The sequence below is a fragment of the Bacillus sp. MMSF_3353 genome (assembly GCF_030733445.1).
Taxonomy (GTDB): Bacteria; Bacillota; Bacilli; order Bacillales; family Bacillaceae_G; genus Bacillus_A; species Bacillus_A wiedmannii.
The window spans coordinates 1-46,984 of record NZ_JASHJA010000028.1; the positions used below are offsets into that span (position 1 = coordinate 1).

Below are 46,984 nucleotides of genomic sequence, written 5' to 3' on the forward strand. Positions count from 1 at the left end.
TTCCGCAGTAGCTCAGTGGTAGAGCTATCGGCTGTTAACCGATCGGTCGTAGGTTCGAGTCCTACCTGCGGAGCCATGGCCCGTTGGTCAAGTGGTTAAGACACCGCCCTTTCACGGCGGTAACACGGGTTCGAATCCCGTACGGGTCATAAAAAAAAGAGTCAGCATATTGCTGACTCTTTTTTTATTTTGTGGAATCCTCCTTTATCAACTGATTTTCCTGAAATAAATAAAGGGATTTAGGAAAAGCTATGGTATGTATAAAAAGGAGGAGACAAAAATGACACGAGTGAGAGACTTTATGAGTACTGATGTTGTACATTGTACACCGCTAGACAATGTATATGAGGCTGCTGTAAAGATGAAAGAAGAATCGATTGGATTGATTCCGGTTGTTGAAAATGAGCAAGTTGTTGGTCTTGTTACGGATCGAGATTTAGTTGTTCGAGGGATTGCTGAGAAACATCCTGGATCTAATAAAATTACAAATGTAATGACAACAAACATTGTTTCAGTTTCTCCAGATGAACCTATTGAAAAGGCTACAGAGTTAATGGCACAGTATCAAATTAGACGATTGCCAGTAGTTGAGAGTGGTCAACTCGTTGGGATGTTAGCACTAGGAGATTTAGCTATAAAAGAATCGGCAGATGATCAAGCGGGATTTGCTTTAAGTGAAATATCAGAGCATACGGAATGAAGTGAGACTTTAATTAGTGGAATAAGTTACGTATAAAAATCAGATACATTATTCTAGTATATATGGTTAAGCTAATATGTTAGCATGATGTATCTGAGCCATTATATAATAAGTATACAGTTAGTAATTTCAACAGTTTATTTAAATTTGTCATTCCTAATTTTAAATAAGAGAAAAAATGATATACTGATAGATATAAGTATTATGATAGATTTCGAATATAACAATATTTATTGTTAATGATGTAATAATGGATTAATATTTCCTATGTAGACAAAAGGGAAGGGGAATTATATGAGGGCTATACAGCGCGATCCAAATTGGAATTTGGTTACAGATACATATATAGAACCAAATAATTTCGCTGAATTATTTTCTTTACTTGTACCTTGTCATCCGAAAGGTGAAGGGAAAGAAAGAACTATATTAGTGTGGAAAGAAAAAGAATTTTATAAAGAAGAAAATTTAGCGGCATTTATCGTATATGGAATGGATAAAGCAAAAAATTTACCACAGTTTCATAAAGATGAAATTCCAACTTTATTACGTATTCTTCGTTTATGCCAAGAGATTGGCTGGTATGAAGAAGCAAATACTTTTATGGTAACTCAAGGCCTAGCTGAGTTTGTTCACACTTCATTGGAATATGAAACGTGGGATCTTTTGACACAAGCGGTTGCTTTAAACTATTTAATTATTAAATATCGTATTGGTGAATTAACTGATGAGGATGTAGCAATTTGGGATAGAGTTAAATTTAATGAGAAATGTATAACGGACTGTAAACATTTATTATCCCATAAAGAAGTATTAGAATTTACATTCTTTTATATGTGTAAGAGAGCTAAATCTCTATCAAAAGAGCAATTAAATAGTGATATGATGAGTCTAGCAATGTATTGTAATACTTTTGTATATGACTTATATACACATGACTTATTACGAAAATATCGTAAGTGTACAGACTTCCTATCATACTATGGACCTAGTCAAGCGGTGTTAGCTTGTCAAAGAGCTGTACTTTCTCAAATTTCAGATCGATTAGACCCACTCAAGACTACTCATGTAGATGATTATTTATATGTAATGAAAGATATGATGGAGCACATGACGATAGGAATAATGGATCGATATGATCATTTCATCGGAAAACTATTATCATATGTGCCATTTTTCGAAATGATTCAAGTTCCACAACATGCGTATTATTGTGAAGAATTATTGTATATTTGTAAGGGCATTGAATATAAAGAAGAAATATTACGCAATTATATATTTATACAATTACATGATTGTTTACCATCATTCTTTAAACTATTTCTTAAAAATAAGCGTTATGCAACAATTCATGATATTCTGTTCTATTGGTGTGATGATGAACAAAGAATGAGCTTAGAGAAAAAATATAATCTTAGCTTTATTTATGAAAAATATGCTTGCGGATAAAGAGCATTTTCTATATAAATTAAAAAGGATCTCAAGTTTATGTGAGATCCTTTTTTTATTAGTAAAGCAAGGAGAACGCAATTAAGACGAGAAATAACATTCCATAAAGGAGAAATTGTGCCGTATTACTTCCTTGTATACCAAAAAAAGTATTTATTTTTGTGTATAAATTCAATATATATTTTATCGGATTATCTTTGAAAGATCGGTACACAGTGTCTCCTCTTTCTAAGCTTCTTGTTCGTGTTTTTTGGTATTAGGGACATGAATGTATCTAGCTATGAATAATAAAACAGCCATAAAGAATACAGGAAATACGGTAGATAAATAAAAACCATTACTAATAATATTTGTTATTAGGGCACTTAATAGAAAGAGGGCATTATATATATGAGCAATTTTTTGTTTTAGTTGTACTTGAAAGGATTCCATCATAATTTCTAAAGTAACAAAAGCAATGATAATAGATAAAAATACAGTGTTTGTATTGTAAATGATTAAACAACAGATTAAACCTAAAAAGGCGAAGTATTCAATTAAGAGAGGTATATTGATATTGCGTTGCATACAATTTACCTAACTAAATATGGCAGTGGGTTTACTGCATTTGTTTTTTCAAAATTCCATTCTCCATTGTGTAATTCAAAATGAAGATGTTGCCCGTATGAATGACCTGTGTTTCCCATATGACCTACTAATTGTCCAGCTTGTACTTGATCACCAGCTTGTACAGTGCGATCTTTCATGTGTGCATAGACTGTTGTATATAATTTCCCGTTTATTTGATGGGCGATGAACACAACATTGCCATAGCTAGCTGAATAATATGATTTCACAACTTTACCTGCAGCTGCCGCCTGGATTGAGACATTACCTTGAGCCGCAATATCTATACCATAATGCATTTGTTCCCAACGTATATCAAAGGTTGAGCTAATTCTTCCTTGAGTAGGGAATTTGAAAACTGCTGGAATGGAAGTAGGTTGAGCCGTTTGAGCTTGTGATTGCATTTGATTTTGCACCACATAATGTTTTGCCACGTATCCGTATCCTGTGCCAAAACGAATTTTATACCAAGTTCCTACAGTTTCCACTACTTGTATATGTGTACCATTTTGTAATGAACCAAGTAGTGCACCACTTGTACTAGCGTTGCCACGTACATTAAGTTTAGGTGTTGCAACTGTGTATTTCGTATTAGTTTGAACTGTGATGCCTTTTACTAAAGGCTGTGAACCATTAGATACGAATGCTTTTTGTACGTAACCTGTTTTGCCATTATGTAAAATTTTATACCACTCGCCTTGTTCTTCTTGAATGGTAACGAATTTCCCATTTGGTAATACATCTAAAATTGAAGATTCTAAATTAGGTTCAGAACGAACGTTTAATGCATTGGCATTAACGATGTATTGATTATTAGATTGAAGTTTGTTTTTTAGTAGAATAGCATCTTTTTGTACGTAACCTACTTTATTATTAACAGATACTTTATACCAGCCATTAGTTGTTTCAAGTATGTTTACCTTCGTATTAAAGCGAATTGTATCAATTGATGAGCTATTTGCGTTATCTTTTGTATGTAAGGCTACTTGATCGACTTTGACATATCCAGTTTTCACATTAGATAATTGTTCAGCGTTGGCTGTTTGTACATTTGTTTCTCCCATAGAAGGAAGTAAAGAGGCAATTGCGACAGTAGTTGCTGTTAAAGCAGTAGCTTTCATATTCATATAATAGAGACCTCCTCTAGTTGTATAGTTGTAATTTTATTATAGTATAAAGATATAATATAGTGGGTGTATTCACATAAATGTAATATGAAATCAATATAAAAATAAATTTTTTGAGGATAATGATTCCTTTTTATCCAATTAATTAGGATAATAATTTCTAAGATAGAATATAAGTATTATATAGTTTTGTTATTTTGTTGACAATTGGGAAAATTAAAACAGTTGATGATGTCTTATTACGATGTTATACTGACAGTGTTAATTTCATAGTTTGCTAGGAGAGCTGGTGTTGCCAGCTGAGAGTAGGCCGTAAGCCTTTGATCCTTTTCATTACCTGATCTAGATTATGCTAGCGTAGGGAAGCAATTCGGACACTAATAATGAGTCCCCGTTTCTTTGCGTATAGAAACGGGGCTTTTTTGTTTGAAAATTTCATATTGAAACCACTAGGGGTGCTTGTTGTGCTGAGAGAGGAATAATCCTTAACCCTTACAGACCTGATCTAGGTAATACTAGCGAAGGGAAGTGGAACAACGAATAAATTATAATTTTATTTGCTGTAACCACTTCTTATTTAGAAGTGGTTTTTTATTTAGATATATAAATTGAAAGGGGATAGAGAAATGAAATTTTGCGATAGATTATTAGAAACTGTACAACCAGTTTGGGAGATGAGTCATAATCACCCGTTTGTAGTAGGTATGGGAGATGGCACGTTAGAAAAAGATAAGTTTCAGTATTATATTATTCAAGATTATTTATATTTGTTAGATTATGCAAAGCTATATGCGATTGGTGTTGTAAAAGCAACGAATCCACAAGTAATGGGGAAATTTGCTGAACAAATTGATGGCATATTAAATGGAGAAATGACGATCCATAAACAATATGCAAAAAGACTTGGTATTTCTATAGAGGAGATAGAATCTGCAAAACCATCTGCTAAAAATTTAGCCTATACAAATTACATGATGTCTGTATCTCAAAATGGCACACTTGCGGAATTAATAGCAGCACTTCTTCCATGTATGTGGAGTTACTGGGAAATTGGAAAGCGTTTAAACGATATTCCTGGAGCAAGAGATCATGAGTTCTTTGGTGAGTGGATTCAAGGATATAGTTCAGAAGAATACGGTAGCCTTTGTATTTGGTTAATAGATTTATTAAATGAAATGGCAGTTGGAAAGTCTGACAAAGAGTTAGATCGATTAGAGGAGATATTTCTATATTCCAGTCGATTTGAATATTTATTCTGGGATATGTCCTATCGTAAGGAGATGTGGGGATTTGAGGAGCAAGAACATACTACAGTTTCATAATGTTTCTTTTCATTATGATGAGAAAACAATCATCAATGAATTAAATGCTTCTATACAAGATAAAGAGTTTGTAAGTATTATCGGACCGAGTGGATGCGGGAAAAGTACTTTATTTCGCCTTATTACAGGTTTAGAAGAGGTGAGTACTGGACAGATAGAGCTGACAGAAACAAAGAGCCATCCTGTAGGCTATATGCCCCAAAAAGATATGCTCCTGCCATGGAGAACGATTATTGAGAATGCTGCCCTGCCGCTAGAGTGCCAAGGTGTACAGAAGAAAGAAGCGCAAATAAAGGCAAAGGAACTGTTACATAAATTTGGTTTACAAGGGTATGAGACAAAATATCCGAAAGATTTATCTGGTGGTATGAGGCAACGCGTATCTTTCATTCGAACTTTATTAACAGGCGGGGAGATATTGTTGTTAGATGAACCGTTTAGCGCGTTGGACGCTTTAACGAAGGCATCTTTGCAAGAATGGCTGTTTGAACAATGGAAAGAGTGGGAAAAAACAATTTTATTTATCACTCATGATGTGGAAGAAGCGTTGTTTCTTTCTAATCGAATTTTAGTAGTAGAACAGCAACCGATAACTACTTTAACCGAGAGGGTTGTACCACTTGATTGTAATCGAACAAGAAAAGATTTATATAAGCCTGAAGTGTTAGCGCTTAAAGATGAGCTTCTTAGTATGTTACAAAGGCAGGTACTCGTATGATGAACCGGTTGAAGGAGCTATTACCTGCCCTTACACTTACTAGTATTTTACTTGCCTTTTGGGAAGTAGGCGCAAGAATCGTAGACGAAATGTACATTTTACCGTCACCGTCTGCAATTGTGATGAAGATATGGAAACTAAAAGATATATTATTTACGGTTCATTTGCCGGCAACCTTATCCGTCGTTTTAATAGGGGTGGCTATTTCTATCGTACTTGGGGTAGGGCTAGCGATGTTAATGAATGCGAGTAATTGGATGGAGAGAGCATTTTATCCACTATTAGTTGCCTCACAAACGATTCCGATTACAGCGCTTGCTCCGCTCTTCGTTTTATGGTTTGGATATACGATTTGGAGTAAGGTTGTTGTTACTGTTTTAATTACGTTTTTCCCAATTGCGGTCAATACGTATGATGGACTACGCAGTACGAAAAAAGAATGGGAGGAGCTATTAGTTACGTATGGGGCAACGAAAAAAGATGTTTTTCTTAAATTAAAATTGCCGTCTGCTCTTCCTTATTTTTTCTCAGCTTTAAAAATTGCAGTTCCGCTTAGTGTAATTGGGGCAGCAATTGGTGAATGGCTCGGTGCACAAGCTGGGCTAGGGTATTTCAGTAAAAGAATGATGACGCAGTTAGACGGCGCAGGTGTATTTGCACCCATTGTATTGTTATCATTATTAGCTATTTTCTTCGTCATACTTATTTCGATTTTAGAAAAGAAATTTATTAGTTGGAGGAAGCATGCATGAAATTTTTAAAACGCATCTTTGTGTTGACATTATTAGTTGCAATGATTACTGGATGTTCTAGTAATTCAGCGTCAGATAAGGGGAAAAAGGAAAAAGAAATAACGGTCATGCTTGATTGGTACCCAAATGCGGTACATAGCTTTATTTATGCAGCAATTGAAAAAGGCTATTTTAAAGAAGAAGGAGTAAAGGTGAATATAAAATTCCCTTCTAATCCGACTGATCCATTAACTTTAGCAGCTGCAGGAAAAGTAACGGTTGGCTTATATTATCAGCCAGATGTTGTCATGGCAAAAGCAAATGAACAAATTCCAGTGAAATCAATTGGAGCTGTCGTACGTTCACCATTAAATCATGTTGTATCGCTGAAATCAGCAGGCATTCAATCGCCAAAAGATTTAGAGGGGAAAACAGTTGGCTATTCTGGAACACCTTTAAGTGAGATGTATTTAAAAACGATGGTAAAAGAAGCTGGTGGTAATCCAGATACAGTGAAAGTAGTCGATGTTGGCTTTGATTTAGTACCGGCATTAATTACGAAAAAAGTGGATGCGGTAACAGGGGCATACATTAACCATGAAGTACCTGTTATGCGTCATGAAGGTCATGAACCAGCGTACTTTAACCCAGCAGATTACGGTGTACCGAATTACCATGAGCTTGTATTTGTAACAGGTGATAAAACGTTGAAAAAAGATAAAGAAGCGTTACAAGCCTTCTTACGTGGTACGAAAAAAGGCTATGATTTCATGAAGAAAAATCCAGATGAAGCATTAAATATTTTATTAAACCATCAAGAAAAAGAAAACTTCCCGCTTGTACCAGAAGTTGAAAAAGAGAGCATGAAAATTTTATTAGAGAAGATGGAAACGAAAGATGAGCCATTCTTATCGGATTCAAAAGAGTCATGGGAGAAACAAAATAAATGGCTGAAAGATAAAGGAATGACGAAAAAAATCGTTCCGGCCGATGAGTTATTCGAAAATATTTTAAAGTAGGCGAATGAATATGAAAAATGAGCTTCATGTAATCTCAAATGGTCACATGTCATTCGAAGAGTTAGTGAATGTAGCGATGCAAATTGAAAGTGAGGTTGACTATTTGCATATTCGTGAGCGTGAGAAAAGTACGAAGGATTTGTATGAAGGTGTGGAAAGTCTTTTGAAGAAAGGCTTTCCGGCATCAAAAATAGTGATAAATGATCGAATTGATATCGCTATTTTATTAAACATTCCACGCGTGCAGCTCGGATATCGAAGCGCAAATGTAAGGTCAGTGAAAGAAAAGTTTTCTTATTTGCATGTCGGCTATTCTGTACATTCTTTAGAAGAGGCGATCGATGCATTTAAGAATGGAGCGGATTCACTCGTCTATGGTCATGTATTTCCGACAGATTGTAAAAAAGGTGTACCAGCGAGAGGGCTTGAAGAGCTTTCAGACATTGCAAAGTGTTTATCCATACCGATTACAGCAATTGGAGGAATCACCACGGAAAACACTAGGGATGTTCTTGCTAACGGTGTCAGTGGTATTGCTGTTATGTCTGGGATTATAAGTAGTAGTAACCCGTATAGCAAAGCGAAATCTTATAAGGAATCAATAAGAAAGTGGGCGGAAAAACATGTGTAAGAAGTATGATGTAGCAATAATTGGCGGTGGTGTAATTGGTAGTTCAGTTGCACACTTTCTAGCAGAAAGAGGGCATAAAGTAGCGATTATAGAGAAGCAAAGAATCGCATCTGAAGCTTCGAAAGCAGCTGCTGGTTTACTCGGGGTTCAGGCAGAATGGGATGCATATGACCCGTTATTTGAACTTGCTAGAGAAAGCCGTGCTATATTTCCACAACTTGCAGCAGTTTTACGTGAAAAAACAGGCATCGATATTGGGTATGAAGAGAAAGGCATTTATCGCATTGCCCAAAATGAAGATGAGAAGGTAAGAATTCTTCACATTATGGATTGGCAGCAGAAAACAGGTGAAGATTCTTATTTTCTAACGGGAGACCTTTTACGAGAGAAAGAGCCGTTTCTATCGGAGTCAATTATAGGTGCTGTATATTATCCAAAAGACGGTCATGTTATTGCACCGGAGCTTACGAAAGCATTCGCACATTCCGCATCATTCTCGGGTGCTGATATATATGAACAGACAGAAGTGTTCGATATTCGTATTGAAAATAATAAAGTGACTGGGATTGTTACAAGCGAAGGTATTATCGCGTGCGAGAAGGTTGTGATTGCGGGTGGTTCATGGAGCACGAAGTTACTAGGTTATTTTCACCGCGAATGGGGTACATATCCAGTTAAAGGAGAAGTAGTAGCGGTAAGAAGTAGAAAACCACTTTTAAAGGCGCCTATTTTCCAAGAAAGATTTTACATTGCCCCAAAGCGTGGTGGACGTTACGTAATTGGAGCAACGATGAAGCCTCATACGTTTAATAAAACAGTGCAACCAGAAAGTATTACTTCTATATTAGAGCGTGCTTATACAATATTGCCAGCTTTAAAAGAAGCAGAGTGGGAAAGCACATGGGCAGGATTAAGGCCACAATCAAATCACGAAGCTCCTTATATGGGAGAGCATGAAGAAATAAAAGGTTTATATGCTTGTACTGGACATTATCGAAATGGCATTTTATTAAGCCCGGTTTCTGGTCAGTATATAGCTGATTTAATAGAAGGAAAGCAGGAGAATCATTTGCTAGATTCATTGCTTTCTAAACCGGTTTAGAAAGGGGATGGAAGTTTGAATTTAAAAATTAATGGTAATCAAATGAAAGTGCCAGAGAGTGTAAAAACAGTAGCTGAGCTACTTACACATTTAGAATTAGATAACAGAATTGTAGTAGTAGAGCGTAATAAAGATATTTTACAAAAAGATGATCATGCAGATACATCTGTTTTTGATGGAGACCAAATTGAGATTGTAACTTTCGTAGGAGGCGGTTGATTATGTTAAACATTGGACCATTTTCATTTCATTCTAGACTTTTATTAGGAACAGGAAAATTCCCTGATTTTGATGTACAGCAAAAGGCAATCGATGTATCTGAGGCTGAGGTTTTAACGTTCGCAGTACGTCGTATGGATATATTTGATGCAAAGCAGCCTAATTTATTAGAGAAACTTGATGTGAAAAAATATAAGTTATTACCGAATACAGCTGGAGCAAAAAATGCTGAAGAAGCTGTTCGTATTGCAAAACTAGCAAAAGCTTCGGGGCTTTGCGATATGATTAAAGTGGAAGTTATTGGTGATGATAGAACGTTATTACCTGATCCAGTAGAAACGTTAAAGGCATCTGAAATGTTACTAGAAGAAGGATTTATCGTTCTTCCGTATACATCTGATGATGTTGTATTAGCACGTAAATTACAAGAACTAGGTGTGCATGCAATTATGCCAGGAGCATCACCAATCGGTTCAGGACTTGGTATTGTAAATCCGTTAAATTTAAGCTTCATTATTGAACAAGCGACAGTACCAGTTATCGTTGACGCTGGTATTGGTAGCCCAGCCGATGCGGCATTTGCGATGGAATTAGGAGCGGATGGTGTGTTATTAAATACTGCTGTATCGGGAGCAAAAGATCCAATAAAAATGGCACAAGCAATGAAGTTAAGTATTGAAGCAGGACGATTAGGATTTGAAGCAGGTCGTATTGCACGTAAACGTTGTGCAACAGCAAGTAGTCCTTTAGAAGGAATGAGCGTAGTTGAATAATCGATATTCTCGCCAAGAATTATTTTCTCCAATTGGAGAAGAGGGGCAACGAAAGATAAGAGAAAAGCATGTACTCATTATCGGTGCAGGTGCATTAGGTAGTGCAAATGCAGAGATGTTTGTAAGAGCAGGTGTTGGCACAGTAACGATTGTTGACCGAGATTATGTCGATTGGAGTAATTTACAAAGGCAACAATTGTACGCAGAGAGTGATGTAGAAAATAATCTTCCGAAGGCTGTAGCGGCAAAAAAACGTCTAGCAGAGATCAATCGTGAAGTAAGAGTAGAGGCTCTCGTTCAAGATGTAACAGCTGAGGAATTAGAAGAGCTTGTTACAAACGTAGATGTAATGATTGATGCAACTGATAATTTCGAAACACGTTTTATTGTGAATGATATAGCGCAAAAACATTCTATTCCATGGATTTACGGAGCATGTGTAGGGAGTTACGGCCTTTCTTACACAATTCTTCCTAGTAAAACGCCATGTTTATCTTGTTTATTACAATCGATTCCGCTTGGCGGGGCGACATGTGATACAGCGGGCATTATATCACCTGCTGTATCTCTCGTCGTTTCTCATCAAGTAACGGAAGCTCTTAAATTGTTAGTGGAAGATTATGAATCACTTCGAGATGGACTTGTGTCGTTTGATGTGTGGAAGAATGAATATTCATGTATGAATGTGCAAAAGCTTCGTAAGCATAATTGTCTTTCGTGCGGAGAGAATGCGATATACCCGTATTTAAATAAAGAAAACACATCGAAAACAGCAGTTTTATGCGGGAGAAATACAGTTCAAATTAGACCACCTCATAAAGAGGAAATGGATTTTGAACGATACAAAGAGCTGCTGAATGATCGTGTGCATGATTTAAATGTAAATCCATATTTATTATCATTTTCTGTGGAAGAAAAGAGATTAGTTGCTTTTAAAGATGGTCGTGTACTTGTACATGGAACGAAAGATATAAGCGAAGCAAAAACAATTTATCATCGCTATTTTGGATAGAAAAGGATGAGTGGGATGAAAGTAAATAAAGCTTTAACAATTGCAGGATCTGATAGTGGCGGCGGTGCCGGCATTCAAGCAGATTTAAAAACATTCCAAGAGCTTGGTGTGTATGGGATGACGGCTATTACGGCAATTACTGCTCAAAACACGCTTGGCGTTCAAGGGGTATATCCAGTTTCGTTAGAAGGTATTACGGAACAGTTGAATTCAATTGGTACGGATTTAACACCAGATGCTGTGAAACTAGGAATGTTATTTAGCAGTGAAATTATTCAAATTGTAGCAGAACATATTAATAAATTTGGCTGGAATAATATTGTACTAGATCCTGTTATGATTGCTAAGGGCGGTGCATCATTATTACAACAAGAAGCAGTACAAGCATTAAAAGAATATTTATTACCAGTAGCAACTGTTGTAACACCGAATGTTCCTGAAGCAGAAGTGTTAACTGGAATGGAGATTCATAATATTGAAGATAGTAAGGAAGCTGCGAAAGTACTGCATGAATTGGGTGCAAAATATGTGCTTATGAAGGGCGGACATGCAGAGTATCAAGGTAATGAAGTAGTTGATTTACTCTTTAATGGTGAGCAGTTTATCGAATTTAAAAGTGAAAGAATTCCTTCAAAGCAAACGCATGGAAGCGGGTGTACATTTGCTTCAGCGGTTACAGCAGGGCTTGCTAAAGGATACTCAATTGAAGAGGCAGTTCAAGAAGCAAAACAATTTATTAGTATAGCAATTGAAGAGCCGCTGCATATTGGAAGTGGTCATGGACCGACGAATCATTTTGCATATAAAGTGAATAAAACGCGTGTATAAGTAAGTGGAAAGTCAGTTTTGTAACTGGCTTTTTTTCTGTTTACTTTTTCCAAATACAGGAGTAATATATCAGCCAGAATATATTTTTTGTAATACGCTGAGTCCAATTATATGGAGCGGAGGAACCAATTTGTGCAGTGTCACTAGGGGTGAATCTTTCAGTTTTGAAAGTAGGGCTACTCTCAAAGTCCGAATCCGACAGCTAACTTCGTAAGCGTCTTGAGAGAGGACGGTGCCATGATGGATACATCACTTCATCGATCTGATTAGTATAGGGGAATATCAATCTATGTTTGAGTTCTTTTATGCTAAGGAGGATGAGGTATATGGAATTAACACTTATTTGTGTTGGGGAAGAAAGCAAGGTAAATAGTTTAAGAGATTTAGTAGCATTTCAACATGAGTTAATTATTTTTACAGCAAATGAAGAGATAGCTGCTGAAGTTAGGAATTGTGGGTTTGATTGGACTTATAGCTGTAGTAAGGCACAAGATTTTACTAGTATTTGTGAGTGTATTAAGAAGGTGATTTTACTAGGGGATGAGCTTCCAATCATTAGTTTCTTCACAGAACACATTCGCTTTTCTTTTCAAGCACCTATTACTGTTGTTACAAAGAATAAACGATATCCAACGAGGCTCTATGAAACAATTGGAGCTACATTTGTCGTGTTTACGAATTGTGATAATATTTCTTTTTTATTTTTTGAATAGGGCGGGGGAAAAAGATGAAGGTGTTGTTACTAGGAGATATAGCGAATCGTTGGGCGGTATCAGTAGAACGAGTTCAAGAATTGGTGGTGCTTGATCCCATTTTTCCGAGGCCCTATATCATATTGCCATCGAAAGATGCTTTATATTTAAAAACAGATGTTATCGAATATGAGCAGCTACATGCAGAATTGTCACAAGTTTATATTCGTGGGAGAAATTTGCGCGCGTTTTTGCGTGGAGAATAAATAGTGAAAAAAAAGAGCGAATGCTAAGTGCAACAAGCTATGCACTTCATGTCATTCGCTCTTTTTGTTTCGTATTTAAAAGATCATTTCTGTGAAAAAGAAAGAAAAGACGAGAAAACAGATGAAATAATATTAATAACACTCAATGTAAGCGTTTAAATAGATGGATATTTTCTTATTTTAAGTAATTTGACTCTTTACAAGTTAAATATAGAGGAGTATATTTACTCTCATAAATCATTCATAAAATTTCCAAAAAAAACCTAAAATCGCTGAGTTCCAGAAATGGAGCGGGGGAACCAATTTTGTGCATCGTCACTTGGGGTGAATCTTTCAGTTTTGAAAGTAGGGCTACTCTTTAGGCCCGAATCCGACAGCTAACCTCGTAAGCGTTTAGAGAGGAGGTTTACTTTGTGTTGTTCATTTCGAACACTAAGTAGAGCTTAGTGTTCTTTTTTTAATAATTTAATGGTAAATTTTTACAGTGGGGAGAGGGGTAGCTATGTTAGATGTTGTAATGATCGGGATTTTTGTTGTGTTAGTCGCATCGATGGTAAGTCTTGCAAGTTGGTCAGATAAAGTTGTGAAAGAAGGGAAGCAATCATGACGGTTGCCTTATCGGTTATTGTTGCAGCAATTACTGTGTACTTAGTGTATGCATTATTAAATCCAGAAAAGTTTTAATTAGGGGGAATCATTCATTATGATTTGGGTCGCAGTTGTTATTACAATGCTGTTGTTTATTCTTGTGGCAAAGCCAATGGGGATTTATTTAGAGAAAGCCTTTCAAGGTAGTAAAAAGTTAGATAAAGTATTCGGGCCTTTTGAAAAACTTATTTTTAAAATTACGGGTGTAAAAGAATACAATCAAACGTGGAAACAGTACGCATTGTCATTAGTTTTATTAAATGGATTTATGATTGTTGTCGTATATTTCATTTTCAGACTACAAGGAGTATTGCCATTAAATCCAGCGCATATTGAAGGGATGGAGCCTACGCTTGCTTTTAATACAGCAATTAGTTTTATGGCTGATACAAACTTACAGCATTATAGCGGTGAAAATGGTTTATCTTATTTATCACAATTAATCGGAATTACATTTTTAATGTTTGCAGCACCAGCAACGACTTTAGCACTTGTAATGGCGTTTATAAGAGGGCTTGCTGGGAAGGAACTCGGTAACTTTTTCGTTGATTTTACGAGAGCTTTAACGAGAGTATTTCTTCCTATTGCGTTTGTTGCAGCGCTAATCTTTGTCGCACTTGGTGTACCACAAACGTTAGACGGGGCAGTTACAGCACAAACAATTGATGGGGCAAAGCAAAGTATATTACGTGGGCCTGTTGCATCATTCGTGTCCATTAAGGAACTCGGAAATAACGGCGGTGGATTTTTCGGAGCAAACTCTACACATCCTTTCGAAAATCCAGGGCAAATGAGTAATATTTTACAAATGATGCTTATGATGTTATTGCCAACAGCACTTCCATTTACGTACGGACGAATGGTAGGAAATAAAAAACAAGGTCGTATCCTTTTCGTATCACTATTCATGGTGTTTTTACTAGGATTTATAACGATTACTACATCTGAATTACATGGGAATCCAGCGTTAAATGGAATGGGCATCGAACATGTACAAGGGAGTACAGAAGGAAAAGAAGTACGATTTGGAACAGTATTTTCTTCCCTATACGCAACAGTGACGACAGCTGCTGAAACAGGAGCCGTTAATACGATGCATGATACGTTAACACCAATTGGCGGGTTAGTACCACTCGTAAATATGATGTTAAACACAGTGTACGGCGGCGTTGGGGCAGGTTTTGTGAACATTATTATGTATGCGATTATCGCAGTCTTTATATCTGGATTGATGGTTGGACGGACACCAGAGTTTTTAGGTAAGAAAATTGAAGGTAAGGAAATGAAATTAATTGCGGTAACGATACTATTTCATCCACTGCTTATTTTAGGGTTTTCAGCATTAGCTCTTTCAACAAGTTTAGGAACGGATGCCATTTCTCATTCTGGTTTCCACGGTTTAACGCAAGTGGTATATGAATACACATCGTCAGCTGCGAATAACGGATCTGGATTTGAAGGGTTAGCGGATAATACACCGTTTTGGAATATTACAACTGGCTTAGTTATGTTTTTAGGGCGCTATTTCAGTTTAATTACGATGCTAGCTGTTGCAGCTTCATTGAAAGAAAAGACGGTAGTACCAGAAACAGTCGGAACGTTCCGTACGGATAATAGTTTATTTGGCGGCATTTTCATCGGAACAATTGTAATTGTCGGTGCATTAACATTCTTCCCGATGTTAGTACTCGGCCCAATTGCAGAATTTCTTACATTGAAGTAATGGAGGGTAAATGATGAGACCGGTAGTAGTAAAAGAAAAGAGAGTAAATGAGTCACAAATACATGCTGTAGAAGATGAAGTTAGACAAGCGAAAACGATGGATCGTGATATCGTGAAACATGCGATGAAACAATCCTTTGCGAAATTGAATCCGAAAGTCATGATAAAGAATCCGATTATGTTTGTTGTAGAAATTGGATTTATCATTACGTTCATTTTATCGTTTCTTCCAAGTCGTTCTAGTAGTGTACCAGGATGGTTTAATATAACAGTTTCTCTCATTCTATTATTTACAGTTTTATTTGCTAACTTTGCAGAAGCGTTAGCGGAAGGACGGGGGAAAGCTCAAGCCGATTCTTTAAAACAGTCGAAGAAAGATGTGTTTGCAAATGTTGTAAAAGAAAATGGAGACATTGTTCAAGTTTCAGCAACTGATCTAAGAAAAGATGATGTTGTTATTGTAAAACAAGGAGAAATGATTCCGAGTGATGGGGAAGTAATTAAAGGATTAGCGTCTGTTGATGAATCTGCGATTACAGGGGAATCAGCTCCTGTAATAAAAGAAGCGGGCGGCGATTTTTGTTCCGTAACAGGCGGGACGATGGTCGTCAGTGATGAGATTACAATTGTCATTACGAGTAATCCTGGTGAATCATTTATTGATAAAATGATTTCGTTAGTAGAAAGAGCTGCTCGTCAAAAAACGCCGAATGAGATTGCTTTAAATACAGTATTAACAAGTTTAACGCTTATTTTCTTAATTGTTGTTGTGACGTTGCCGATTTTTACAAACTATTTAGGGTTTCAAATTGATACAGCTGTACTTGTAGCGTTGTTAGTTTGTTTAATTCCAACGACAATTGGTGGTTTATTATCAGCAATTGGTATTGCCGGGATGGATCGCGTGACAAAGTTCAATGTGTTAGCGATGTCGGGTAAAGCAGTAGAAGCTGCGGGTGATATTAATACAATCATTTTAGATAAAACAGGTACGATTACTTTCGGGAACCGAATGGCTCATACATTGCTTCCTGTAGGAAATGAAACGATTGAGCAAGTAGGAAAATGGGCTGCGATTAGTTCAGTTTTAGATGAAACACCAGAAGGTCGATCAGTTATAGAATATGTAAAAATGAAATCTATATCATATAATCGAGAAATTGCAGAACAAGGTGAGTTTGTTCCGTTTAAAGCAGAAACGAGAATGAGTGGTGTCGATTTACAGGACGGAACGAAAGTGAGAAAAGGTGCTGTAGGTAGCGTAATTGAATGGGTTAGGTCACAAGGTGGAACGATTCCGAAAGATGTAAATCAAAAAGCAGATTCCATTTCCAAAGAGGGCGGGACACCACTTGTAGTTGCAGTGGATAATCGTATTTACGGTTTAATTTATTTAAAGGATACAGTAAAGCCAGGTATGCGTGAGCGTTTTGAGCAATTGCGCCAAATGGGGATTAAAACGGTTATGTGTACAGGTGATAACCCGTTAACAGCAGCAACGATTGCAAAAGAAGCAGGGGTAGATGAGTTTGTTGCTGAGTGTAAGCCAGAAGATAAAATTGCGGTTATTAAAGCAGAGCAAGATAAAGGGAAACTTGTAGCGATGACGGGTGATGGTACAAATGATGCGCCGGCATTAGCGCAGGCTGACGTTGGATTAGCGATGAATAGTGGTACGACAGCTGCGAAAGAAGCAGCGAATATGATTGATTTAGATTCGAACCCGACAAAAATTATTGAGGTTGTAGGGATTGGTAAGCAATTGTTAATGACGCGTGGTGCGTTAACGACGTTTAGTATTGCGAATGATATCGCAAAATATTTTGCAATCATTCCAGCAATGTTTACACTTGCGATTCCGCAAATGGAAGCATTAAACATTATGAAACTAACATCACCACTGTCAGCGATTTTATCAGCATTAATATTTAATGCAGTTATTATTCCATTACTCATTCCATTAGCGATGAAAGGTATCGCATATAAACCGATGAGTTCGAATGCACTACTTAGCCGAAACCTACTTATTTATGGACTTGGCGGGGTTATTGTACCGTTCATTGGAATTAAAGTAATTGATATAATTGTCGGCTTGTTCATATAAGGGAGAGGGGAAAAAGATGGTGAAGAAACAAAGTATACTATCACCGATTGTCCGTATTACTTTTACATTTTTAGTGTTGTGCGGCCTTGTATACCCGCTTATTGTAACTGGTATTGCACAAGCGGTAATGAAGGATAATGCGGATGGAAGTCTAATATATAATGATAAAAATGAAGTGATTGGTTCTAAATTAATCGGTCAAAATTTCACAGATCCACGTTATTTTCATGGGCGTGTTTCTAGTATTGAATATAAGGCAGAAGCATCTGGTTCAAATAACTATGCACCGTCTAATCCAGATTTAGAGAAACGAGTAGAGAAAAGTATTGAAGAGTGGAAGAAACAAAATCGGGCTGTTCCGGTAACAGAAGTGCCGATTGATCTAGTGACGAATTCAGGTTCAGGGCTAGATCCTGATATTAGTCCGCAGGCAGCTTCTGTGCAGGTGGATCGTATCTCTAAATTAACGAATATTCCGAAAGAAAAGCTAAATCAGTTGATTAAAAATCAAACAGAAGGTGCTGCACTTGGCTTATTTGGAGAGAACCGCGTAAACGTTTTAAAGTTAAATTTAGAATTGCAGAAACTACTGAAATAGTAACAGTGCTACCTCAATCTAACGGATTGAGGTAGTGTTGTTTCGAAAGAAAGGTTGTGAGTGTGTTGTATGCGGATGACTATAAACCAACGTTTCAAAGGCGAACACCAGAAGAGTATTTAGAATATATTCGTCAGCAAAACCGCGGGAAGTTAAAGCTATACGTAGGAGCGGCTCCAGGAGTAGGGAAAAGTTATAAAATGCTACTTGATGCTAGAGAGATGAAAAAGGACGGTATGGATATTGTAATTGGTTTAATTGAAACGCATGGAAGAAAAGAGACAGAAGACGCAATTGCTGATTTAGAAAAGGTTCCTTTAAAAGAAATAGATTATAAAGAGAAAGTGTTTTATGAACTCGATGTAGAAGGAATTATAAAACGTGCACCACAAGTAGTTGTTGTGGATGAACTTGCGCATAGTAATATTTCTGGATCTAAAAATAAGAAACGTTATATGGATGTACAGGAATTGCTAGACGCTGGTATATCCGTATTATCAGCGTTTAATATTCAACATTTAGAAAGCGTACATGACATTGTAGCTCAAATTACGAATGTTAAAGTGCGAGAACGTATTCCAGATTTTATTTTACAAAAAGCAAATGAAATTCAGCTCGTTGATGCAACCCCAGAAGTATTAAGGAAGAGATTAATAGACGGGAAGATATATAAGGAAGAAAAAATAGAGCAAAGCTTACAAAATTTCTTCACGCTTAATAATTTAGGGGCACTAAGAGAATTATCACTTCGGGAAGTTGCCGATGATATGGACGAGAAAATTAGCCAAACCGTTATAGAACCGATTGGTGTGAAAGAAAAAATTCTCGTTTGTGTACAATACAGTTCAACAGCAGAGAAGTTAATACGAAGAGGTTGGCGCATGGCGGATCGGTTAAATGCTGAATTGTATGTATTAAATGTTGAAAGGGAAAATATAGAGTCCCTTTCAGCAGGGAAAAAGCAAACGATTGAAGAGTGGAAGTTGCTAACGAATCAATTTGATGCGAGTTTTGTTTTAGAAGAGGCAAAAGGAAGAAAGCCAGCGGATGTTATTATTGAAGTCGCGAAAAGGCTACAAGTAACGCAAATTTTACTCGGACAATCAGCAAGAACAAGATGGGAAGAAATTCGAAAAGGTTCAATTGTAAATGAAATTATGAGGCAAACGAAGTATATTGATATTCATATTGTTGCGGATCAAAGAGTTTAGAATAGAGACCATTTGTAGGTCTCTATTTTGCTTTTTGTGTGGCAGGGAAGCGTAGCAGTTTCATCGCATATAAGATTATGAGTAGAAACATAATTGCACCTATGAAGAAAATCCAAAAGTAATTTTGATTAAATAAAAGAAATCCACCTACAAGTGGTCCTGTTCCCATACCGAGATAGCGAATAAAGTTGTACATACCGATAGCAGTTGCGCGTTCTTGTACGAATTCTTCTGTTAATAAAGTAGTGTGAGTTGGCATAGAAAGTCCCATACTAAAACCGTATAAAGATGTAACGATAATGATGAATGAGATATTGATGTTATATGTGAAAGAGAATAAAGTAACACATATAATATTGAAGAAACTAGTGATGAATAAAGCTTGCTTTGTTGTGAGGCGTTTTTGCAAAAGCTTGTAGCAATAACTTCCTAACATAATAGAAAGGGACATCGGTACAAATATAAGACCAATTTCACTTGCAGTTAAGTGAAATAAATTTGTTAAAATGCTCGGTAAAAAAATGAGGAAGCAAAAGTAAATACAAAATTGAATAAAGCCAATAAGAGTAATAGAAAATCCAGTTTTATTTTTTAAGATAAACCAGTAATTCTTTTTTGCTTGCGGTTGCTTAATTACAGTGGGTTTTGTTTCTGGAAGTAGTGAAATGTTTATAATTAATAAGAGAATGCCAAGTGTAGATAAAAACAAAAATACGTATAAATGGCCATTTATACTGCCGAGATAACCACCTATAAGAGGGCCAATTGCAGGTGCGAGAGCAAGTAACATTTGATACAGGCTCATCGCCTCTCCGCGTTCTTTTCCTTCAAATAAATCACCGATAATCGTTGCTGCAACTACAGGTATAGCCGCTATTCCTATTGCTTGAACAGCTCTAAAAAATAGAAATAAATAAACGTTCGCCGAAAAAGCACATCCGATTGAACCAATTGTACTAATGATTAAACTAGGGATAAGGATAGATTTTCTCCCTTTTGTATCAATTAAAGGTCCATATATGAGCTGCATAATTGCAAGAACGAATGTGAATAGTGAAACTGTTAAATTTACTAGATAAAGAGAAGTGTGAAAAGAAGCTTGAATCATAGGCAAGATAGGTGTGTAAATATTTTGAGCGAAGGAACCGAGTAAGGCACTCATACAGACAACGTATAAAATGAAATGTAGTTTGGATTTTTTCATTATGTTAACCTCCTTGTGATTTAGTTTCCTTGGAAACTAAATTTATTTTAACATGTTTTTCTCACTTGTAAATATGAAAAAATGATTTTAAAATGGTATATAGTTAAATTGTTTCTTTGGAAACTTAGGGGGCGAACGGATTGGATCATGCAACGAAACAAATGGAAATACTTTCGGACATTCGTACACTTTTGCATAAAAAAGAAGAACATTTGAAAGAACAAAATGAGAAATTTCTTCGTGAGACAGGTATAAGTGGTATGTCTTTATCTGAATTACATGTTATCGAGTGTATCGGAAAAAATGCTCTGATGAATGTAACTGCTATTACGACAGAAATGGGAATGACGAAGGGTGCAATCTCTAAAATTTGTACAAAGTTGTTTCAAAAGCAATTCGTTGAGAAGATGCAAATGTTAGATAATCAAAAAGAAATTTTCTTCCGCTTAACGGAAAGCGGAAATGAAATATATAAAGCTCATGATAAATTGCATAAACAAGCTGAAGAAAAGTGGCTATTACTTTTAGATGGATATACGAAAGAAGAACAAGATTTTATTCAAAGGTTTATAAAGGATGTCTCCGGTCATTTGGAAATATAATTGGAAGAAAAAACTCCTTTATTTCAAGACTTTTGAATATAATTTCTAAAAGAACTCATATATAATAGAAAAAGATACTTAACATGGTGAATAATTAAAGAGTCAATATATAAAGAGGAGAGAATAACATGCTTGAAAATACGGGGTTAGTATTAGAAGGCGGCGGTATGCGTGGTGTATATACGGGCGGGATATTAGAATACTTTATGGAACAAGATTTATATTTTCCATATGTAATTGGTGTATCAGCTGGTGCTTGTCATGCAGCGTCGTATCTTTCCAGACAAAGAAATAGAAATAAAACGGTCAATATTGATTATGCATCACACCCACAATATTTATCGTATAAAAATTTATGGAGAAAACGCCAATTGTTTGATATGGAGTTCATTTTTCATGAAATTCCAGAAAAACATGTCCCGTTTGATTTTGAAACATATTTTAATAGCCCAGAGCGTTTCCTTGTAGGAACAACAGATTGTGAAACAGGACAGTCTGTTTATTTTGAAAAAGAAGGAACGAATGATGATGCACTAAATTTATTACAAGCATCTAGTTCATTACCTTTCATTGCACCTGTAGTAAATTACCGTGGTAAGCAGTTATTAGATGGTGGGATTTCTGATCCAATTCCAGTTCGTAAAGCACAGGAAGATGGGTTTAAAAAATCAGTCGTTATTTTAACGAGAAATCATGGTTACGCGAAGAAAAAGTCAAAGTTTGGATGGGTGGCAGCGAAAGCATATAAAAAATATCCGAACCTTGTGAACACGATGTTGAATCGTTATGAAGTATATAATGAAACACTTCACTACATTGAAAAAGAAGAGCAAGCCGGGAATTTATTTGTTATTCGCCCAGAAGTGCCGCTTCAAGTAGATCGTATGGAAAAAGATACAGCAAAACTACAAAATCTATATGAGCAAGGCTATGAAGATGCAAAGAGACAGTTTGCAGATTTACAGTCGTTTTTACAAAAATAAGTATTAGACTGCGGGGAAGAGTTTCTCCGCAGTCTTTTTTGTATTGCTTGCTTATCCGTTACTTTTTAAAAATGTATGAATGTTTAAGTGTTTAAAGAGTTTGTAAAACATATGGGTGTCTTATTGAGGAGAATTTACTTGAGAGGTATTATGACGATGTAGCGCTACAAAAAAACTATTTAATTTACGAGGTGATTGTTAATGAAGGGAAAGTTTTTTTCGATTACGACTTTAGTATTATTAGCAACATCAATCTCAACAAGTGCATTTTATCCAACTTTAAGTGGCCACAAAAGCGGTAACTTACTATCTTACAGAGCTCAAACGACTACGAATCAAAACGCATCTCGCTGTTCAGTAGCGATTTCTTTTATTAATTCAAAAGGAAGTTATTCATATATTGAAAGTGCTTCGGATAAATTAGGATCACATGAATCGGGAAGAGCATTAAATGCCACTGTTAGTAATGGCGCATATAACCGCCTTTGGTGCAAAGGGGCTATATTCTGAGCATTATGCCAATGAGAATAATGACTATCAAGAAGATACACACAAAGGTACTTTTGATAGTAACGGTAACTTACGATTACAGTGGTAAAAAATATTAAATAGTTGTCTTTATAAATATTTGGATAAGGAGAAGGGGATGTGCATCATCTCCTTCTTATCTAAAAGGAGCAGAGACATGTATTTAGCTTTTAAAAATATAAAAAACAACAAACTGTTTTCAGTCATTCTTCTTATGTCATTTTTTATTTCGTTTCTTTCTATATCAGTAGCTGCGCTTTTAACAGAATCTAAACGAAATTTCATATCTGCTTTTCAAATCGGCTTTCCAGAAAAGAATCAAACGTTAACTGTTCCGATAGCGAATACAACTGAATTGGAAGCGATAATTCCTGTCATACAAGATATTTTTGTAAAAAGTGATATTTACGTAGAGCATTTAAAAGCATTAAATAGTTCAGGTGCAATAAAAATCGTAGCTGTGAATTTAAAAGATGATTATTATTGGAAGCCATATATTTCTGAAGGACAATATTTTTATCGTGAAAATGTAAACGATATGGTTGTTGGCGATCAAACGAATGTAGAGGACTTATATGAATTTGATGATACATATAAAAAAATAGGAACTATATCGAGAAAAGACAGTGACGTCGGTGTATCAGACATATACATCCCACTTCAAAATTTACCTACTATATCTAAAAAAGGTATTATCGCGAGTAAACAATTACAATTAACAGTTGTTAATCCTACATCATCTATTCATAACGAAATAAAAAAATTTATGGGTAGGAGTAAAGAAGTGCTTTCGGGAGATGTTCAAATACTGAATGAACGAGATCTTCAGGAACTACATGTGACACATATAGATCCAGCAAATAAGTATTATTATAAATTTATTCTTGTTGCAATTGTTTCTGGCATTTCTGCGGTTTTATTTTGGATTTATAAAAAAGAAAGAGAGATTTCATTAAAAAAAGCAGTAGGTGCTTCTAATATATCTATTTACTACGAACTATATATTCAAATTTTGTTTATTTCTCTAGTAGCGATGTTCTCAGTTTTTTTTACGCTAGAAATATTTTCGGGAACAATTCATACGTATTTTCAGACATACTTACTAAAACCGTTAACACTATATGTATTGATATATAATGTTGTTTTTATAATTTTTCTTACAATATTTGTTACTGTAATTCCAATCAAGCACATCATAAATATATATCCTTCAAAACATTTAAGAACGTAGGTGGTCGTCATGTTTTTTATATTTGATTCTATACGATCTATGAAAAAACGGTTGTTACCAAGTTTAATTATAGTAATTTCTTTAATTATTGCATTTTCTTCATCTATAGAATTTATTAGTAATCTGTCGGGATATCGAAAAATGATGACGGTAGCAAATCATTTATCGACTCATAAAAATTTCTATGAACTTTATGCGACGCAAGATATAACATTGTTTAGCGAAGAAAAAGCGAGAAATGATTATCAACAATTCATTCAAGGGTTATCTAATACGATACCAATAAAAAATACAACAAATTATTTGCTCCGTAACTATTCACTTAGCTTAAAAAAAGAAAATGGAACGATAAAGACTCTTATTATTGATAAAGATATTAATAAGTACTTTCATATCCGACTTTCACAAGGAAGGTATTTTGAGGAATCGGAATTTCATAAATCAGTATTTGATATTAGACCTGTTATATTAGGGGCTAATTATAAAGAGAAGGTATCTATTGGTGAGGTTATACCATCTGGAAAAATGAAGCTAAAAGTAATTGGCTTCTTAGAAAAAAATTCACCATTTACATATCCTCGGAGCGGTGAAATATCGGATAATCGTATTACATTATTAGATGACATGGCAATTTTACCAATTGGAACGGAAGAAATAGAGTTCTATAGTGTAGACCTGTTATACAATGGGTTAATTATAGAAACAAATGAGAATATAAATATAAATGAATTTCAAAAGAAAGTATTAAAGGTAACGGAAGGTAAGGGATATTCGTATTATGTTACAAATCCGAATAAATTGTTAGAAAACGAAAAGCAAGGTATTGATAATATGTCATACCCCCTTATTATTAAGCGGTACAGTCTTATTTTTTTCATTTCTATCTATCGTATTAACATCAATGGCCGCACTTTATATGGAGCGTAAAAATATTTCTATTAAATCAGCGTTAGGTGCAAGTACTTTTCAAATATGTCTTCCATTTAATATTGAGTATATGTTGTTATTCATTTTATCGATATGTATAGGAATTATGTATTTTCAATGGGAGAATAGCGGAGTAATTGAAATTCAAAAAGAGCTAGAAAATAGTACCATATCTTTTTTTGGAACGTTACAAGTCTCTATAGAATCATTGGTTGTTATAGGTGCTCTATCAATTGCAATGATCCTCGTTATATATACAATCATTTATTTCAATGTACTAAAAATAAAAAATACATATATGAAAGAGGTGTTATAGATGATTCAGCTTGCAAATGTGGCTAAGGGATACGGAAAGAGTAATTTTAGTGCTTTAAAAGATATTAATCTTACAATAGAAAAAGGCGAAATGATAGCTATTATGGGACCCTCTGGTTCGGGGAAATCTACTCTCCTTAACATTATTGGCTTAATCGATAGCCCCTCTGCTGGAAAGTATTTTTTAGATGGAATGGATACGAGTACATTAAAGGCCAACTATCATAAGTATAGAAATAAGGAAGTTGGATTTGTGTTTCAGAACTTTTCGCTACTAGATGATTATACAGTTATTGAAAATGTAATGCTCCCGCTTATATATAGAAAAATCTCTCATACGAAACGTATACAAATATCAAAAGAAATGCTGGAAATGGTAGGGCTGGAGAGACATATTAACAAGTATCCTCACGAATTATCTGGAGGAGAGCAGCAAAGGACAGCGATAGCGAGGGCATTAGCACAAGATACAAAAATTATACTTGCTGATGAACCGACTGGTGCTCTCGATCAAGAAAACGGAGAAAAAATTATGAGCATTTTAAAAGAGGTTCATAAACAAGGAAAAACGGTGCTAGTTGTTACACATGATCAAAAGGTAGCTGCATACTGCCAGAGGACAATACGTTTACTCGATGGATGTATGGTATAATATGGATAAAAGTATGTGAAGAGGTGATACATATGGAAAATGTATATAAAGGTCTTAGGCATACTGGATTTACTATGATGTTTATTTTTAGTGGTGTATTTTTACTGCGCTGGTTCATTCATGATGAAATGCTACTGGATCAGCTTATTGGATTTAGTGTAGGGATGGTAATGGTTATTTCGTCAGTGTTCATTCAAAAGTACAGTAAAGAATTACAGGTGAATGAAAAATATTAATAAGTTTTAACTTCTTTTATATTGTTCATAGTTTAGGAATAGTGGAGGCTTTCGTATGATTTTCTTATTTGTAGTATATTTTGTGATCATTATGACATTAGTAATTACGTTTCTTCTTTCAAAAAAATCATATAAGAAGCCTATTATTAAATATATACCAACGTTAATATTGTTTATTTTAGCTTTCATTTCTTCTGTTATGTTTGTATTGAATAACGGAATGGGAGAGCTGATAATAGCGGTATTTTTAGGGATTGCAGCGATAGTGAACGGTCTTTTACTTCTTGTATTGAAAGTAGTTCGTGTGATTGTTGCAAAAGGAAAATAGAGCATCGAAATTCGATGCTCTATTTTTTTATACATAAAAAAAATCCCTCTTTATGAGGAATTTTAATGTGGTAAGAAAATCAATTGATAAGCGAACAAGATTCCGAATACATACACAAGTGGGTGAACAGAACGGAATTTACCTTTTGCCACTTTCATAAGTGGGTATGAAATAAATCCAAGTGCGATACCTGTTGCGATACTTGATGTAAGTGGCATGCTTAATATTACTAAGAATGCTGGGAATGCTTCATCAAATGTGTCCCAATCGATGTGGCGAACTGATCCCATCATAAGACTACCAACGATAATTAATGATGGTGCAGTAATAGCTGATACGCCAGAAACAGCACTTACTAATGGTCCGAAGAATGCTGCTAGTGCAAATAGAACAGCTACTGTAACAGTTGTTAAACCAGTACGACCACCAGCTGCAACACCAGCAGATGATTCAATGTACGCTGTTGATGGTGTTGTTCCGAACATAGAACCGATTGTTGCTGAGAATGAGTCAGATAGAAGAGCTCGTCCAGCTTTTGGAAGCTTTCCATCTTTCATAAATCCACCTTGTTGAGCAACTCCAAGTAATGTACCTGTTGTATCAAATAATGTAACAAGGAAGAATGAAAATACAACGCCGTACAATCCGTAGTTAATTACATCAGATACAGCAGTAATTGGATTGGAAACGATGATTCCTTCTGGTAATCCAGGCATTGATGTAACGCCGTTTGAGAACGATAATTGTCCTGTGAAGTAAGCGATAATACCAGTTAATAGCATTCCGATAAATAGTGCACCATTTACATTTAAAGACATAAGGACAATTGTAATTCCAAGTCCAGCTAATGCTAGTAGTACTGGAGCAGAGTGAAGATCACCAAGTCCAACTAAGTTTGCTTCATTTTTTGTAACGATACCTGTTAAACGTAAACCGATAAAGGCGATGAAAAGACCGATACCAGCAGTAATTGCATGTTTTAAGTTTTCAGGAATTGCTTCCATTAATTTTGTACGGAAAGATGTGAATGATAACAAAATTAAAATCATACCTGCTACGAATACAGCAGAGAATGCAATTGCGAAAGTCATGCCTTCATGAGCTTTTACAACAGAGTAAGAGAAGTAAGCATTTAATCCCATACCTGGTGCGATTGCGATTGGTAAGTTTGTAAAGATTGCCATAAATAATGTTCCGACAACAGCAGCGATAATTGTTGCTGTAAATGCTTGTTCAAATGGAACACCTGCATCCCCAAGGATGACAGGGTTTACGACAATGATATATGCCATTGTTAAGAAGGTAATAATACCTGCCATAATTTCAGTTTTAATAGAAGTTTTATGTTTTGAAAGGTTAAACATATAAACATCCTTTCTGTTTACGAATAATTTTCACAACAGTTATATATAATATTCGTTTTTTAACTATTTTGCAATAGTTTTGCATAAAAAGTTTACAACAATTCATATTTTGTGTCTTAAATTCGAATATTAATCGTAAAACGATGTGTGAATTTCAGTTTTTATTGTGCGCATATTATAAGGAAAAGGAGTTGAAAGAAGATATGCCACAGCAAAAAAACTTTGTAACAATGCCAGCGCAACATCAAAATAAACAACCTGGTATTGAATCGTTAATGAATCCTCTACCACAGTTCGAAGACCCAAATTATAAAGGAAGCGAAAAGTTAAAAGGAAAAAATATATTAATTACAGGAGGAGATAGTGGGATTGGACGCGCTGTTTCCATCGCTTTTGCGAAAGAGGGAGCAAATATTGCGATTGCGTATTTAGATGAGGAGGAAGATGCAAATGAGACGAAACAATATGTTGAGAAAGAGGGGGGGAAATGTGTATTGTTGCCGGGTGATTTAAGTAATGAACAGCATTGTAAAGATATTGTAGAAGAGACCGTTCGGCAGCTAGGTAGTTTGAATGTTTTAGTAAATAATGTCGCGCAGCAATATCCGCAGCAAGGGCTAGAGTATATTACAGCAGAACAGCTAGAAAAGACTTTTCGTATTAATATTTTTTCTTATTTTCACGTTACGAAAGCAGCACTTTCTCATTTAAAGCAAGGGGATGTCATTATAAATACGGCGTCTATCGTTGCGTATGAAGGAAATGAAACTTTAATTGATTATTCCGCAACGAAAGGAGCAATCGTAGCTTTTACAAGATCGCTTTCTCAATCGTTAGTGCAAAGAGGGATTCGTGTAAATGGTGTTGCGCCGGGACCAATTTGGACACCACTTATCCCATCGAGTTTTGATGAGAAGAAAGTCTCTCAGTTTGGAAGCAATGTTCCGATGCAAAGACCTGGTCAACCATATGAACTAGCGCCAGCATATGTATACTTAGCGTCTGATGATTCATCCTATGTTACCGGACAAATGATGCATGTAAATGGAGGCGTTATTGTAAATGGATAGTTTTCATTGATAAGAGCAAAGTAAAGTTAATTCCACTAATTATATTGAGCGCTAGGGGAGGGATATAGATGAAAAAATTATATTTCGTCATACTATTATTTTTCATCCTACCGGTTAGTGCTTTTGCTGATACAGATCATTTAATATTAGTGAATCTTACGACAAACCAGTTGTCTTTTTTTGAAAATGGAAATTATACAAAAACATTCCCCGTAACAACTGGAAGAGATCGTACACCTACGCCTGAAGGTAATTTTTGTATTATAACTAAATTTAAAAATAAAGAATACCATCGAAAAAAAATAGCTGGTGGTGCACCGAATAATCCTCTCGGTACGCGTTGGTTAGGTTTGGATAAAAAGGAGTATGCGATTCATGGAACAAATCGGGAATGGACGATTGGAAGCCGAGAGTCGAATGGCTGTATTCGCATGCATGACCGGGATATACAATGGTTATATGATCGGGTGCAATTACAGACGAAAGTAATCATTTCTCGTTTTCATACGAGCCCTGAATATGAAGCGAATAAGCTTGGTTACCGCGTTGTGAGCTGGAATGGTCGTAAAATAGAAGAAGAGCAAATTGGCATGCTTACGTTAGTAGACCGTGCTGATATATATTGGCAAGAACCAAATGGGCAGTTAACGAAAGTGAAAACGGTATTGCCGAACGAAAGATATGCAGTGTACTCAAAACGAAAAGATGGAATATATTATATAGGAAACAATTTGTATATTGTGGATGAAACAGGAGAAAAAATTCGTTATGAGCAAATTCCTGCCTCGACTTTAAGTAATATATATAAACGGAAATATAATGTTCCATAATGGCTACCGTATTACAGACGGTAGCTTATTTCTACTTCGAGTTTAACTGCAACTATTGTATTTTGCTGAATATAATACAGTACAGATAGGGGGCGGTTACATTATGAAAAGTGAATTTGCTTTTAAAGTTTTCTTAGTAACGACCTGTTTATTTATCGTGTATTTGTATGCGTTTCTCGTCTTTTCTTTTTATGTTCCATATTTTGATTTAATATTATTTTTCGGATTTATTTGGGCATTTGTGAAAGCGAGAGAAGGAGAGAAGAGTATATATCGGCGCATTACCTTATGTGGGACAGTTGTTCTCGTTATTTTGTACTTTTTTATCATGCATGATTTTTGGAGAGGAATGTAAAAAAAGCATACGAGTAATCGTATGCTTTTTATGTTTAATATTTTGGCTTAAATGTATGACAACAAGTTTCTACACTCGTTGCTACAGAACTTTCTAGCGTCTCGTTTGTTAAAACCGCACCTGTATACGAATCATTTGCATTCGAACTGGCCTCTTGTGCATCTGGTTGAACAACGATTGCACTTGCTTGACAAAAGTTACCTTGTCCCCAAAATGAGCAATTGGAAACAGAACATTTCACTTCTGGCATAAAACCCCCTCCTTATACATTAGTTTGGGATTTTACGCCCATTTCATGTGTAGAAGGAGTTTCCTTTTCGCATTATTTTTTTGTTTGCTCAAGCCATTCTTTTAATTTGTCTTTCGGTTGTTCACCACTAATACGGCTTACTTCTTTGCCATCTTTAAAGTGAATGATTGTTGGAGTTCCTTTAATTTTATATTCATCCCAAGGAGCATCTAGTTTTTCAATATCCATAACTTTCATATCAACGTTCAAGTCTTTAGCCATTGGTACTACGACAGGAGATAGCTTTTGGCAATGAACGCAAGATGTTTGATAAAAGTATACTGTTTCTTCTTTTTTCTCTTTTAAATTCTTTTGAAGATCTGAAAGAGAGATTTTGTTTGTATAGTAGTCAGGGCCATTTGTTTTACTATCAGTAGCATTATCAATTTTTTGACTAGTAGCATTTTTTTCTTCCATTTGTGTGACAGCGAAAATTGCTGCAAACAAAGCGATAATAATACCACCAAATATAAGCATTTTTTTCATTGTTTCATCTCCTTATTTGTTTTTTATTACAATAAAACTACATACAGCGATTGTAATAAAGCCGATAAGTGCTAAAAACGGGATTGTAATAAAACCAAACCAGTTTATGAATTCTCCGGTGCAGGGTACACGGCCGCAAGCTGCTCCAGCAGCTGAAAATGCTGCGACTTTTTGAATTGCATAGTGATATAAAGAAATACAAGCACCAATACTTGCAATTGGTAAAGAATAACTTGCGATGCGATAATCTTTCTTTGCTACAGCGATACCAAGCCATAAAACGAATGGATACATAATAATACGTTGATACCAACAAAGTACACAAGGCTCAAATTTCATGATTTCGGAAAAGTACAGACTTCCTAGTGTAGCGACAAAAGAAGCTCCCCATGCGGTAAGTAAAGCATATTCTTGCTTTTTTTCTCGTCTCATATTTTATACCTCTCTTATAATAGTTACATACTAAATTATAGTATGAAGTAGCACAGAAAAGAAAGAAAAAATATGTTTATCAATAAAAGTTTTATAAGGAGAAACTTTTATTGATATCGATATTTAAAAAAGCGCTATTCTCTTTATGAGAATAGCGCTATATTTTACATTTGAATTTGCTCTACTTCTTCTATATGTGACTTTTGGGATGCATGGTCAATATATTGAAATAGGAGCTGCAATTGTTTATCAACTTCTGGCATTTCTTTACTGTATTGATAAGCGTGTAAAAAATGTTCAATACGCTTAGAAAATAGTTGATCGTTCGTTTGGACCATAAGAACGAGTAATTTATCCCAATTACAGCTATACGTGTAATAGAGAGCTTTGTCATAGTCGTTATATGTTTGCACTGTGTACCCTCCTTACTGAGGAGTTATATATAGTGTGTGACAAGCAAGGAGAAATACACTTGAAAGAATTTGTTAAGAAAAAAAGTGAATGAAAAGAAAAAACGAGGTGTTTCCTCGTTTTTAAGCTTTTGGCATTGGCGTAGGTGTTGGTTTTCCGTATCCTTCTTTATATTTATTGTCAATATAGTTACGAATTTCGAGCGTTGATTTTTCTTTTTGTTTCATGGAGGCAGATTCAACTGCGATTTCTAAGCAATTGACACAAGTTGTTGCGTGGGAGTCCCAAACAACTTCACCGTTCTTTTTAATTTCACGAATAAAGCAGTTTTTATTATTTTTATGTCCCACACTTTCACCACAACCACAATAACATGGAATCCAATCTAATAGCTCTGCATTTTGCCCAGCGACAGTGTAGATATCTTTCATTTGTGGATCAAGCTTGTCTAGGAAGGCAGGAAGTGTGTCGACCCCTTTTGTTTTTTCTTGAATGTCAGCTTGCTGAGTATGCGATGCGTGGTCATGCTCTTCTTTTGATTCAGATGATTTTTTTTCGTTTGTACTAGTAGCTCCGCAACCAGCAAGAATTAAACACAGTACTGCAAGTAAAGAAAATACATATTTCTTCATACGCTTGTCCCCTTTACAAATGTATTAATCAAATTGTATCAGAGATTATGGTGTATCGGTTGAAGATTTTTTCGACTGATTTTTGAAACGCCATCGTAGTGAATGAAATAGAAATAGAATTGGGATATAGGCGTATACAATATATAAACCAGCTTGAGATAGCACCGTATTTAATGTATTGATACTCTCACGGTTTGTGAAAAATAAGGAAGCTGTAAAGACCATGAAAATAAAAAATGGTAATGTGAATGTAAAGGGAATATGGAATGAACGCTTCATCGTTTGACATGATGACCAAATGGTTAAACAAAGGTTTGGCAAAATAATTAAAAACCAAACGAAAATAATAATATATTCAAAGCGTTGAATGAAAGGGACTTTAATGATTTTTAACATTGTTAAAGTAGGCCAAATCGTGTGATTTAATTGGCCCTCGCTATAATACATAAAAGATACGATGGCTAAAACTACATAAATTAAGGTACTAAAAGCAATACCTGCATGAGCCCATCTTTTTAAGGATTTTCCTTTTTCAATAAATGGATAGAAGATTAAGATTGTCTCAAAACCAAGAAACTCTAACGCAGAGTGTTTTGCAGATATAAGCATGTCAAAAGGTGAATGTGTAAAAATAGGTAAAATATTGCGGAAATGTGCATATTTCATTGGATAAATTAAAAAGAATACAACGAAAATAGGAAGAACGACTCCCCAAAAACATATTCCCGTCACAGAGCGAAATCCTCCCTTTATAATATAGTAAGTCACTAATAAAAACATAAGGGTTAGTTTCCATAACTTAATGGTAGGGAAAATCCAAACTTGTATTACTTCCATATATGTACGAAGAACAGTAAGGCAAAATAATAAGCAATAAAGAGTGAAAATTACAGAAAATATAGAACCAATCCATTTTCCAAAGCTCGTTGTATGAATGCTAATTAAATCGCCATCTTTTTCTAACATTTTTAGCATGCAAAACAGTACAATATGAGTTGCAATACCTGCTATGATTAGAGATATCCAAGCGTCATAACCAGCATTTTTTAAAATTACCCGTTGATATCCTAGAATTCCTATTCCAATTTGAAGAGAATGTAACAAAACAAATGCAAAATATGGAGAGACAGTCTTTGTTTTATTCATTGTATGCATTGCTTATTTCACCTCACTATTCCCCAATTCCAGATTGTACAATGTTAATATCTAAATTTATATCCACAGCTATATTCGGGTACATATTCCGAATTTGGTTTATATTCCATTTTCTCGTATGGCTTCTAATTTCATCGCGTATTCCTAAAGGATCAATTTTCTTTTGTTGAAATTTTTTTATTAATTCTTCACAATCTTGTTCAACGTTTCGTTCAATTTGTTTTTTTATATAATTGATATTTGTTTTTTTTCTTAAATCAATCCAATTAGGGGAGTTTTTAATTAGTCCATTTAGTTTTAAATGGATTTTTACTTTTGGTATGTCACCAGTTTGATCAATATCATACTTGCTTTCCCCAGCTAAGTTTTGTATGACAACCATACCTTTATGTTTGTTCTTCTTTATCGCTGCTTCGTAACGTCCATTTTTCGTAGGGTTAATAAGTAATTTTGCTAAAACAGAATGTCTTTTATCTGTATACATAACGACTTTATCACCTTTTAAAAAAGCAAGTCCTTTGACAGCCACGGAATGATTATCGTCCATTTTAATATAAGGAACATACGCATCACATACAGAAGAGTAGTAATTATATAAAAAAATGTTTAATGTGGTTTGTGGAATGTTCTCGTTTCGTATATTTTGTTCAAGTAAATCAGCAATGTATAACGAACCATTTTTTTTTCCATAATTTAAAAGCTCTTCAGCCGATCCATCTACAATTGCTAGTTGTACATCACGCCCGATATTTGGGTCACGTTGTAAGTTAGTAATAATTTCCCCCATTCCTTGTTCTCCTAGATCTTTTCCAAATAGAACGACACGCATTTGACCTACAACTACATTGTGGGGGGATTTTGCATTTAATCGTGAAGCGATTGTTTCAAGTGAGCGGGCAGATGTTGATTGAGTTTCTGGTTTCGATTTTACACCATGTGTATACTCTGGAAATAAGATCGTTCCTTGGAATCTTTTGTTTTTTGTGATGTCAAATCCAGCAATATGAATAATACGCTGTGTATCCACTATATACGTTTGTGTACAGCCAGTTTGTAGAACAAAAAGGGGTATAATAAGGAACAATAAGAGTTTTTTCATTCATTATCACCATCACGTTTTTGCTTCGCTTTGTTTGGATTATAACGCCATTTAGATTTTGGTCTAAGGAAAGAAGGCCTTTGTGCAGTTTGGCTAAACGGTAAACGGAAAAAACCTTCCGCTGTACCTAAACCACGAAATGGATATAAAGGTAATAAATAAGGTGATCCAAGTGATTTTAATTTAATTAAATGAGCTAAAATAAACACAAACCCGACAATAAGACCTAATCCACCAAATGCACCAGCTAAAAGAATAAGCGGGAATCGTAACAACCGAATAGTAGAAGACATTTTTACAGTCGGCGTTGTGAAAGATGCAAGAGCGGATAAAGCAACTGCAATTAATAAAATCGTACTCGTTAAAGCGGCTTCAACAGATGCTTGCCCAATTACAATCCCGCCAACAATACCAATTGTTTGTCCGACTTTCGTCGGTAAACGTGCTCCCGCTTCACGAAGCAATTCGATTGTAATCTCTAGAAAGAGTGCTTCTAGAATAGGCGGGAAAGGTACGTTCGCTCTCGAGAAAATAATAGGTCCTAGTAAATCAGCAGGAATCATTTGATAATGATATGTTAAAGCCGCTGTATAAATAGCGGAGGAAAAAAGAGAAAATATAGCTCCGAAAAAACGGATAACGCGAAAGAACGATCCAATCATCCACGGTAAATAATAATCTTCTGGTGAAATGAAAAAATCTAGTAACGTTGTCGGTCCTAATAAAGCATATGGAGAGCCATCTGTTAAAATTAAAACTTCCCCGTTAATTAATGCAAATACTGCTCGATCTAATCGTTCTGTAGGTAATAGAACAGGGAATGGTGAATTGCTATTATCACTGATAAATTGCTCAATCATAGTCGAATCAAAGGGAACATCAAAGTCAATGTCTTCTAGTCGTTGTATTGCAGTGTTGATAAATTGTTCATTTGTAACCCCTTCAATATAAGCAACTGCTACTTTCGTTTTTGACATAGATCCAACGATAACTTCTTTGAAAATGAGTTGCTCCGTTACAATATTTCGGCGCAATAAGTGTATATTTGTATCAAGGTTTTCAACGAAACCGATTTTAGGTCCAATTACGCTATACTCATTTTCTGTATCGTTATATAATCGTGTTCCTAAAACAGTACTTTCGGCACGAATTAAAGCATATTGATCGGGATTTGAATTGCTTTTTAAGCGTACTAAAATATATCCACCTAATAATTTCTCACGAATATCATCAATAGAGGGAGAGGTAATAATATCTTCAATGGAGACAATATTACATAGGTCAGAGATATTTTGAATATGTTCTGATTCCTTTTTCATAGGAGTTAAAATAAACTGTTTAATAATAAGTGCTTCCACGACAGATTTATAATAAAACAAGCATAACGTTTCATCTTCAAGTACGTTATAAGAGACAAAATCGCTAGATTCTTTCATGGTATGTATAAATTCTGGAATAGAACAAAGTGGTTTTGCCGTAGTCTTTTTGGATTTTTCAGATGAGAAACCGAACATTTTTACCCCCCCTGACATATATCATTTACTTATGTTAGTTTTTGGGAAAGGCGGGAATTTATACTTGAAAATTGAAAGTTCATAAAGAAAAGGAAGGATATTGGGGATCCCTTCCTTTTTTGGCGTATTAATTTGTTTTCTTTTCCTTAATAGACTTCACTAATTTAATCATTTCTGCTCGTATATCTTCTTTTTTTACATTTAATTTTTCTGCAATTTGTTTAATGTCCATTCCGTCTTTTTTCATTTTTAGTACATCATCAAGAGGAGTGTTACTTTTTTGAGAGATGATTGTTAATACCGTGAGCTGACGTAATCCGATATTATAATCTTTCATTTTTTGTTTTAGGCCGTCTGGTGTAGATTTTTGCATATTTGCTAATTCTTGCAGCAGTGCTTTTTTCGTCTCTTTATTCATATGATGCTTTTTTAATTTACTTGGATCTACACCGAAATGCTGGGCTGTTTTCTCCCAAGATTTATTTTGCTTATAGTAAGCTAAAACGTCTTTTATTTCTTTTTTACCGATTCTTGCAATGTGAGCAGCTTTCCAAATTTCATGTTTGTTATAGCCGAGTTTTTCGAGCGACTGCATTTCTTCTTCTGAAATAGGCTTATGATGGTGCAATGTTATTTCTTTTGGCGTGGCAGCGAAAGTAGGGAAGACGGTTGCCCCGAATAATAATGTTGCCATAGTCATACTTACTGCGATTTTTTTGTACATATAAACTCCTCCTAGATGGATAATGTGGAAAACTGTACACATATCATTTCCATAAAATGTGAAATACTTGTGAACAAGTTAAGTTTTTTTATTCACAGTATAAAATGACGTTTTTGGAAGTTTTCCAACATAAAACATTGATTAATAGTAAAAAACTAAGGTATAATCGAAATTGAAAATCAATATCAATAACAAATGTATACATATAGATGAAAATAAGGGAGAGAAAAATATGACTACATATACTTCCATCGCAAATGTGATTAAAGAAAGACGCTCTGTACGTACATTTACAGATAAAGCTGTAGATAAAGAGTTATTAATTGAACTATTAAACGACGCAACATGGGCACCGAATCATAAACACCGTGAACCATGGAATTGTAAATTATACATTGGAGAAGGCCGCAAAAAATTAGTAGATGCAGTATTAAACTCTTTCACAGAAGAAGAAAGAGCGAAACGCGGCAAAATTTTATCAGATCGTTTCTTAAGCACGCCGGCACAAATTGTTGTTTATATTAATGAAGATCCACGTCAAATTCAACGCGACGAAGATTACGCTGCAACATGTGCATTTATGCAAAACTTCCAACTGCTTGCTTGGGAACGTGGCTTAGGTTGCGTTTGGAAATCAGGCGGATTAAACTACAATCCATTATTTATAGAAGGACTTGGTTTAACAAGAGGTCAACGCATCGTTGGAATTCTTCACCTTGGCTATTTCGATAAAGCACCAGAAGGAAAAGCTCGTACGCCGATTACGGAGAAGATGGAGATTATTGAAGGTTAATAGATGAGACATTCTCGTTTTTATGAGGATGTCTTTTTATTATGCAATCAATCCTCATGAAAGCTTGTTCCTCATCATACACTTTCTTAAGGGAAAGTGTAAGGAGGGAAAATAATGAGAGCAAGTGAAGATAAAGCGCTGCAATATGCGATTGCGGAAATTACGGAAATTGCGACTGGATTTGGGCTTGATTTTTATCCGATGCGTTATGAAGTATGTCCAGCGGAAATTATTTATACATTTGGTGCATATGGGATGCCGACGAGGTTTTCGCATTGGAGTTTTGGAAAGCAATTTTTCAGAATGAAATTACAATACGATTTAGGACTTAGTAAAATTTATGAACTCGTTATTAACTCTAATCCATGTTACGCCTTTTTATTAGATACGAATTCTTTAATTCAAAATAAATTAATCGTGGCGCACGTTTTAGCGCACTGTGATTTCTTCAAAAATAATATTCGTTTCTCTAATACGAAACGCGATATGGTGGAGAGTATGGCAGCGACAGCAGATCGTGTGAAGGCGTATGAACATAAGTATGGAAGAGAAGAGGTAGAAACGTTCTTGGATGCAGTACTTGCCATTCAAGAACATATTGATCCATCGCTTATGCGTCCGAAACTTGCTTGGAGTATTGGAGATTTAGAAGAGGATGTAGAAAAGAAAAAGATATCACAGTACGATGATTTATGGAATTTAGATGATCGAAACAAAAAGAGGGAACGACCTAATATGCATAAAAAGAAGAAAATCCCACCGCAGCCAGAAAAAGATTTACTCCTCTTTATTGAAGAATATAGCCGTGAGCTAGAAGAGTGGCAGCGCGACATATTAACGATGATGCGCGAGGAAATGTTATATTTCTGGCCACAGCTTGAAACGAAGATTATGAATGAAGGCTGGGCTTCCTTCTGGCATCAACGCATACTTCGTGAAATGGACTTAACATCTTCTGAAGCGATTGAATTCGCAAAGCTTAATGCAGGTGTAGTTCAACCATCAAAAACAAGCATTAACCCATACTACCTCGGTATTAAAATGTTTGAAGATATTGAAGAACGTTACAACAACCCGACAGAAGAAATGAAGCGACGCGGTGTAAAACCAGGATCTGGTCGAGATAAAATTTTTGAAGTACGTGAAATTGAGTGGGACGTATCGTTCTTAAGAAACTACTTAAATAAAGACCTCGTAATGAGAGAAGATATGTACTTATTCCAGCGCCAAGGAAAAGAATATAAAGTAATAGATAAAGAATGGGAACATGTGCGTGATCAGCTCGTAAATATGCGTACAAATGGTGGCTTCCCGTACTTAGTAGTAGAAGACGGGGACTACTTAAAGAACGGAGAGTTGTACATTAAACATAGTTACGAAGGGATCGAGCTCGATTTAAAATACTTAGAAAAAGTATTGCCATACCTTCATCAATTATGGGGAAGAACGGTGCATATGGAGTCGATTGTGGAGAGTAAGGGCGTTGTATTTTCTTATGATGGGAAGATGGTGCATCGGAAGTATGTGTGATGAAAAGAACGGACATAGAATGCTATGTCCGTTCTTTTTTATTTGGAACAAGGTTAAATATGCTATTCTTGAAAAAGGGAGTTACATAGAGAAATGGAGCGATTCAAATGAGCAAAATAGGGGTATGCAAGGTGGATATTACGCCGCCTGTCGGTATTGATTTTGTCGGATACCATAGAGAGACAGGAATAAATAATATTGAAGAGCGTATTTACGGGACGGTCTTTGTATTTGAAAAAAATGAAATGAAAACGGTGTTTATAAGTGTTGATAATATTGGGATGTTAGTAGAAGATACGAATGTTATTCGTGAGCGAGTAGCTAGTAGGCTTCATGTGCCATTTGAGCGAATAACAGTTGTTTATACACATACACACTCTGGTCCAGAAACAGTCGGTGAGCAACCTTTAGTAAATTCGTATAAAACGAGTTTAGTAAATAATGTAGTGCAAGGTGCGGTTACTGCGGATAACAACTTGAAGCTCTGTGAAGTTGGCTGGGGTGTTACGACAGGTGATATTGGGGTCAACCGAAGAGAGAGAACATCTGATGGAAGAGCAAAGATGGGAACAAATATAGAAGGTGTTGTAGATAAACGAATTGGTATGTTAGCAATAAGACATGCTGAAACGAAGGAGCTATCTGGAATTATTGTATTTTGTACTGCGCATCCGAATGTTTTAAAAGGTGATAGCGATGTATTATCAGCGGATTATCCTGGAATGACGAGGGAGATTCTTGAGAAAATCGTAAACTGTCCTGTTATTATTATGCAAGGAGCTGCTGGTAATGTAAATGCGAAGCATCGTGGTTCAAGGGAAGCATTAAAGAAAATGGCTTACACACTTAGTGGACATGTATTAACGATGTTGCCAATAGTTACATATAGCCCAATTGTAAATTTAAGAACAGTTTCGAGTATGATGCAAATGAAGTTGAAAGATATTCCAGAAATTCATGAGATACGAAGAATGGCTCAATTAGCGGAGAAGCAGTGGGGTGTGAACACGGATGAATGGTTTACTATCGTTTTAGAGAAATATAAGCAAGGTATTCGGCAGTTACGTATTGATTTGGAAGTTCAACTGTTTCAAGTTAATGATGGTATGTTCTCTGGTATACCGATGGAACCTTTTTCAGAAACTGCGTTAGAAGTGAAAGAGAGTCTTCAAAATGAACTAGCTTTCTTTGGTGGATATACGAACGGATATATTGGTTATTTACCTACAAAGGAAGAGTATGTATATGGTGGATATGAAGTGGAATTAAGTCCTGTCGTATATGGGCCAGCTACAAATTTGTTGATGCCACCGGAGGAGAATACGGCGAGTTTGATTGTGCAGAGAGTTATGAAATCATATAATGTTTAAAATATAGACTTTCATGTATTTAATATAAAATTTAAAAGAAACAATAATTATTAATAAAACTGTAAAAAACGAATCCATTTTGAAAAAGAATAATCAAAATGGATTCGTTTTTTATATGGAGTTTTTGTTTACCAAACAGGGCGTATATTTGATGATAATTTTCCTGTATTTTTTTTAGTAACGAATGTTGTTAAATCTTCTTTAAGCATTTGCATTCGTTCTGCACCTATGTTTTCAATCCATCGCTGTTCTATTTCAGCTATTATTTCTTCTTTTGCTTTCATTACTGACAAACCACGTTCGGTTAAAATAATGATCTTACCTCTTTTATCAGTAGGATGCGTTTTACGTGTAACGTAACCACTACTCTCAAGAGAATCTACCATTTTACTTACAGCTTGTTTGGAAATCCCTAAATACTCAGCTAGTTCTATACCAGTTGCTCCATTAGGAAGAATGCGTTTGAACATAAAACCATGTGCTGGCCTAATATCTTCAAATCCTAATTCACTTAATTTTTCATGTAGTTCAGTAATTAATGTACTGAAAGATAATGATAAAAGTGAAGTAAGGTCTAGTTCGTTAAATGTTGAATGATCCATGTATATAACCTCCGTAATTATAGTCAATTAAGTTGACTACATGTGAAACCTATTGTACTATACGGAATATAGTCAATCAAATTGACTATATTCCGTATAGTACAAATAATGATTTATATAAATAGAATCAATGGAGGTTTCACATGGTTAATATCGTTAAAATTAGAGGGAGTGTATTTGCACCATATGCATCGCTGGAACCTATTAAGGATTCTGCAACAGGAAGAGTGTTTGAATATGCTGGAGATGCACGTGAGTTTACACCATACGCTGTGAACACAAAGCGTTCAAGATTAGAACAAGAAGTGAATATTGATTTTTATAAAAAAGAAATTTTCACATATGCAGATGCTTGTATCGTCACTGTGAAGATTACAAATCCAGATGGCTCAATTGAGTATCAAAAAGGAGAAACAAGTACAGAAAGCATTGTATGTACAAATATTGTATGGAGTGAAGATGAAGTTTCATTTGAAATGAGAGCAAGTGCAAGTAATCCGTTAAACACGACAGCACCTGCAGCTGACTATTTTTTGACTATACGAGTTAATGAATGTGGTACTGTGCATGTTGAAGGTGTACACGATGGTTTCCCTTGCTATGAATTTTATAAACAAATAGACTTTGGTTTATTTGAATTAATATACACACATGATTTCAGAGAAACGGATGATACCCCAGCAGCACTAGCTGGAGAAATGGAATATAGTTTTAAAACGACAATCTAATAAATATAGCGCTATTTTTCAGAAGGAAGTAGCAAACGTTAAAAGAGAAATCTATTGATTATGGGACCGAAATTGTGATCTGTTTTACTCAATGATATGCAGTATTTAAAATAAAATTATAGAGGTGTTTCTTATGACTAATATCGTTAAAATTAGAGCCAGTGTATTTATTCCAATGTCTTGGACTGAAGCTAAGAAGGATATGGAAACGGGAAAAGTAATCCAATTCGAAGGTGATTCCCGTGAATTTACACCGTATGCGGTAAACGCTATGCGCTCTAGAGTTGAGCAAGAGGTAGTAGTGGATTTTTATAAAGAAGAAGTGTTTTCATATGCGGACACGGGTATTACGACAGAGAAGGTTACAAACCCAGATGGTTCGGTGAATAAAAGAACAGGAAAAGCGAGTACTGAAAATATTGTGTGTACGGATATTGAATGGAATTCTGATGGTGTGCAATTCAAAATGAGAGCAAGTGCAAGTAATCCGTTAAATGTGTATGCTCCTCCTGTGGACTATTTATTAACTGTATGTGTGAAAAAGGATGGTAGTATCGATATTCAAGGAGAACATGATGGTTTCCCTTGCTATGAATTTTATAAGCAAGTAGATTTCGGTTCATTTGAACAAATTTATACACATGATTTTAGAGAAACTGGTGATACACCTGAAGCGTTAGGTGGAGAAATGGATTATAGTTTTACAAAGATTTTATAGGAAGTATGACAAATTACTTCATTCGTAAATGAATTCAGCCGTCAAAAATAAGTATTACTCCATACTACGCCGCCTTTAGGCATGGATTTAATCATACAGAAAGGAACCTGGAGATAGCTAGGTTCTTTTTTGTTTCGAATTTGTGAACAAAAGATATATATATTGAAAATGATTTTTGTATATTTTATTATATACCCATACGGGTATAAGTTTTCTGTTTTTGATACATTGAGTAAATAAATCATATGGAGGTTTAAAATATGTCTAGAAAAATTGTTGTAGTAGGTGGAGTTGCGGGCGGGGCATCAGTAGCTGCAAGGCTTCGTCGTTTAAGTGAAGAAGATGAAATTATTATGGTGGAGCGTGGTGAATATATTTCATTTGCGAATTGTGGATTACCATACTACATTGGCGGTGTCATTACAGAAAGACAAAAGTTATTAGTTCAAACTGTTGAAAGAATGTCAAAGCGTTTTAATTTAGATATACGTGTATTGAGTGAAGTAGTAAAGATTAATAAAGAAGAGAAAACAATTACGATAAAGAATGTAACTACAAATGAAACATATAACGAGGAATATGATATTTTAATTCTTTCACCAGGGGCAAAACCAATTGTTCCACCTATTCCAGGTATTGAAGAAGCGAAGGCGTTGTTTACGTTACGAAATGTACCTGATACAGATCGTATTAAAGCGTACATTGATGAGAAGAAACCACATCATGCGACGGTTATTGGTGGCGGATTTATTGGAGTAGAAATGGTTGAAAACTTAAGAGAACGAGGAATTGATGTTACTCTTGTAGAGATGGCAAATCAAGTAATGCCACCAATTGATTATGAAATGGCAGCATATGTGCATGAGCATATGAAAAAGCACAATGTTGAGCTTGTTTTAGAAGATGGTGTAGATGCATTAGAAGAGCACGGGACTGTTGTACGTTTAAAAAGTGGTTCAATCATAAAGACAGATATGATTATTTTAGCAATTGGTGTGCAACCAGAGAGCAGTTTAGCGAAGGATGCAGGCTTAGCACTAGGAGTTAGAGGAACGATAAAGGTAGATGAGAGTTTTCAAACGTCGGCCCCGCACATATATGCAATTGGTGATGCGATTGAAGTAAAGGATTTTGTTACAGAAACAGAAACGATGATTCCGTTAGCGTGGCCAGCTAATCGTCAAGGTCGCATGTTAGCAGATATTATTCATGGTCATACGGATTCTTTATATAAAGGTACGTTGGGAACTTCTGTAGCTAAAGTTTTTGATTTAACAGTTGCTGCGACGGGAGTAAATGAGAAAATATTAAAACGATTAAATATACCCTATGAGGTAGTACATGTACAGGCGAATTCGCATGCCGGATATTATCCGAATGCGACGCCAGTGTTAATAAAATTAATTTTTAATAAAGAAAGCGGAAAAATTTATGGGGCGCAGGCGTTAGGGCGTGACGGTGTAGATAAGCGTATTGATGTTATTGCAACGGCAATGAAGGCAAACTTAACCGTAATTGATTTGCCAGATTTAGAATTATCATATGCCCCGCCTTATTCTTCTGCAAAAGATCCGGTAAACATGGTAGGGTATGCGGCAAGTAATATAGTAGATGGTTTTGTGGACACAGTACAATGGCATGAGGTAGATCGTATTGTTGAAAATGGTGGATATCTTATTGATGTTCGAGAGCCTAATGAACTCAAACAAGGAATGATTAAAGGTTCTATTAATATCCCCTTAGATGAGTTACGTGATCGTTTGGATGAAGTACCGGCAGATAAAGAAATATATATTACCTGTCAACTTGGTATGAGAGGTTATGTCGCAGCGCGCATGTTAATGGAAAAAGGATATAAGGTAAAGAATGTAGATGGTGGCTTTAAATTGTATGGGACAGTATTACCAGAACGTGTTGCGTATTAATATTTTTTCATCTTCCACTTCAAAATTTAGTGGAAGATGAAAGCTTACGTATTAAGGTTTCACTTTTTGTTTTGTGAACATATAAGATAAACCTTAAAAATAGGGGTTTACAAAATACCCTATAGGGTATAGTATATTGTCATAGGTTATAAATAGTGACATAATGGTAATGAGGTGATTATAGAATGGAATATAATCAAGGTATGAAAAATAGATTGAAACGTATTGAAGGTCAGGTTCGTGGTGTGCTTCGTATGATGGAAGAAGGAAAAGATTGCCGAGAGGTTATTACACAGTTAACGGCATCTCGTTCTGCACTTGATCGTACAATTGGACTTGTTGTTGGAACGAATCTAGAGCAATGTTTGCGTGAGCAGTTTGAAAGCGGTAATGGTTCAAATGAAGAGTTAATTAAAGAAGCTGTTCAATTACTTGTAAAAAGCCGATAATCTGTCAAACATAATTGTTGACAGATTTTCAAAAACACTTTAACATACCCCTACAGGTATATGTATATAAATTATGGAGGAATCGACTATGAGTATAAAAGTGGATATGAATCTAGATTGTAAAGGTTTGGCTTGTCCGATGCCGATTGTAAAGACGAAGAAGGCGATGGAAGGATTAACGTCAGGGCAAGTGATTGAAGTTCAGGCAACAGATAAAGGGTCTACTGTAGATATACAAAGTTGGGCGAGTAAAGTAGGTCATCAATATATCGGGACGAAACAAGAAGGTGATGTATTGATGCATTACGTTAGAAAAGCAAATGAGCATGAAATGAATGAAATAGTGAAATATCCTCATACAATTACGAATTCGGAATTGGAAGAGATATTATTAAGTGGTGAAGAGTGTATTGTAGTAGATGTTCGTGAAGCGGCGGAATTCGTTTTTGGTCATATTCCATCGGCTGTTTCCGTGCCGTTAGGAGAATTAGACAGTGCAGCGTTAGATCAGAAGAAGCAAATTTATGTTGTTTGCCGAACTGGTAACCGTAGTGATGTAGCTTGCCACATGTTGAAAGAGAAAGGTTATGCAAATGTGAAAAATGTCATTCCAGGCATGTTAGAGTGGCAAGGTAATGTGGAAAAATAAAATTTTTTAAATAAAAATATACCTATGGGGGTAATGAGATGAACGTTAAACCGTTACAAGCAAAAGATGTTGCAGAGAAAGTTTTATTCGGAGAGTTATTTATTTTAGATGTTCGTAATGAGGCGGATTATGAAGATTGGAAAATTGAAGGAAAAGAAGTTACTTCAATGAATGTGCCGTACTTTGATTTATTAGAGGGTGTAGATCATATTGTAAGTGAACTACCTAAAGATAAAGATGTTTTAGTAGTATGCGCAAAAGAAGGGTCTTCTATATTTGTGGCAGAGCAATTAACAGAGGCTGGATTAGAAAATGTTTATTATTTATCTGGTGGTATGAAGGCTTGGAGTGAATATATAAAGCCTATAAAAGTTGGAGATTTAAAAGATGGCGGAAGTATGTATCAGTTTAACCGTCTTGGAAAAGGTTGCTTATCTTATATGGTCGTTTCAAACGGTGAAGCAGCAGTTATTGATGCAGTAAGAACAGTTGAAGCGTACGAAGAGTTTGCGAAAGAGCATGGTGTTACGATTACGAATGTAATGGATACACATTTACATGCAGACCATATTTCTGGCGGACGTAAGTTAGCGGAAAAAGTAGGTGGTACGTATTGGTTGCCGCCAAAAGATGCGGAGGAAGTTGTGTTCTCATATAAACCACTTGTTGAAGGATCTGTTATTACGGTGGGGGGTACTAAAATTGAAATTGACGCATTATACTCACCGGGGCATACGATTGGAAGTACGTCATTTATTGTAGATGATTCCTATTTATTATCAGGCGATATTTTATTTGTAGATTCAATTGGGCGTCCAGACCTTGCTGGGAAAGCTGAAGATTGGGTAAGTGATTTACGTACTACTTTGTATAGCCGATATAAAGAACTATCTCAAAACTTAGTTGTGTTACCGGCTCATTATTCAAAAATAATTGAAATGGACGAGAGTGGCATTGTTAGTGCTAAATTAAAAGATTTATTTGCGTATAATGCAGGATTAAATATTGAGGATGAGAGAGAGTTTCGTAAAGTTGTAACAGAGAATTTACCACCTCAACCGAATGCATATCAAGAAATTCGTCAAACAAATATGGGGCGATTAAATCCAAGTCAAGACGAAGAGCGTGAAATGGAGATTGGTCCAAACCGTTGTGCTGTTCATAATTAATTCGGTTTCAAATGAAATAAAAACAGGAGGTATATAAGATGAAGGTGAAAGAAGTATTAGATGTAAAAGGATTAGCATGTCCAATGCCAATTGTGAAAACAAAGAAGGCGATGGAAGCATTACAATTGGGGGAAGTGTTAGAAGTACACTTAACAGATAAAGGTGCGATTAAAGATATTCCAGCATGGTCACAAAAAGGCGGTCATGA

Annotated in this window: 53 protein-coding genes, 2 tRNA genes, 2 pseudogenes and 4 riboswitches; of the genes and pseudogenes, 43 read left to right on the forward strand and 14 right to left on the reverse strand. The window is 35.5% G+C overall.

From position 1 onward, the window contains the following. The first annotated feature begins 1 nt into the window (after nucleotide 1). From RBB48_RS26865 to RBB48_RS26880, 4 genes are all read left to right on the forward strand, one after another. A tRNA-Asn gene (locus RBB48_RS26865) sits at nucleotides 2–76 on the forward strand. 1 nt (nucleotide 77) lies between these two features. Then, a tRNA-Glu gene (locus RBB48_RS26870) sits at nucleotides 78–149 on the forward strand. 131 nt (nucleotides 150–280) lie between these two features. Beyond that, entirely contained in the window at nucleotides 281–700 is a 420-nt protein-coding gene (locus tag RBB48_RS26875; protein WP_087985846.1) for a CBS domain-containing protein, read from the forward strand. Nucleotides 701–994: 294 nt separating this feature from the next. Next, nucleotides 995–2,146: a DUF3965 domain-containing protein gene (locus RBB48_RS26880; RefSeq protein ID WP_088061960.1), complete on the forward strand. Its 1,152-nt coding sequence runs from the start codon at nucleotides 995–997 to the stop codon at nucleotides 2,144–2,146. Between the two features lie 228 nt (nucleotides 2,147–2,374). On the opposite strand, the gene RBB48_RS26885 is transcribed toward RBB48_RS26880, so the two are convergent. Both RBB48_RS26885 and RBB48_RS26890 read right to left on the reverse strand, forming a co-directional pair. Then, nucleotides 2,375–2,713 (reverse strand): hypothetical protein, encoded by a 339-nt coding sequence (locus RBB48_RS26885; RefSeq protein ID WP_306008380.1) that lies wholly within the window; start codon nucleotides 2,711–2,713, stop codon nucleotides 2,375–2,377. 5 nt (nucleotides 2,714–2,718) lie between these two features. After that, on the reverse strand, nucleotides 2,719–3,879 hold the full coding sequence (locus tag RBB48_RS26890; protein ID WP_097890217.1) for an SH3 domain-containing protein: 1,161 nt from the start codon (nucleotides 3,877–3,879) through the stop codon (nucleotides 2,719–2,721). A gap of 269 nt (nucleotides 3,880–4,148) precedes the next feature. Beyond that, a riboswitch (TPP riboswitch) is annotated at nucleotides 4,149–4,260 on the forward strand. A gap of 60 nt (nucleotides 4,261–4,320) precedes the next feature. Then, a riboswitch (TPP riboswitch) is annotated at nucleotides 4,321–4,423 on the forward strand. An 82-nt stretch (nucleotides 4,424–4,505) separates the two neighbouring features. Between RBB48_RS26890 and tenA the strand changes: the two genes are divergently transcribed. The 18 genes from tenA (at nucleotide 4,506) to kdpDN (ending at nucleotide 19,476) form a co-directional block, all read left to right on the forward strand. Then, nucleotides 4,506–5,201, forward strand: a complete 696-nt coding sequence (gene tenA, locus RBB48_RS26895; protein ID WP_000666832.1) for a thiaminase II — start codon at nucleotides 4,506–4,508, stop codon at nucleotides 5,199–5,201. Continuing rightward, entirely contained in the window at nucleotides 5,170–5,919 is a 750-nt protein-coding gene (locus RBB48_RS26900; RefSeq protein ID WP_088608403.1) for an ABC transporter ATP-binding protein, read from the forward strand. Before tenA ends, RBB48_RS26900 begins: the two co-directional genes overlap by 32 nt. Next, nucleotides 5,919–6,671, forward strand: coding sequence for an ABC transporter permease (locus RBB48_RS26905; protein ID WP_097890218.1), 753 nt, complete (start codon nucleotides 5,919–5,921; stop codon nucleotides 6,669–6,671). Before RBB48_RS26900 ends, RBB48_RS26905 begins: the two co-directional genes overlap by 1 nt. Beyond that, a complete protein-coding gene (locus tag RBB48_RS26910; protein ID WP_088608404.1) occupies nucleotides 6,668–7,669 on the forward strand; it encodes an ABC transporter substrate-binding protein in 1,002 nt (333 codons plus the stop codon). The genes RBB48_RS26905 and RBB48_RS26910 overlap by 4 nt, the downstream gene beginning before the upstream one ends. Before the next feature lie 10 nt (nucleotides 7,670–7,679). Then, nucleotides 7,680–8,300 (forward strand): thiazole tautomerase TenI, encoded by a 621-nt coding sequence (gene tenI / locus RBB48_RS26915; protein WP_000787186.1) that lies wholly within the window; start codon nucleotides 7,680–7,682, stop codon nucleotides 8,298–8,300. Beyond that, nucleotides 8,293–9,402, forward strand: coding sequence for a glycine oxidase ThiO (gene thiO / locus RBB48_RS26920; RefSeq protein ID WP_097890216.1), 1,110 nt, complete (start codon nucleotides 8,293–8,295; stop codon nucleotides 9,400–9,402). Before tenI ends, thiO begins: the two co-directional genes overlap by 8 nt. 15 nt (nucleotides 9,403–9,417) lie before the next feature. Then, complete coding sequence (gene thiS, locus RBB48_RS26925) at nucleotides 9,418–9,621, forward strand: sulfur carrier protein ThiS (RefSeq protein ID WP_001049513.1); 204 nt, start codon at nucleotides 9,418–9,420, stop codon at nucleotides 9,619–9,621. Between the two features lie 2 nt (nucleotides 9,622–9,623). After that, the gene (thiG, locus tag RBB48_RS26930) at nucleotides 9,624–10,394 is read left to right on the forward strand and encodes a thiazole synthase (RefSeq protein WP_000931990.1); all 771 of its coding nucleotides are present in this window, start codon (nucleotides 9,624–9,626) and stop codon (nucleotides 10,392–10,394) included. Continuing rightward, nucleotides 10,387–11,406 carry a thiazole biosynthesis adenylyltransferase ThiF gene (gene thiF, locus RBB48_RS26935; RefSeq protein ID WP_001065458.1) on the forward strand — a complete coding sequence of 340 codons (1,020 nt, stop codon included), beginning with the start codon at nucleotides 10,387–10,389 and terminating at the stop codon, nucleotides 11,404–11,406. The genes thiG and thiF overlap by 8 nt, the downstream gene beginning before the upstream one ends. 6 nt (nucleotides 11,407–11,412) lie before the next feature. Beyond that, nucleotides 11,413–12,234 (forward strand): bifunctional hydroxymethylpyrimidine kinase/phosphomethylpyrimidine kinase, encoded by an 822-nt coding sequence (gene thiD, locus RBB48_RS26940; RefSeq protein ID WP_002006945.1) that lies wholly within the window; start codon nucleotides 11,413–11,415, stop codon nucleotides 12,232–12,234. Nucleotides 12,235–12,319: 85 nt separating this feature from the next. Continuing rightward, nucleotides 12,320–12,467, forward strand: a riboswitch (cyclic di-AMP (ydaO/yuaA leader). A 93-nt stretch (nucleotides 12,468–12,560) separates the two neighbouring features. Continuing rightward, complete coding sequence (locus RBB48_RS26945) at nucleotides 12,561–12,947, forward strand: hypothetical protein (protein WP_000424084.1); 387 nt, start codon at nucleotides 12,561–12,563, stop codon at nucleotides 12,945–12,947. A gap of 14 nt (nucleotides 12,948–12,961) precedes the next feature. Next, nucleotides 12,962–13,192 (forward strand): hypothetical protein, encoded by a 231-nt coding sequence (locus RBB48_RS26950; RefSeq protein ID WP_000866315.1) that lies wholly within the window; start codon nucleotides 12,962–12,964, stop codon nucleotides 13,190–13,192. Nucleotides 13,193–13,452: 260 nt separating this feature from the next. Next, nucleotides 13,453–13,598: riboswitch (cyclic di-AMP (ydaO/yuaA leader) on the forward strand. A 96-nt stretch (nucleotides 13,599–13,694) separates the two neighbouring features. Then, nucleotides 13,695–13,799, forward strand: a complete 105-nt coding sequence (locus tag RBB48_RS26955) for a SipW-dependent-type signal peptide-containing protein (RefSeq protein WP_000887892.1) — start codon at nucleotides 13,695–13,697, stop codon at nucleotides 13,797–13,799. Next, nucleotides 13,796–13,876 (forward strand): K(+)-transporting ATPase subunit F, encoded by an 81-nt coding sequence (gene kdpF, locus RBB48_RS26960; protein ID WP_000214976.1) that lies wholly within the window; start codon nucleotides 13,796–13,798, stop codon nucleotides 13,874–13,876. The genes RBB48_RS26955 and kdpF overlap by 4 nt, the downstream gene beginning before the upstream one ends. A 19-nt stretch (nucleotides 13,877–13,895) precedes the next feature. After that, nucleotides 13,896–15,563: a potassium-transporting ATPase subunit KdpA gene (kdpA, locus tag RBB48_RS26965; protein ID WP_088061982.1), complete on the forward strand. Its 1,668-nt coding sequence runs from the start codon at nucleotides 13,896–13,898 to the stop codon at nucleotides 15,561–15,563. Between the two features lie 13 nt (nucleotides 15,564–15,576). Next, a complete protein-coding gene (kdpB, locus tag RBB48_RS26970) occupies nucleotides 15,577–17,667 on the forward strand; it encodes a potassium-transporting ATPase subunit KdpB (RefSeq protein ID WP_306008381.1) in 2,091 nt (696 codons plus the stop codon). 16 nt (nucleotides 17,668–17,683) lie between these two features. After that, complete coding sequence (gene kdpC, locus RBB48_RS26975) at nucleotides 17,684–18,265, forward strand: K(+)-transporting ATPase subunit C (protein WP_088608406.1); 582 nt, start codon at nucleotides 17,684–17,686, stop codon at nucleotides 18,263–18,265. A gap of 56 nt (nucleotides 18,266–18,321) precedes the next feature. Further along, the gene (gene kdpDN, locus RBB48_RS26980) at nucleotides 18,322–19,476 is read left to right on the forward strand and encodes a KdpD-like non-kinase potassium sensor (protein WP_106383084.1); all 1,155 of its coding nucleotides are present in this window, start codon (nucleotides 18,322–18,324) and stop codon (nucleotides 19,474–19,476) included. A gap of 22 nt (nucleotides 19,477–19,498) precedes the next feature. Here kdpDN and RBB48_RS26985 read toward each other — a convergent pair whose 3' ends face one another. Beyond that, nucleotides 19,499–20,680, reverse strand: a complete 1,182-nt coding sequence (locus tag RBB48_RS26985) for an MFS transporter (RefSeq protein WP_088061990.1) — start codon at nucleotides 20,678–20,680, stop codon at nucleotides 19,499–19,501. Between the two features lie 140 nt (nucleotides 20,681–20,820). Between RBB48_RS26985 and RBB48_RS26990 the strand changes: the two genes are divergently transcribed. From RBB48_RS26990 to RBB48_RS27025, 8 genes and pseudogenes are all read left to right on the forward strand, one after another. After that, nucleotides 20,821–21,282 carry a MarR family transcriptional regulator gene (locus RBB48_RS26990; protein WP_088608408.1) on the forward strand — a complete coding sequence of 154 codons (462 nt, stop codon included), beginning with the start codon at nucleotides 20,821–20,823 and terminating at the stop codon, nucleotides 21,280–21,282. Nucleotides 21,283–21,410: 128 nt separating this feature from the next. Then, complete coding sequence (locus tag RBB48_RS26995) at nucleotides 21,411–22,265, forward strand: patatin-like phospholipase family protein (protein ID WP_087985830.1); 855 nt, start codon at nucleotides 21,411–21,413, stop codon at nucleotides 22,263–22,265. A 201-nt stretch (nucleotides 22,266–22,466) separates the two neighbouring features. After that, a pseudogene (locus RBB48_RS27000) lies at nucleotides 22,467–22,863 on the forward strand (hypothetical protein). An 87-nt stretch (nucleotides 22,864–22,950) separates the two neighbouring features. After that, complete coding sequence (locus RBB48_RS27005) at nucleotides 22,951–24,024, forward strand: ABC transporter permease (protein WP_088608409.1); 1,074 nt, start codon at nucleotides 22,951–22,953, stop codon at nucleotides 24,022–24,024. A gap of 9 nt (nucleotides 24,025–24,033) precedes the next feature. Next, a pseudogene (locus tag RBB48_RS27010) lies at nucleotides 24,034–25,267 on the forward strand (ABC transporter permease). Next, nucleotides 25,268–25,918 carry an ABC transporter ATP-binding protein gene (locus RBB48_RS27015; protein WP_088061998.1) on the forward strand — a complete coding sequence of 217 codons (651 nt, stop codon included), beginning with the start codon at nucleotides 25,268–25,270 and terminating at the stop codon, nucleotides 25,916–25,918. Then, the gene (locus RBB48_RS27020) at nucleotides 25,906–26,154 is read left to right on the forward strand and encodes a hypothetical protein (RefSeq protein WP_088608411.1); all 249 of its coding nucleotides are present in this window, start codon (nucleotides 25,906–25,908) and stop codon (nucleotides 26,152–26,154) included. The genes RBB48_RS27015 and RBB48_RS27020 overlap by 13 nt, the downstream gene beginning before the upstream one ends. A 55-nt stretch (nucleotides 26,155–26,209) precedes the next feature. After that, nucleotides 26,210–26,482 carry a hypothetical protein gene (locus tag RBB48_RS27025; protein WP_000576485.1) on the forward strand — a complete coding sequence of 91 codons (273 nt, stop codon included), beginning with the start codon at nucleotides 26,210–26,212 and terminating at the stop codon, nucleotides 26,480–26,482. Nucleotides 26,483–26,544: 62 nt separating this feature from the next. On the opposite strand, the gene RBB48_RS27030 is transcribed toward RBB48_RS27025, so the two are convergent. After that, nucleotides 26,545–27,846: an NCS2 family permease gene (locus tag RBB48_RS27030; protein ID WP_088062002.1), complete on the reverse strand. Its 1,302-nt coding sequence runs from the start codon at nucleotides 27,844–27,846 to the stop codon at nucleotides 26,545–26,547. A 203-nt stretch (nucleotides 27,847–28,049) separates the two neighbouring features. On the opposite strand from RBB48_RS27030, the gene RBB48_RS27035 reads away from it, so the two are divergent. From RBB48_RS27035 to RBB48_RS27045, 3 genes are all read left to right on the forward strand, one after another. Further along, on the forward strand, nucleotides 28,050–28,916 hold the full coding sequence (locus RBB48_RS27035) for an SDR family oxidoreductase (protein WP_097907254.1): 867 nt from the start codon (nucleotides 28,050–28,052) through the stop codon (nucleotides 28,914–28,916). Nucleotides 28,917–28,984: 68 nt separating this feature from the next. Beyond that, on the forward strand, nucleotides 28,985–29,746 hold the full coding sequence (locus RBB48_RS27040) for a L,D-transpeptidase (RefSeq protein WP_088062006.1): 762 nt from the start codon (nucleotides 28,985–28,987) through the stop codon (nucleotides 29,744–29,746). A 103-nt stretch (nucleotides 29,747–29,849) separates the two neighbouring features. Continuing rightward, nucleotides 29,850–30,101: a hypothetical protein gene (locus tag RBB48_RS27045; RefSeq protein WP_088062008.1), complete on the forward strand. Its 252-nt coding sequence runs from the start codon at nucleotides 29,850–29,852 to the stop codon at nucleotides 30,099–30,101. Nucleotides 30,102–30,135: 34 nt separating this feature from the next. Here RBB48_RS27045 and RBB48_RS27050 read toward each other — a convergent pair whose 3' ends face one another. From RBB48_RS27050 to RBB48_RS27090, 9 genes are all read right to left on the reverse strand, one after another. Continuing rightward, the gene (locus RBB48_RS27050; RefSeq protein ID WP_306008382.1) at nucleotides 30,136–30,351 is read right to left on the reverse strand and encodes a DUF1540 domain-containing protein; all 216 of its coding nucleotides are present in this window, start codon (nucleotides 30,349–30,351) and stop codon (nucleotides 30,136–30,138) included. Nucleotides 30,352–30,423: 72 nt separating this feature from the next. Next, entirely contained in the window at nucleotides 30,424–30,876 is a 453-nt protein-coding gene (locus RBB48_RS27055; RefSeq protein ID WP_088608414.1) for a thioredoxin family protein, read from the reverse strand. A gap of 12 nt (nucleotides 30,877–30,888) precedes the next feature. Then, on the reverse strand, nucleotides 30,889–31,308 hold the full coding sequence (locus RBB48_RS27060; RefSeq protein ID WP_097890209.1) for a disulfide formation protein C: 420 nt from the start codon (nucleotides 31,306–31,308) through the stop codon (nucleotides 30,889–30,891). Nucleotides 31,309–31,472: 164 nt separating this feature from the next. Continuing rightward, on the reverse strand, nucleotides 31,473–31,721 hold the full coding sequence (locus tag RBB48_RS27065) for a YhdB family protein (RefSeq protein WP_001195461.1): 249 nt from the start codon (nucleotides 31,719–31,721) through the stop codon (nucleotides 31,473–31,475). A gap of 120 nt (nucleotides 31,722–31,841) precedes the next feature. Beyond that, entirely contained in the window at nucleotides 31,842–32,351 is a 510-nt protein-coding gene (locus RBB48_RS27070; RefSeq protein WP_097890208.1) for a PCYCGC domain-containing protein, read from the reverse strand. Nucleotides 32,352–32,396: 45 nt separating this feature from the next. Continuing rightward, nucleotides 32,397–33,506 (reverse strand): GerAB/ArcD/ProY family transporter, encoded by a 1,110-nt coding sequence (locus RBB48_RS27075; RefSeq protein WP_087985818.1) that lies wholly within the window; start codon nucleotides 33,504–33,506, stop codon nucleotides 32,397–32,399. A gap of 16 nt (nucleotides 33,507–33,522) precedes the next feature. Then, nucleotides 33,523–34,605: a Ger(x)C family spore germination protein gene (locus tag RBB48_RS27080; RefSeq protein ID WP_097890206.1), complete on the reverse strand. Its 1,083-nt coding sequence runs from the start codon at nucleotides 34,603–34,605 to the stop codon at nucleotides 33,523–33,525. Next, entirely contained in the window at nucleotides 34,602–36,119 is a 1,518-nt protein-coding gene (locus tag RBB48_RS27085; protein ID WP_088062016.1) for a spore germination protein, read from the reverse strand. Before RBB48_RS27085 ends, RBB48_RS27080 begins: the two co-directional genes overlap by 4 nt. A 127-nt stretch (nucleotides 36,120–36,246) precedes the next feature. Further along, nucleotides 36,247–36,843 carry a hypothetical protein gene (locus tag RBB48_RS27090; protein WP_141542708.1) on the reverse strand — a complete coding sequence of 199 codons (597 nt, stop codon included), beginning with the start codon at nucleotides 36,841–36,843 and terminating at the stop codon, nucleotides 36,247–36,249. A gap of 232 nt (nucleotides 36,844–37,075) precedes the next feature. Between RBB48_RS27090 and RBB48_RS27095 the strand changes: the two genes are divergently transcribed. From RBB48_RS27095 to RBB48_RS27105, 3 genes are all read left to right on the forward strand, one after another. After that, nucleotides 37,076–37,636, forward strand: coding sequence for a nitroreductase family protein (locus tag RBB48_RS27095; RefSeq protein WP_000214808.1), 561 nt, complete (start codon nucleotides 37,076–37,078; stop codon nucleotides 37,634–37,636). 114 nt (nucleotides 37,637–37,750) lie between these two features. After that, nucleotides 37,751–39,166 carry a stage V sporulation protein SpoVR gene (spoVR, locus tag RBB48_RS27100; protein ID WP_001202728.1) on the forward strand — a complete coding sequence of 472 codons (1,416 nt, stop codon included), beginning with the start codon at nucleotides 37,751–37,753 and terminating at the stop codon, nucleotides 39,164–39,166. Nucleotides 39,167–39,273: 107 nt separating this feature from the next. Continuing rightward, a complete protein-coding gene (locus tag RBB48_RS27105) occupies nucleotides 39,274–40,536 on the forward strand; it encodes a neutral/alkaline non-lysosomal ceramidase N-terminal domain-containing protein (RefSeq protein WP_088608418.1) in 1,263 nt (420 codons plus the stop codon). A 128-nt stretch (nucleotides 40,537–40,664) separates the two neighbouring features. On the opposite strand, the gene RBB48_RS27110 is transcribed toward RBB48_RS27105, so the two are convergent. Continuing rightward, nucleotides 40,665–41,138, reverse strand: a complete 474-nt coding sequence (locus RBB48_RS27110) for a MarR family winged helix-turn-helix transcriptional regulator (RefSeq protein WP_098133089.1) — start codon at nucleotides 41,136–41,138, stop codon at nucleotides 40,665–40,667. Nucleotides 41,139–41,281: 143 nt separating this feature from the next. Here RBB48_RS27110 and RBB48_RS27115 point away from each other — a divergent pair, with 143 nt between their 5' ends. The 7 genes from RBB48_RS27115 to RBB48_RS27145 all read left to right on the forward strand — a co-directional run. After that, nucleotides 41,282–41,866, forward strand: a complete 585-nt coding sequence (locus tag RBB48_RS27115) for a DUF3238 domain-containing protein (RefSeq protein WP_088608420.1) — start codon at nucleotides 41,282–41,284, stop codon at nucleotides 41,864–41,866. Between the two features lie 133 nt (nucleotides 41,867–41,999). Beyond that, nucleotides 42,000–42,584, forward strand: a complete 585-nt coding sequence (locus tag RBB48_RS27120) for a DUF3238 domain-containing protein (protein WP_306008383.1) — start codon at nucleotides 42,000–42,002, stop codon at nucleotides 42,582–42,584. Nucleotides 42,585–42,844: 260 nt separating this feature from the next. Beyond that, the gene (cdr, locus tag RBB48_RS27125) at nucleotides 42,845–44,509 is read left to right on the forward strand and encodes a CoA-disulfide reductase (protein WP_306008384.1); all 1,665 of its coding nucleotides are present in this window, start codon (nucleotides 42,845–42,847) and stop codon (nucleotides 44,507–44,509) included. A gap of 185 nt (nucleotides 44,510–44,694) precedes the next feature. Then, nucleotides 44,695–44,958 (forward strand): metal-sensitive transcriptional regulator, encoded by a 264-nt coding sequence (locus RBB48_RS27130; RefSeq protein WP_306008385.1) that lies wholly within the window; start codon nucleotides 44,695–44,697, stop codon nucleotides 44,956–44,958. Nucleotides 44,959–45,046: 88 nt separating this feature from the next. Beyond that, on the forward strand, nucleotides 45,047–45,607 hold the full coding sequence (locus RBB48_RS27135) for a sulfurtransferase TusA family protein (RefSeq protein ID WP_142310411.1): 561 nt from the start codon (nucleotides 45,047–45,049) through the stop codon (nucleotides 45,605–45,607). 38 nt (nucleotides 45,608–45,645) lie between these two features. Further along, nucleotides 45,646–46,776, forward strand: coding sequence for an MBL fold metallo-hydrolase (locus RBB48_RS27140; protein ID WP_306008386.1), 1,131 nt, complete (start codon nucleotides 45,646–45,648; stop codon nucleotides 46,774–46,776). A 38-nt stretch (nucleotides 46,777–46,814) separates the two neighbouring features. Beyond that, on the forward strand, nucleotides 46,815–46,984 hold a 170-nt coding region (locus RBB48_RS27145; RefSeq protein ID WP_306008387.1), incomplete at its 3' end, for a sulfurtransferase TusA family protein.

Coding starts and splice junctions, on each gene's coding strand:
- thiO (WP_097890216.1), top strand. CDS start 8,293: ATGTGTAAGAAGTATGATGTAGCAATAATTGGCGGTGGTGTAATTGGT.
- RBB48_RS26955 (WP_000887892.1), top strand. CDS start 13,695: ATGTTAGATGTTGTAATGATCGGGATTTTTGTTGTGTTAGTCGCATCG.
- thiG (WP_000931990.1), top strand. CDS start 9,624: ATGTTAAACATTGGACCATTTTCATTTCATTCTAGACTTTTATTAGGA.
- RBB48_RS27060 (WP_097890209.1), bottom strand. CDS start 31,308: ATGAGACGAGAAAAAAAGCAAGAATATGCTTTACTTACCGCATGGGGA.
- RBB48_RS27005 (WP_088608409.1), top strand. CDS start 22,951: ATGTATTTAGCTTTTAAAAATATAAAAAACAACAAACTGTTTTCAGTC.
- RBB48_RS27030 (WP_088062002.1), bottom strand. CDS start 27,846: ATGTTTAACCTTTCAAAACATAAAACTTCTATTAAAACTGAAATTATG.
- kdpF (WP_000214976.1), top strand. CDS start 13,796: ATGACGGTTGCCTTATCGGTTATTGTTGCAGCAATTACTGTGTACTTA.
- RBB48_RS27110 (WP_098133089.1), bottom strand. CDS start 41,138: ATGGATCATTCAACATTTAACGAACTAGACCTTACTTCACTTTTATCA.
- RBB48_RS26950 (WP_000866315.1), top strand. CDS start 12,962: ATGAAGGTGTTGTTACTAGGAGATATAGCGAATCGTTGGGCGGTATCA.
- cdr (WP_306008384.1), top strand. CDS start 42,845: ATGTCTAGAAAAATTGTTGTAGTAGGTGGAGTTGCGGGCGGGGCATCA.
- RBB48_RS26985 (WP_088061990.1), bottom strand. CDS start 20,680: ATGAAAAAATCCAAACTACATTTCATTTTATACGTTGTCTGTATGAGT.
- kdpA (WP_088061982.1), top strand. CDS start 13,896: ATGATTTGGGTCGCAGTTGTTATTACAATGCTGTTGTTTATTCTTGTG.
- RBB48_RS27115 (WP_088608420.1), top strand. CDS start 41,282: ATGGTTAATATCGTTAAAATTAGAGGGAGTGTATTTGCACCATATGCA.
- RBB48_RS27130 (WP_306008385.1), top strand. CDS start 44,695: ATGGAATATAATCAAGGTATGAAAAATAGATTGAAACGTATTGAAGGT.
- RBB48_RS27080 (WP_097890206.1), bottom strand. CDS start 34,605: ATGAAAAAACTCTTATTGTTCCTTATTATACCCCTTTTTGTTCTACAA.
- RBB48_RS27040 (WP_088062006.1), top strand. CDS start 28,985: ATGAAAAAATTATATTTCGTCATACTATTATTTTTCATCCTACCGGTT.
- RBB48_RS27070 (WP_097890208.1), bottom strand. CDS start 32,351: ATGAAGAAATATGTATTTTCTTTACTTGCAGTACTGTGTTTAATTCTT.
- RBB48_RS26945 (WP_000424084.1), top strand. CDS start 12,561: ATGGAATTAACACTTATTTGTGTTGGGGAAGAAAGCAAGGTAAATAGT.
- RBB48_RS27020 (WP_088608411.1), top strand. CDS start 25,906: ATGTATGGTATAATATGGATAAAAGTATGTGAAGAGGTGATACATATG.
- RBB48_RS27105 (WP_088608418.1), top strand. CDS start 39,274: ATGAGCAAAATAGGGGTATGCAAGGTGGATATTACGCCGCCTGTCGGT.
- spoVR (WP_001202728.1), top strand. CDS start 37,751: ATGAGAGCAAGTGAAGATAAAGCGCTGCAATATGCGATTGCGGAAATT.
- RBB48_RS26885 (WP_306008380.1), bottom strand. CDS start 2,713: ATGCAACGCAATATCAATATACCTCTCTTAATTGAATACTTCGCCTTT.
- RBB48_RS27045 (WP_088062008.1), top strand. CDS start 29,850: ATGAAAAGTGAATTTGCTTTTAAAGTTTTCTTAGTAACGACCTGTTTA.
- kdpB (WP_306008381.1), top strand. CDS start 15,577: ATGAGACCGGTAGTAGTAAAAGAAAAGAGAGTAAATGAGTCACAAATA.
- RBB48_RS26880 (WP_088061960.1), top strand. CDS start 995: ATGAGGGCTATACAGCGCGATCCAAATTGGAATTTGGTTACAGATACA.
- RBB48_RS26995 (WP_087985830.1), top strand. CDS start 21,411: ATGCTTGAAAATACGGGGTTAGTATTAGAAGGCGGCGGTATGCGTGGT.
- RBB48_RS27015 (WP_088061998.1), top strand. CDS start 25,268: ATGATTCAGCTTGCAAATGTGGCTAAGGGATACGGAAAGAGTAATTTT.
- RBB48_RS27090 (WP_141542708.1), bottom strand. CDS start 36,843: ATGTACAAAAAAATCGCAGTAAGTATGACTATGGCAACATTATTATTC.
- RBB48_RS27025 (WP_000576485.1), top strand. CDS start 26,210: ATGATTTTCTTATTTGTAGTATATTTTGTGATCATTATGACATTAGTA.
- RBB48_RS27055 (WP_088608414.1), bottom strand. CDS start 30,876: ATGAAAAAAATGCTTATATTTGGTGGTATTATTATCGCTTTGTTTGCA.
- RBB48_RS27135 (WP_142310411.1), top strand. CDS start 45,047: ATGAGTATAAAAGTGGATATGAATCTAGATTGTAAAGGTTTGGCTTGT.
- RBB48_RS27120 (WP_306008383.1), top strand. CDS start 42,000: ATGACTAATATCGTTAAAATTAGAGCCAGTGTATTTATTCCAATGTCT.
- RBB48_RS27140 (WP_306008386.1), top strand. CDS start 45,646: ATGAACGTTAAACCGTTACAAGCAAAAGATGTTGCAGAGAAAGTTTTA.
- RBB48_RS26890 (WP_097890217.1), bottom strand. CDS start 3,879: ATGAATATGAAAGCTACTGCTTTAACAGCAACTACTGTCGCAATTGCC.
- RBB48_RS27050 (WP_306008382.1), bottom strand. CDS start 30,351: ATGCCAGAAGTGAAATGTTCTGTTTCCAATTGCTCATTTTGGGGACAA.
- RBB48_RS27075 (WP_087985818.1), bottom strand. CDS start 33,506: ATGCATACAATGAATAAAACAAAGACTGTCTCTCCATATTTTGCATTT.
- RBB48_RS26875 (WP_087985846.1), top strand. CDS start 281: ATGACACGAGTGAGAGACTTTATGAGTACTGATGTTGTACATTGTACA.
- RBB48_RS26910 (WP_088608404.1), top strand. CDS start 6,668: ATGAAATTTTTAAAACGCATCTTTGTGTTGACATTATTAGTTGCAATG.
- RBB48_RS27035 (WP_097907254.1), top strand. CDS start 28,050: ATGCCACAGCAAAAAAACTTTGTAACAATGCCAGCGCAACATCAAAAT.
- tenI (WP_000787186.1), top strand. CDS start 7,680: ATGAAAAATGAGCTTCATGTAATCTCAAATGGTCACATGTCATTCGAA.
- kdpC (WP_088608406.1), top strand. CDS start 17,684: ATGGTGAAGAAACAAAGTATACTATCACCGATTGTCCGTATTACTTTT.
- tenA (WP_000666832.1), top strand. CDS start 4,506: ATGAAATTTTGCGATAGATTATTAGAAACTGTACAACCAGTTTGGGAG.
- RBB48_RS27095 (WP_000214808.1), top strand. CDS start 37,076: ATGACTACATATACTTCCATCGCAAATGTGATTAAAGAAAGACGCTCT.
- RBB48_RS27085 (WP_088062016.1), bottom strand. CDS start 36,119: ATGTTCGGTTTCTCATCTGAAAAATCCAAAAAGACTACGGCAAAACCA.
- thiD (WP_002006945.1), top strand. CDS start 11,413: ATGAGTGGGATGAAAGTAAATAAAGCTTTAACAATTGCAGGATCTGAT.
- RBB48_RS26905 (WP_097890218.1), top strand. CDS start 5,919: ATGAACCGGTTGAAGGAGCTATTACCTGCCCTTACACTTACTAGTATT.